Origin of the sequence: Enterobacter sp. SM3, from assembly GCF_009811935.2 — a bacterium.
Classification (GTDB): Bacteria; Pseudomonadota; Gammaproteobacteria; order Enterobacterales; family Enterobacteriaceae; genus Enterobacter; species Enterobacter asburiae_D.
In genome coordinates this window covers 1,612,237-1,669,907 of record NZ_CP099971.1, presented here as the reverse complement: position 1 = coordinate 1,669,907, position 57,671 = coordinate 1,612,237, and the positions used below count along the sequence as shown (strand labels likewise).

Here is a 57,671-nt window from a genome sequence, read left to right as displayed (position 1 = left end):
TTCCGGCAATGATGTCTTTATCCAGCGCCATGTTCAGCGCCTTGCGCACGCGCGCGTCGTTGAACGGCGGACGGGTGGTATTGAATTCGTAGTAATAGGTCGCAAGCTGAGGTGAAACGTCCAGCTGGCTGCCCAGGGTTTTCTTGAGCTGGGCAAACTGGTTAATCGGAACCGTGTACACGATATCAATTTCGCCCGCTTTATAGCGGTTCACATCCGAGGCCTCAGACGTGATGGGGAGGTAGGTGACCTTGTTAATCACGGTGTGCGCGTTATCCCAGTAGCGCGGGTTGCGCTCCGCCACGATGCGTTCGTTGACCACCCACTGCGACAGCTTGTACGCCCCGCTGCTGACGAAATGCTCCGGCTTGGTCCACTTATCGCCGAAACGCCCAATCAGCACTTTATCCACCGGCACCAGCGACGGGTGCGCCAGCATCGCGAGGAAGGCCGCGTTTGGCTGCGTGAGCGTCACTTCCAGTGTGGTGTCGTTAATCGCTTTTACGCCCAGCGTGTCGGGCGCTTTTTTCCCCTGGGCGATATCGGCCGCGTTGGCGATATGCATGTTGCCCGGATAGCTCGCATAAGGCGAAGCCGTTTTCGGATCGATCAGGCGCTGCCAGCTCCAGACCACATCCTCTGCGGTAATCGCCGTGCCGTCGCTCCAGGTGATGCCCGGACGCAAATGGAACGTCCAGACGGTGTTGTCCTTATTCTCCCATTTTTCCGCGAGTCGGGGTTGGACTTCTCCTGCTGGAGAAACGCTGACCAGCCCTTCGAATAAATCACTGATAATATTGAATTCGACATCGCTTTCGACTTTATGCGGGTCGAGCGAAGCCGGTTCACTGCCATTATTCCTGACCAGTTCCTGTTTATCGGCCAGCGCGGTTCCTGCCGGCACGTTAGCCGCCCAGGCTGCCGTGCTGGTGCACAGGATCCCGGCGGTTAACAAAGAGAGCGTAAAGTTCGTGCGTGTTTGTGGTTTCATTTCCTTCGCCTTATTGTCTGTTTTATGACGATCCGGAAATAACTCTTAGCGTTCGAATGGTAATAACGCAATATTTTTCAGTAACCTATAAGAGCTTGATCTGGTAAATTGTCGCAAACCGCTGTTCATTCTGGTGAAAGGGTCTTCTGCAGAAGAAATAACCACCCCCAGCGCTAACGTGCTGAGTAAAGATGGGTAAAACCACTTTGAGACTGGCGTGCCGTTTCCTATTCTTTCCGCTAATTACATCTGTCATAAGAGAGTGACTCATGGATCGTATAATTACTTCTTCACGCGACCGCACATCGCTACTCAGTACCCACAAGGTGCTGCGCAATACCTATTTCATGCTCAGCCTGACGCTGGCATTCTCAGCGATCACCGCCACCGCCAGCACCGTGCTGATGCTGCCGTCTCCGGGGCTGATCCTGACGCTGGTGGGTATGTATGGTCTGATGTTCCTGACCTACAAAACCGCTGACAAACCGGTCGGTATTCTTTCTGCTTTTGCCTTCACCGGCTTCCTGGGCTATATCCTGGGGCCGATGCTGAACGCGTATCTGTCTGCCGGTATGGGCGATCTTATCGGCATGGCGCTGGGCGGTACCGCGCTGGTGTTCTTCTGCTGCTCGGCCTACGTGCTGACCACCCGTAAGGACATGTCCTTCCTCGGCGGTATGCTGATGGCGGGTGTTGTGGTGGTGCTGGTGGGTATGGTGGCAAACATCTTCCTGCAGCTGCCTGCCCTGCATCTGGCGATTAGCGCCGTGTTTATTCTGATTTCTTCAGGCGCGATCCTGTTTGAAACCAGCAATATCATTCGCGGCGGTGAGACGAACTATATTCGCGCCACCGTGAGCCTGTACGTGTCGCTGTACAACATCTTCGTCAGCCTGTTGAGCATCCTGGGCTTCGCCAGCCGCGATTAAGCCGACCTGCTGAAACAATAAGGAGAATGCCGGTGGCATTCTCCTTTTTTTATGCCCTACTCACCCCGGCAAATATAGGTCGGGTATCGCCGGTCCTGAATCAGCCAAACGGAAGGCGCGAGCTCAGAGATCGTCAGGTAGTAGCGTGCAGTCGGATACGCGAAGCTACCCCACTGTTCATCCGGCGTATTGTCATTGTGCCGCCGCCAGGTTTTGGTGTAGCTCAACACAATAACCTTATCATCGTCCCGCTGCTCCCAGGTAAAGTCCACATCTCGGTCAACGATCAAATTTTGCCCGCCGGCCCTTGCCGCGCCCTTATAGGTGGTGAACCCGGTACCGTCCCGGTGAAAATAGAACTGGGCCACAGCATTGACCTTCACTTCACTGGCTTTTCCCTCATTGCGCGTAAAGTTAAATTCCGTACCGCAGGCCAGCGCATCCTTTTTACCCGCAAAGCCGGAATAGTAAAACAGCGCCAGGGCACCGCCAGCCAGCGCACCGCCCAGCCCAAAAAGGAGTTTTATTTTCATTGTTGTGCCCCGCCTTTATAACGTATGGTTTTACACAGGCTGGATTGACTGGCCGGGCAGGCGCCAATGAACACCTCATCTGCAGCGGAAAGAGAAAAACGGGCGCTGAAATAATAAATGTCGTACTCCTCACGTTCGCACGCCACGTTACTGGCCTCCAGACGCTCCGCTAATTTCGATAACACCAGCGGTCTTCCGTGATCGTTAATAATCCAGATGCTGCAACGCGCGATTTTTTCCTTAACCGGCTTGAGTTTCGCCGGAACGAAAATCCACTGCTGTCGGCTAAAATAGAGGGCAGCCCCCAGCGCAGCGACAATCAATACGGCCACAATCGCCCATATTTTCCGAGGCGCGCGTTGAGGCTTTACCTCTTGCGTTGCGGACGAGGGCTGCAGATCGGCGGATGGAATATTCTCTCCGGGCTGAAAAATCACATCGGCCTCAAAACGAAACCCGTAACGGGGCACGGTCACGATAAATTCGTGCCCCTCGCCCAGAGACTGGAAGCTTTTACGTAATTCGCTCACCGCTTTATTGAGATTATTTCCCGATGGCGTAAAGCCAAATTCCTCCCACACGCGAGCGATCAATTCTTCCCGACTCAGGTCGCGTCCTTTGTGTTTAATAAATTCCTGTAAAAGCCGTACGGCGGGTGCCGAAAGGGTTAATACAGATTCTGGTTGTCCAACAAGACTTATTGCATGTGCTTCAGGATCGAATAACAACGAATTATTGCATATAAAAAACATCTTTTATTCTCGGCTGTTACCGCATGTTTTTTTATCCCTGGTACATCGACATGAAAACCGCCTCCTGACCTGCTTGTTTTTTCATCAGAAGGAATTTTCTTTCCATCCCTGGTAGCGGTATTTTCGCTTAACTATACAACCTTAAAGCCAGAAAATCAGGATAAAAAACTGTATTTAATGAGTTAATTAATACAAATTTTCACAAACCGCTGTTCTGGTTAAAGTTTCCCTGCCCTGAAGCAATACGTAAGCAGACGGTGTACTGGTGTTAACGCGCCGCCGATGAACTCAGAGCAGGCAGACTGAATGTGAAACAGAAAAAAAGAGTGAACGTGAAAACAGCCTTTTATGTCGCCGCGCTGTCATTGCCATTTTTCTCAGAAATGACAATGGCCAATATGAGCGTGTACCCCATGGAACTTAACGTGGATAAGTCCGGTACAGCGCAAATTAAGGTGGCGTCGAAAACGGATGATATTCAGTTCATTCGGGTGAGGCAAAAGAAAATTCTTAATCCCGGCACTGCCCAGGAAAAAGAGGTTGATGTGGCCTCGTGGAAAGAAGGCGGCGTTGTTGTCACGCCCGAAAAATTTGCTCTTGCGGCAGGCGCAATGCGCGTGGTTCGCCTGGTATCGCTTACGCCACCGGAAAAAGAGACTACCTGGCGCGTCTATTTTGAAGGGGTAAAACAACCTGACAGCATTATTCCCGGCAAGGCAGAAAGCCCGGCTGCGACGGCGACATTGGGCGTCAACGTAATCTGGGGCGCCCTGATCCACCTCGCGCCGGAAAAAAGTGTGGTTTCACTCTCGATAGACCCTCGCAGGGGGACGTTAAAAAACAACGGTACGCTGCGCGTACCGCTGAGAGAGCTCGGTATTTGTGACGCTGATTCGTCGTGTAAATGGATTAAAGAAGACGCGACGATTTATCCGGACACCGAACGGACATTAAAAACGCTCACAAAGACACAAGGCCAGAAATATAAATTCCGCTACTTCAACTGGGTGAATAAAACCGCTGAAGAAGCTGATTTACCCGTCGTGCAATAACACGACGTTACCGTAAAGACCCCAAAGGGTTTGTTTAAAGAGCCAGGGTGCTCATTTGTAAATATGGAGATATCAATGCGTAAGTACTTTAAACCTCTGATGATTGTTGCCGCGATGACCACGTCCGTTAGCGCGCTGGCAATTCAAAAAGATATTACCGTCAACGCCAGCGTTGATTCACAGCTGGATATGACCCAGGCCGATAACACGCCGTTGCCAGCAAGCATCGATATGCAGTACCTGCCTGGCCGTGGCCTGGAAAGCTACCGCCTGAATACCAAGGTATGGTCTAACTCCGCCACCAGCAACGTGAAGGTCCGTCTGGTGAGCGCCGCGAAGCTGGCAAATGCTGACGGTGCGGAGACCATCCCAATGACGGTGATGCTGGGCGATAAAACCCTCTCCACCGCCGATGTTGAATATACCGGTACCGAACTGTTCCCGGGGAGCATCGAAAACGGTTCAGCGGTTCTGCCACTGACCATTTCTCAGACCACCAAAGGCATTCTGAAAACCGGTCAGTACAGCGGCGTTGTCAGCCTGATGCTGACGCAGGCGACTACCACGGAAGGCGGTGCGTAACACCACAGCACCTAAGGAATAACGTCAGAGGGTGCCCACCCTCTGACGTCAGGATGATGTCGAGGCTCGTTCATGGCGTTTCACAGAAATACTCTCCTCTTTGTTGCTTTGTTACCCGCATCCATCCAACTCGCCTGCGCCGGGATGGCCGTCCCGGCGGGTTTTGAAGATCTGGCGAAAACGCAGCGTCTGTGGACGGAGGTGAACCTCTACGGAGAATCACTTGGTCTTTTTGAAACGGATATCACGCTTGAAACGGTCAGTTTCGTCGCACCTGAAACCGTGGTTGCGGCCATCAAACGACGGTTCAATGACGCCCCTGCACTCGTTGCCACCGTGTCTGCCGCGCTGGCCGTTCCGCTTGCCCGTAACGGCAACCTGGCCTGCAGCAGCAACGGCTCCGCAGCCGGCTGCGATTACATTGATACCGACCGCGCGGCCATTATCTATGACGAGAATAACGCCCGCATTAGCCTGTTTTTGGACAAGAAATATCTGCCTAAAGCCACCGCGGAAAATCAGTGGTATCAGCCCACGCAGGACACTGAAAATGCGCTGATCCATCAGCAGAACATTAATTTTGTTGCCGACAGGGATTATCAGTCGGCTACCGTACAGGGCAACGGCGCGCTGGCGCTCGCGCAGGACGGCTATGTTAATCTCGACTGGACCTGGCTGGGACAGCGTTCACGGCGTCAGCAGCAGGAGATAACCGTCAACAACGCCTGGTTCCGCCAGGATATCTTGCGTCAGTACTATGTCCAGCTAGGCGAGATGGATACCCGCGATCTGTTCAGTAATGCCGGCGGAAATATCAACCTCAGTCAGCTGCCGCTGGGCAAAATTCGTGGTCTGCGCACGGGTTCAACAAGAGCGTGGAAGAATCCGTTTCAGCAGTCGAAGGGAACCCCTGTCACCGTGCTGCTTTCCCATGACGCGCGTATCGACGCCCGCCGTGGCAATCAGCTGCTGGCGAGCTTTTATCTGAATGCCGGTGCACAAACCCTGGACACGCGATCGTTCCCGGACGGGAGCTACACCGTGACGCTCTCCATCTATGAAAATAACCGGCTGACGCGCACCGAGCAGGTGCCGTTTACCCGAACCGGCATAACGCCATTCGACCGCGTCGAGTGGTTCCTGCAGGCGGGTGAAACCGATAATAGCGATCAAAACGAAGAACGTAGCGCGGTTGCGCAGGCGGGCGTACGCCTGCCCGTCACCCCGACGCTGGCGCTGACCAGCGGTGCAACGATAAAGAAAAACCAGCGTTTCCTGGAAAATGCGATCGACTGGAGCCGGGGCTTCAACGCGGGCCCGATCGACGGCGTGCTGAGTACCCGGTTTAGCTACCTTTACGGCAGCGAAGGTCAACGCGGCAATATTCAGCAAATCAGCTACAACGACGGCTTTTCACTGAGCCTCTATCGTAACGCGCTATCAGCGGAAAACTGCAATACCCGAAGCGCGGGGTTTGACGCCGTGAACGGCTGCTATCGCACCCTCTCGGTGATGTTATCCGTCCCTGTCGGCACATGGTATGCGAGCCTGGGGTATTCGGATAACCGCAATGAAGGACGGTACGTTTCACGCCGTGAGCTCCCGGACAGCGACGATCGCCACGATGCGGGTTTGCCGTGGGAATCGGTCTATATGACCCGCTCGCGCACGCGGGCCTGGCAGGGAGGCCTGAGCAATACCTTTAGCACCCGAGGCCTGAACATTAACAGCAGCATTAACCTGTTCATGCGTAACGATGACTCCCGCGAAGGCAGGGACAAAGGCGGCTACCTGAGCGTGAGCCTGTCCATGGCGCATAACCGTCAGGGGGATGCGTCGAGCTATACCTCTCTGGGCGCAACATGGCAGCACCAGCAGCGTGAAAAAAATCAGCTGAGCTACAACGTGGCGCATAACTGGTACGCCGATGCACGCGGCGAAAATGAGTACGGTCTGAGCGCGTCGGGCATTAACAGCGATTCGCTCAATACTTCAGCCTATACGCGCCAGGGCGGACGATATGGCAACGGCAGCCTGACCGTCAGCGACGCCTGGGATCGTCAGGATCGTCGCCATACGCTAAGCAGCAGCGGCAACTACAGCTCGACTCTTGCGCTGTCGCGCTCTGGCCTGTGGCTGGGCCGCTGGAGCGACGGACGTCCTGCTTCCGCCGTCGCGGTTAACGTTGCCACCCCGGAAGAGACTCTGGGTCCGAGCGTCGCCGTGTCGCTGGATAACGGCGGTAGTGCAGACATTCCGGGCAATAGCCGCGCCCTCTTCGCCGTGCCGGGCTATCAGCAGTCAACGTTGACGATTAACGAATCGCTGGACGTCTCGCGAGGAGCCAGCAGTGAGATTACGCAAGGTTCAGGCAGCAGAACGCTGTTTATGGTGCCGGGCAAACTGCTGCGTCGGGATGTGCAAACCACCGCAAGCTACACCTGGCTCGGCCAGTTAACCGACGAGCGTCATTCCCCGTTTATCGGCGGCGTGCCGCTGAACGTGAACGGCTGGAGCGATCTTGGCAACGGCGGGTTTAGCGCCCAAAGCGACGCCCTGCTGCATAACCTCTACCTGGTACGCCAGCAGCAGTTTTATCAGTGCGCGCTGCGCGTGAAGAGTATGCGCGACGTGGTGCGCTACGTCGGTTCCATTCCTTGCCGGGAGTTAACCTTCTCCGCCCTGCCGGATGCCGTCCAGCAGCAGGCACAGCTGATGCTCGCCGGACGAACGACCCCAGTCAGCCCGACCGCCATGAACGCCGACAACCTCACTAATGGGAAATGATGTGATTAAGTGCCTCTTTATTTTACTGTTTTTAAGCCTGTGGACAGGCCAGACTCTGGCGGGCGCCCCTGCGGGACGCAACACCAGCGTTGGGATCAGCTTCGATCGCACGGCACCGCCCGCGCGTTTCGATATCTGGCTTCATGAATCGGGCGGCTATGACGCCGCCGACCCGCAAAAGTGGGGGCGCAATACCCTGACCTGTCAGTCCCGGACTGATTCCACGTACGGGGCCTGCATGAACTCTCCGGTCTGGTTCTCAGCTAACCCGGCCGCGCCCTATGCCATCAATGTACGTTTCACGCATGCCCTTACCAGCAAGACGGTGGATATCAAGGTGTATGGCGATCACTATATGTTTATCAACAATAAAGTGTTCACCTTTGCCAGCTTTGTCACGGGTGGAACGGGCGATCTTAGCGCCTGGAACAGAGAGCCCTACTTCGATTTCTATATTGTGAAAAGCGAACTGGATAAGCTCGCCCTGCCGGGGATCTGGACCGCCACGCTGAAGCAGAACCTGCGTCAATGGGGGAGCGCCGACTGCGGTGGGAACTTCAATGACGTAAACGTCGGATGCCCTGGCTATCTCACCATCGCCACCTGGCAGGCAAATATTCGCATTGAAGTGGTCGATCCGGGTAATCAGCAGATCTATCTGCCGGCCTTTCCGCACTCAACGCCCATCGTTAACCTCAACCTGACCAACTTTCCGGGACGGCCCGGGGGCAGCGAGATTCAGGGGGAAAACTCGCTGGATATGTGCCTTTACGACGGCAAAAACAGTACCAGCACCCGCGCCTATCTTCGCTTTGAGGATGACGGACTCCCCTCAGTTGATCGTGCCGAAGGCGCGTTTTCTATCAGGCGACGTGGCGGTAGCCAGACCGATGCGCGGGATCGTCTCGATTATCGGGTCTCCGTCACCAACCCAATCACAGGCGCAACCGAAGCCGTCGCGAACGGTAAAACCCTGGTCTGGCAAGGCACGAACGATCCGCAGTATCTGCGTCAGGTCGTGCTGCCCGGCGGACGCGAGAGCGTACTGTGCATCCCTGCCCCTATAATCCTGAAAACTCCTGCGTTTGCCGCCAGCAGCAAAAACGCGGGCGACTATACCGGCACGCTGCGCGTTATCTATACGCCCAGCACGTTATAACGAGGTCACCGTGAGTTACGCCATTCTCGACAACAATCGATTTTACGCCGAAGGGTTGCGCTATGCGCTGCTGCGTCGGGGCGTCCAGCCAGAGGTCATCAGCGATACAGTAAAATGGCAGCCAACCCTGCTTACCCGCCGCGTGGTTGTCGTACGCTGTCGTTTTTCCGTGGCGGGTACGCATCAGGCGCTGATTAACATTTTACTCAGACTGGAAGCCGCCCGGTGGCAAGGCAGCCTTTATCTGGTCTGCAATGAAAAAGGGTGGGCGCTGGCGACGCATTTACGCAAGCGTTTCAGTACTTTAACCCTTTATATCATCGACGACAGGATCGCCGTTGCCGATGCGGCGTATCTGCTGGCCAAAGAGCCCCGCCGCGTTCGAAGCCTGGACTGCTGTCTTACCGGCCTTGAATTCAACGTGCTCGATCTGATGCTTACGGGGTTGCCGGTACGCCACATTGCCATCGTGACGCGTATGTCTGAGAAGCAGGTTTCAACCCATAAATGCAACGCGCTAAAGAAGCTCAACGCCAACAATCTGCTGCAGCTGCTCCTGTAGGTCACGGCTTATCCTGCGGCCGCTTTTTTGCTACACTGTCGCCGATTTTTTCACATACGACAGAAGATTATGTTCATTTTTGCAGGCCAGGAAATTGAGACCGATAGCGAAGGCTATCTGAAAGATACAACGCTCTGGAGCGAACCGCTGGCGGAGAAAATTGCGGAAAACGAAGGGATTACCCTCTCTCCCGAACACTGGGAAGTGGTGCGTTTTGTGCGCGAGTTCTATCTTGAATTCAACACCTCTCCGGCGATCCGCATGCTGGTCAAGGCGATGGCCAATAAGTTCGGCGAAGAGAAAGGCAACAGCCGCTATCTGTACCGTCTGTTCCCGAAAGGCCCGGCAAAACAAGCCACCAAAATTGCTGGCCTGCCTAAGCCGGTGAAGTGTATTTAATACCGAATCCCGAAGTTTACGTATTCGCGCCCGGGTTGATGCGGTTCCGTTAACACCTTATCAACCCGGGCGCTGCGCGGCCCACCCGCTTTCAGCCACGCCACCAGCTTGTCGACCTGCTCCGCTTCGCCGCAGGCGACCACCTCAACGCTGCCGTCGTCCATATTTCGCGCGTATCCCGTTAGCCCAAGCTCAACCGCTTCGCGCTGGGTGCTGTAGCGGAACCCGACGCCCTGAACAACGCCGTGAACCCAGGCAATGGTGCAGACTTTTGACATTTTTCTTCTCCTTAACGTAGCGTTTTCGGCAAACAGCCATAGTGCTGCCGGAAACGGGCGGTGAAACGAGAGCTGGAAAGATACCCACATTGTAATGCGATTTCGCCAATTGGTAATCGGGTTGACTGGAGCTGTGACAAAGCAACGGCCATCCTCACCTCCTCCACGATCTGGCGAAAACTCTGTGACTCGTCACGTAAGCGTCTTCGCAGCGTCGGCACGCTTAAGGCCAGACGGCTGGCGACGTCCTGCGCGGTCCAGGCTCTGGCGGGCGACAGCATAATGAACTGCCGCACCTGCTCGGTCAGGTTACTGTTTCGCTCAATAAGCAGCGGACCTGCCACGCCATCATGCAGCAAGGCCAGCAAAAGACCGAAAGCCTGATGCTTTTGTAGCGCCTCCGGTAAATCCTGACGCACGGCGTGCAGCAGGTTGTCCCACATAAACGCCAGCCCCTCGCTCAGCGGGGCGCAGAGCGAATGCAGCGTCGTGCGAGGCCAGGATTTCAGGTAATGCGCTTTAAACTCGGCGACGATCTCCGGAGACAACATCAGCAAATCCGAGTGAAACAGCCCGTTTACAGGCTGATTGATAATCTCCATCGCCGTATTGGCAGGGATAATGATGAGCTCATCCCGTGTCGCCTCCAGGCGGTTATCATCCTGAACAATCACCTTACTGCCGTGGGTGATATGACAAATAGCCGGAAAAAAGAGTTTAACCTGGTGCAGGCGATGCATTTTGCTGGCAGTCACTTCACCCGCTGTAAGATGTTTATGTCGAAAATGGAACTCCTGCACCCTGTCATCCTTATCTGCTGTAGGTTGCCGTTAACTGAGCCTTTGCCAGAGCGTGACTATTCAGCATAAAACCGACCAGCGCGCCGCTGGCATTGTTGTCGAGGGGCAGTTTATCCACGTCCAGGGCCCAGACGGTAATCTGATAGCGGTGGGGCTTGTCCCCGGCGGGTGGACATGCGCCGCTAAATCCAGAATAGCCGAAATCATTACGCCCCTGCACAACCCCCGCGGGTAATTTTTCGCCGTTCGGGTTACCGGCATCGGCGGGCAGGGTCAGTGTAGTCGCCGGAATATTGGCTACGGTCCAGTGCCACCAGCCGCTGCCGGTGGGGGCATCCGGGTCATATACCGTAACGGCAAAACTTTTTGTACCGGCGGGCGGATTTTTCCATGCCAGCTGGGGAGAGATATTCCCACCGTGGCAGCCAAATCCCTCAAATATCTGCTGTTGCGCTAACCGGCGTTCGCCGGAAATATCCTGGCTGGTGATGCCGAAAGGCGTTGCCGCTAAAACCTGAAAACTCATCGCCGCCAGAGCGGCTATTGCGATTACACTGCGCTTTTTCATGGGTGCTCCCTCTGCTGTACCGGAAGCCCCACTGTAAAGCCTGCTGCAATGTCGTAATGTGCCTAAGCGATTTGATTTTGTGCCGAAACGCTCAACGGCATCCGCAGATGATTGCGACTTGCTGAATGTGCTACTCTACGCGCCATTTCCTGAAATCGACAGAACAGCAAATTATGAGTGTACGTTTAGTGTTAGCCAAAGGGCGCGAGAAATCATTACTGCGCCGTCATCCCTGGGTCTTTTCCGGCGCGGTTGCCCGTATGGAAGGCAAAGCCAGCCTCGGTGAAACCATTGATATCGTTGACCATCAGGGGAAATGGTTAGCGCGAGGCGCCTACTCGCCAGCGTCCCAGATCCGGGCTCGCGTCTGGACGTTTGATAAAGATGAAACCATCGACATCGACTTCTTCGTCCGCCGCCTGCAGCAGGCGCAGCAGTGGCGCGACTGGCTGGCAAAACGCGACGGGCTGGACAGCTACCGTCTGATTGCCGGTGAGTCCGACGGCCTGCCGGGCGTGACCATCGATCGCTTCGGTAACTTCCTGGTGCTGCAGCTCCTGAGCGCCGGAGCGGAATACCAGCGCGCCGCGCTGATTAGCGCGCTGCAAACGCTGTTCCCGCAGTGCGCCATCTATGACCGCAGCGACGTTGCTGTGCGCAAAAAAGAAGGTATGGAGCTGACTCAGGGGCCCGTAACGGGCGAACTGCCACCTGCCCTGCTGCCGATTGAAGAGCACGGCATGAAGCTGCTGGTGGATATTCAGGGCGGGCACAAAACCGGTTACTACCTCGACCAGCGCGACAGCCGTCTGGCTACGCGTCAGTACGTTGCCGACAAACGCGTGCTGAACTGCTTCTCCTATACCGGCGGTTTTGCCGTTTCGGCGCTGATGGGCGGCTGTGCCCAGGTGGTGAGCGTGGACACCTCGCAGGAAGCGCTGGACGTGGCAAAACAGAACGTCGAGCTCAACAAGCTGGACTTGAGCAAAGCGGAGTTTGTACGCGATGACGTCTTCAAGCTGCTGCGTAAGTATCGCGACCAGGGCGAGAAGTTCGACGTCATCGTGATGGATCCACCAAAGTTTGTGGAAAACAAAAGCCAGCTGATGGGCGCTTGCCGCGGGTATAAAGATATCAACATGCTGGCTATCCAGCTGCTGAACCCGGGCGGGGTTCTGCTCACCTTCTCCTGCTCCGGCCTGATGACCACAGATTTATTTCAGAAAATCATCGCCGATGCCGCAATAGATGCTGGCCGTGATGTACAATTTATAGAGCAGTTCCGTCAGGCAGCCGATCACCCCGTGATTGCTACCTACCCGGAAGGACTGTATCTGAAAGGGTTTGCCTGTCGCGTCATGTAACTTGAAAAGAGAAATATTGCCCGCACATAACGTGTAAGTAGTGTTTCCCGGGAGGTGACTATGATTGCCAGCAAATTCGGTATCGGCCAGCAGGTCCGCCACACTTTGCTAGGGTATTTGGGTGTGGTCGTGGATATCGACCCGGAGTATTCCCTTGATGAACCGTCAGCAGACGAGCTGGCGGTGAACGCAGAGCTTCGCGCCGCGCCCTGGTACCATGTGGTGATGGAAGGTGACGATGGACAGCCCGTCCACACCTATCTTGCCGAAGCGCAGCTGAGTAGCGAGCTGCAGGAAGAGCATCCGGAGCAACCCACAATGGATGAGCTTGCTCAGACTATCCGCAAACAGTTACAGGCTCCGCGCCTGCGGAACTAAGCGTGTAAAAAAAGCCCGATGAACGGGCTTTTTTTTATTACTTCGCCAGCCCCAGACGGGGGATGTCAATCGCCGGACAGCGGTCCATGACGACCTTCAACCCCGCGTCCCGCGCCAGCACGGCGGCCTGCTCGTTAATCACGCCCAGCTGCATCCACAGCGTTTTCGCGCCGACGGCGATAGCGTCCTGCGCCACTTCCCACGCCGCCTCGGAATTACGGAAGACATCGACCATATCAATTTTTTCCGGCACGTCAGCGAGCGTGGCGTAACCCTGCTGACCCAGCAATGTTTTCCCCGCCACTTTTGGCGACACCGGGATGACGTGATAACCCTGATCGAGAAGGTATTTCATCACCCGATAGCTTGGACGATCGGGTTTATCGCTCGCGCCCACCAGCGCAATGGTACGCGTGGATGTCAGAATCTCGGCAATATCGTTCTCTTTCATGGTTTTTCTCCTGGCTTTTTTAAAAGTGTACGCCAAACCGCACATCTCAACCATCCATCCCATACAGATGCATGAGGGCAAAACGGCGAAATATGTCTATATGTTAGTAAACGTGATTCTCGAAAAATCCAGATACATTAATACGGCGACAGGATTTCTGACGGGAGCCTTCTATGAAAACCGGTATTGCCACTGCTCTGATTGCGTTAGTGATGCCGGTTTGCGTTTTTGCTACCACGCTCCGGCTTTCTACCGACATTGACCTTCTGGTCCTGGACGGGAAAAAGGTCTCCAGTTCGTTACTGCGGGGTGCAGACAGCATCGAGTTAGATAACGGACCGCATCAGCTGGTCTTCCGGGTAGAAAAATCGATCGGTCTGGCTAATCACGAGCAAAGAATGTATATCTCCCCGCCGCTGATCGTCAGCTTTAATACCCGGCAAATCAGTCAGGTGAACATCACCCTCCCTCGCCTTGAAACGGAGAAGGAATCCGCGGCCTTCGACGCGTCACCCCGCATTGAACTGCTGGACGGGGATGCGATGCCGATTCCGGTGAAGCTGGATATTCTGGCGCTGACGGCCTCACCGAAAGGTCCGGATTACGAGGCCGCGACCCAGACCTATAACAAAGCGGGTAAACGCGCCTCGCTTCCGCAGTTTGCCACCATGATGGCGGACGACAGTACGCTGCTATCCGGCGTCTCGGAACTGGACGTTATTCCTCCCCAGTCCCAGACCCTGACGGAACAGCGCCTTAAATTCTGGTTCCAGCAGGCCGATCCCGACACGCGGGCCCGGTTTTTACAGTGGGCAAAACAACAACCTTCATCATAAGCCACATTTTTTACGCCTTTCTCTTGCAGCGTCAGACGGTTCCCGTCATCGTGTAGTCAGTTAACCTGATGGATATGATTATGGAACTGACAACACGCACGCTGCCTGAACGCAAACACATTGCTCTGGTGGCGCACGATCACTGTAAACAAATGCTGCTTAACTGGGTTCGCCGCCATCAGTCTTCGCTGGAGAAGCACGCCCTGTCGGCGACCGGCACAACCGGTAACCTGATCCAGCGCGAAACGGGTCTGCAGGTGAATGCCATGCTGAGCGGCCCGATGGGCGGCGATCAGCAGGTCGGCGCGCAGATTTCCGAAGGGAAAATTGATGTCCTGATTTTCTTCTGGGATCCGCTGAACGCGGTTCCGCACGATCCGGATGTTAAAGCGCTGCTGCGCCTGGCGACGGTATGGAATATTCCGGTGGCGACGAACCTCTCCACGGCGGATTTCATCATCGAATCACCGCAGTTTAACTCGCCGGTTGATATCCTTATTCCGGACTATCAGCGTTATCTTTCCGACAGACTGAAGTAGCTTTTCTGCCGGGTGGCGGCTACGCCTTGCCCGGCCTACGAAATCTTGCCTGACATCGTTATGGTTTACGCGCCACCGGCACATCAATACTCTTCAGGATATCGACAAACACGGATGGCTCCTCTTTATTGAACAACAGCCACACGCGATGCCGAGCGCGGGTGATGGCCACATACAGCAAACGCCGCTCTTCGGCATCCGGGAAGTCTTCCGGCACCGGCAGTAAGGCCTCTTCCATTACCGACTCGCGGGCCGGGGCCGGGAAACCGTCGCTACCCTCTTTCAGCCCCACCACAATCACATAATCGGCCTGCTGCCCTTTGCTGGCATGAATGGTCATAAATTCAAGCTGCAGTTTCGGCCAGCGGGTGGCGGCTTTTTCCAGCGCCGCGGGTTTAAGGTGATGGTAGCGCGCCAGCACCAGAATACGTTCATCGGGCTTTGCATAGCCGCTGAGCTTGTCCAGCAGCGGTTCCAGCTGGTCATCCGCCAGCAGGGTGACCGCTTTTTTATCTCCTGGGCGCAGGCTGTTGAGTGGCTTTGCCAGCTGATGCGGGTTCTGCTGGATAAAGCGGTTGGCGATCTCACCAATGCGTGAATTGAAGCGGTAGGTGGTGTCCAGATCGCTGCGGTCTCCTTCGCCAAAATAGTGGTGGAACGCGGTCGTCAGGGAGAGTTGCGCCCCGCTGAAGCGATAGATGGCCTGCCAGTCATCCCCCACCGCAAACAGCGACGTATGTTTATTTTGCTCCCGTAGCGCCGAGAGCAGGGCAGCACGCTGCGGCGAGATGTCCTGGAACTCATCCACCAGAATATGTTTCCACGGGCTGACAAAACGTCCCTTCTCAAGAATGATGATGGCCTGATGGATCAAACCGGAGAAATCAACGGCGTTTTCCTCTTTCAGCGCGGTTTTCCAGGCTTTCAGCATTGGAGCCATCAGCTTGACCCGCTTCGAAAACAGATCGCGGATCGCCTCCGGCGCGCTTTCAATCATCTCTGCCTGCGATCCACCGTGCATTCGCATCAGGCTGACCCAGCGGTCAAGTCGCGAACCCAGCCGACGCGCCAGCTTATCGTCCTGCCAGAAGCTGCCCTCTGGCACCTCCCAGTTGAGCTCCTCCTCCAGCCACTGACGCCATCCTTTCGCCTGCGCTTTTTTCTCACTGCACTGCTGGCGCCACGTTTTGATGAACAGCGCCTGACGCGCCTGCGCGTCGTTTTCCAGCTTACTGATAGCAGGCACTTTTTTACTGCCCTGCTGAATAATATGCAGCGCAAGGGCATGGAAGGTTCTGGCCGTGATGTCCCGGGTGTGCAGACGCTCCTGGATACGTTCGTCCATCTCCTGGGCAGCCTTGCGGCCAAAGGCCAGAAGCAGAATTTGATCGGCGACCGCTTCCCCGGTCGTCAGCAGCCAGCCGGCACGCGCCACCAGCACCGACGTTTTACCGCTACCGGCCCCCGCCAGCACCAGCAGCGACTGCTCGCCGTTAACTACCGCGCGCGCCTGGGCCGGGTTGAGCGGTGAAGATTCTACCGTACTGAAAAAGTCGGCGTATTGGGTGAGCATGGCGTCCGTCCACGCCTGGTTATGGGCAAGACGGCTTTTATCCTTATCATTCAGCCAGGCCTGACACTGGCGCCAGGCGTCCCGACAGTTGTCAAACTCGTCGAGACGCGTCACGGAGAGCGGCAGCGCCGAGAGTGCCTGTCGGATCTTTTCCTGCAGCCCGGCGGTCTGCTGACGGGTCAGCCACGCGTGTTGCGCGTTGCTTTGCGCGATATCGTCCAGCACCTGCTGGAGCACCTGGGCGGCAATCACGCTCATATCCTGGCTCCACTGCTGCCAGAGCGCGTTCAGGTGATGATGGAAACGCTGGGTTTCCGCCCACTCGGTGCCGTGAAGACGCACGACTTTATCGTCAGGCAGAACGAACTCCAGCTCGCCCCACACCAGCCCGCGTTTGCAGTGGATAGCCAGAAGCTGGTTAAACGGAATAAGGTATTCGTGGCGTTCCCCGGAGACTTTCACCCCGGCATTAAGGAGAACAACCCTGTCGTAAGGGTGTTGCGCCAGGCGTTTGCCTAACGACGTTGCTTTCAGTTCCATGTTCCGCCAAATCCACGAAGAGATAATTTACCTGACAGTTTAACTGCCAGTTTTAAGGTGCTCCAGCCTAAAAAAACGTTACAATCATTGGGCGTTAATTTTATCGAAAGGAAGTGAGGGTTTATGCGTACCGTTCTGAATGTGTTGAATTTTGTGCTGGGCGGTTTTGCCACCACCCTTTCCTGGCTTTTTGCCACGCTGGTGAGCATCGTCCTGATTTTCACGCTTCCCCTGACCCGTTCCTGCTGGGAAATCACAAAACTCTCCTTAATCCCCTACGGGAATGAAGCCATCCACGTTGACGAGCTGAATCCGGAGAGCAAAAACGCCCTGATGAATACGGGCGGAACCCTGCTGAACATTCTGTGGCTGATTTTCTTCGGCTGGTGGCTGTGCATCATGCATATTTTTGCCGGTATTGCACAGTGCATCACGATTATTGGCATTCCGGTGGGGATCGCGAACTTTAAGATCGCCGCCATCGCCCTTTGGCCCGTCGGCCGCAGGGTTGTTCCGGTAGAAGTGGCCCAGGCGGCGCGTGAAGCAAACGCTCGTCGTCGTTTTCAGTAAATAAGGACCGGCCGCGTTTATGCTAAGCCCACTGCTTCGCCGTTATACCTGGAACAGCACCTGGCTATACAACGTCAGGATATTTATCGCGCTTTGCGGCACGGTTGCCCTGCCCTGGTGGCTGAATGATGTCAAGCTCACCATTCCACTCACGCTGGGGGTGGTGGCCGGGGCGCTGGCGGACCTGGACGATCGGCTGGCCGGGCGTTTACGTAACCTGGTCATTACGCTTGTCTGCTTTTTCATTGCGTCAGCGTCCGTTGAGCTGCTTTTCCCGTGGCCCTGGCTGTTTGCCCTGGGCCTTACGCTCTCAACCAGCGGGTTTATTTTGCTGGGCGGCCTCGGACAGCGCTATGCCACCATCGCTTTTGGTGCATTGCTGATCGCCATCTACACCATGCTGGGCGTTTCCCTGTACGACCAGTGGTACCAGCAGCCGGTTCTGCTGTTGCTGGGCGCCATCTGGTATAACCTGCTGACGCTAACCGGTCATCTGATCTTCCCGGTTCGCCCTCTGCAGGATAACCTTGCCCGCAGCTTTGAGCAGCTAGCCCACTATCTGGAACTGAAATCCCGGCTGTTCGACCCGGATATCGAGGAAGAAAGCCAGGCTCCGCTCTACGATCTGGCGCTGGCAAACGGCCAGCTGGTCGCCACCCTTAACCAGACAAAAGCCTCTCTGCTTACCCGTCTGCGCGGCGATCGCGGCCAGCGCGGAACCCGAAGGACCTTACACTACTATTTTGCCGCCCAGGATATTCATGAACGCGCCAGCTCTTCACACGTTCAGTATGCTGCCCTGCGCGAGAAGTTCCGCTACAGCGACGTCATGTTCCGCTTCCAGCGCCTGCTGTCCATGCAGTCCCAGGCGTGCCAGCAGCTCTCACGCTCCATTCTGCTGCGCACGCCCTATCAGCATGATCCCCGCTTTGAACGCGTATTCAGCCACCTTGATGCGGCGCTCGACCGCGTTCAGGCCAGCGGAACGTCACCGGAGCACATCAAAGCGCTGGGCTTTCTGCTGAACAACCTGCGGGCGATTGATGCTCAACTGGCGACAATTGAGTCCGAACAGGCGATGGCGCTGCCGGGCAGTGAGGTGGAAAACCAGCTTGCTGATGACAGCGTGCACAGCGTTAGCGATATGTGGCTACGGCTGAGCCGCAACTTTACGCCGGAGTCAGCTCTCTTTCGCCACGCGGTGAGAATGTCGCTGGTGCTGTGCGTGGGTTATGCCTTTATTCAGATAACCGGGCTGCACCACGGCTACTGGATCCTGCTGACCAGCCTGTTCGTCTGCCAGCCGAACTATAACGCCACCCGACACCGCCTTGCGCTGCGTATTATCGGCACGCTGGTTGGCGTCGCGATCGGCCTTCCGGTGCTCTATTTTGTGCCCTCCATTGAAGGTCAACTGATTCTGATCGTGATCACCGGCGTGCTGTTCTTTGCGTTTCGCAACGTGCAGTATGCTCACGCCACCATGTTCATCACGCTGCTGGTGCTGCTCTGCTTTAACCTGCTGGGTGAAGGGTTTGAAGTCGCCCTGCCCCGCGTGATCGATACCCTGATTGGCTGCGCGATTGCCTGGGCCGCGGTCAGCTTTATCTGGCCGGACTGGCGTTTCCGCAATTTGCCGCGCGTGGTAGACAGGGCGATGAACGCCAACTGTCGATACCTTGACGCTATCCTGGAGCAGTACCACCAGGGGCGCGATAACCGCCTGGCTTACCGGATAGCACGTCGCGACGCGCACAACAGTGATGCAGAACTGGCCTCCGTTGTCTCTAACATGTCTACGGAGCCTCGCGCCACGGCGGAGATCCGTGAGACCGCGTTCCGCCTGCTCTGCCTGAACCATACGTTCACCAGCTATATTTCGACGCTGGGTGCCCACCGTGAGAAACTCACCAACCCGGGTATTCTCAACCTGCTCGATGACGCCGTCTGCTATGTTGATGATGCGCTTCATCACCGTCCAGCCGATGAGCCCCGCGTTCAACAGGCACTGGATGAACTGGCTCAACGCATTGCGCATCTTGACCCAGGAAACGACAGCAAAGCGCCGCTGGTTCTTCAGCAGATAGGCCTGCTTATCGCTCTGCTGCCTGAAATTTGCCGGCTGCAACAGCAAATCGCTACCTGGAGGAGTGATTCTCCTGTGGCTCAGGCAGCGCATTAAACCACTCCGTCAGCTCCCGGCGAATGCCAGCCGGGAGTGCCGCCTCATGCAGCCCTTCGATTGCCCCTTCCAGCGCAAAGAGAACTTTAATACTGAGCGCTTTGTTTTTTGCCCGCATCTTTAGCCAGCTCGCTCTGGCACCCAGCTCCCGCAGCGTTTCCTCGTTGGTAATGCCTGCTTCAAAGAGCAAGACTTCAAGCTGAAAGGTCAGGTTTGGCAGATCCTTGAGTCGGTTTCGCTGATGGCGTTGATAGCGTTCTTTTCTTGCCGCACTGAGCGCAAACGAGGAGAGCTGAAGCAACCGCTCCCTGTCCTGCCATAATCCGTCATCCACACGATAATAGTTGAGCAGCACCGGGCGGCCTCGCTTCATCAACGTCAAAAATGAAGAGGCATTCTTTACACAGTATTTCGCACTCTCCTCACAGGCGCGAAGATAAAGCTCGCCATCGGACACCATGGCAAAAACCGCATCATCCACCGCCAGGGTGTAGCCTCCAAACAGCGCGCGATGATGTATCTCGCCCAACGGGGAGAGGTATTCCTGGGATTTATAAATCCGTTCATAAGATATCTTTTTCATGATATTTCCCTTAAAAATCATAACGTAACAACGAAATTTCTTACTAGCGGATCCGTTAGCAGGAAAATAGGCAACTTATCGCCGTTGAGCAAGATGATTTTACGAGGGGCATCAAGATTGAATGAATTTTGCGAGTCGCTTTCCGAAAATGAGGTTGATCTTTATGCATTCAGGGGTTACTGTATATCCATACAGTAACTACAGGGCTGGAATGAATATGCACACTTCAGGCTATGCAAATCGCTCAACTTCTCTCTCTTCTACCGCAGGCAATGTCGCGCAGAATTCCGTCGAGCGTGTTTCCACGGGGCTTATCAGTGAAGTGGTTTATCGTGAAGACCAGCCCCTGTTGACGCAACTTCTGCTGTTGCCATTATTGCAACAGCTTGGTCAGCAATCACGCTGGCAGCTTTGGCTCACCCCTCAGCAAAAACTGAGCCGTGAGTGGGTTCAGTCCGCAGGCCTTCCGCTCACCAAGGTCATGCAAATTAATCAGCTCTCGCCGTGCGATACCGTGGAGTCGATGATCCGCGCGTTACGCACCGGAAATTACAGCGTGGTGATTGGATGGTTACCGGAAGAATTGACGGAAGAGGAACATTTCCGTCTGACAGAAGCAGCTGAAGAAGGGAATGCGATCGGGTTCATTATGCGTCCGGTTCGATCGGATTCTTACCGCAGAGGACAACTTTCTGGGCTAAAAATTCACTCGAATTTGTATCATTGAGTGAAATTAAGATTTTTCCTGGAATTTTTTTTGACTACAAGATGGCATTAAAGTTCCCTGACTGAAAATTGCGGCAAGGCTTGTCTGGTGCGGTTCTCCTTAATTTTATTGCACAAAATTCGTTCGAAAAATGTTAAATAATCGGTATACGGAACTTTTTTTTTCATATGCCTGACGGACTTCACACTTGTAAGTTTTCAGCTACGTTGTAGACTTTACATCGCCAGGGGTGCTCGGCCTAAGCCGAAGATATCGGTAGATTTATATTTGACCACGCCCCCCGGTGAAGGATTTAACCGTGATTCTCTCCTGAGACTTTCATGGCGAATTTTGGATGATAACGAGGCGCAAAAAATGAAAAAGACAGCTATCGCGATTGCAGTGGCACTGGCTGGCTTCGCTACCGTAGCGCAGGCCGCTCCGAAAGATAATACCTGGTATGCAGGTGGTAAACTGGGCTGGTCTCAGTTCCACGACACCGGCTGGTACAACAGCAGCCTGAACAATGATGGCCCAACTCACGAGAGCCAGCTTGGTGCAGGTGCGTTCGGTGGCTATCAGGTTAACCCGTATGTTGGTTTTGAAATGGGTTACGACTGGTTAGGTCGTATGCCATACAAAGGCGACACCATCAACGGCGCTTTCAAAGCACAGGGCGTTCAGCTGACCGCTAAACTGGGCTACCCAATCACTGACGATCTGGACGTGTACACCCGTCTGGGCGGCATGGTATGGCGCGCAGACTCCAGCAACAACATCTCTGGTGACAACCATGACACCGGTGTTTCCCCAGTATTCGCTGGTGGCGTTGAGTGGGCTATGACCCGTGACATCGCTACCCGTCTGGAATACCAGTGGGTTAACAACATCGGCGACGGCAACACCGTTGGTGTTCGTCCAGACAACGGCATGCTGAGCGTAGGTGTTTCCTACCGTTTCGGCCAGCAGGAAGAAGCAGCACCAGTTGTTGCTCCAGCGCCAGCTCCAGCTCCAGAAGTACAGACCAAGCACTTCACTCTGAAGTCTGACGTTCTGTTCAACTTCAACAAAGCGACTCTGAAACCAGAAGGCCAGCAGGCACTGGATCAGCTGTACACCCAGCTGAGCAACCTGGATCCTAAAGACGGTTCTGTAGTGGTTCTGGGCTTCACCGACCGTATCGGTTCTGACGCTTACAACCAGAAACTGTCTGAGAAACGTGCTCAGTCTGTTGTTGATTACCTGATCTCTAAAGGTATCCCAGCTAACAAGATCTCCCCACGTGGTATGGGCGAATCTAACCCAGTTACTGGCAACACCTGTGACAACGTGAAAGCTCGCGCTGCACTGATCGACTGCCTGGCTCCAGATCGTCGCGTAGAGATCGAAGTTAAAGGCATCAAAGACGTTGTAACTCAGCCAGCGGCATAAGTTATCGTCTTATAAAAAAACCCCGCCATGCGGGGTTTTTTATTGTCTGCAGAAAAGAAAAATCTACTTTTTACCCAACAGAGCCTGAAGGTCGTTCTTCAGCGTCGACATCTGATTGGCGTACTTCTCTTTATGTTCGGCATCCTCAATCAGCTGCACGATGGTTTCCGAAAGCGTTTTGCCCCGTCGTTGTGCCAGCCCGGCCAGGCGTTGCCAGACAACGAACTCCAGGTCGATTGATTTTTTGCGAGTGTGTTGATGCTCAGCATTAAAGTGCCGTTTGCGTCGCGCGCGGATAGTTTGCTTCATCCGGTTTAACAACGCGGGATTGATGTGTTTCTCAATCCAGCTGTTAACCTGTACCGGTTCATTTTCGAGGGTCAGCAAAATATCCACGGCTTCTTGCGCAGCGCTGGCTTCGATGTAGCAGGTGATCAGCTCCCCTTCACGGTGCTTTTTGACCAGGTACTTCCATTTCCAGCCGCTTTCGAGATTTTCCAGTTGTTGATATTTCATTGCGATCTCAGTGTTACCACGTAACTCTGTTCAGAATATCAGTTTTTTAGCAATCTGCTGAAAAGAAATCATATCCTGTGAGTGAATGCAGCCAATCGCCCTGTCGAAATACCCAATCCTGCTTGGGTACAGCCCCCCGCTTACGGTATACTCCACGCTTTTACATCTGACTAAAAAACATCAACTTTGACCATTACGAAACTTGCATGGCGTGACCTTGTTCCGGATACCGAAAGTTACCAGGAACTGTTTGCACAGCCCGAACTCGCAAAAGAACACGAATTCATCCTTAGCGATACGCAGCCTCGTTTGCATTATGCGCTGGAGCAGGTGTTAAGCCCATGGGCAACAGCGCCCTTCATGCTGCTCAAGGCCCCGGAAGAAGCGGAGTACCTGACGCTGCTCGGAGATGCCGTACGTCAGCTGAAGCCGGAAGCGAACGCAGTTTTTGGTGGCCAGTATCGTATTGCGGGACATGATGTCACTTTCGAACTGGCGACGCAGGCCGATGGTCGTTTTGCCGCTAAGGGTGAAGTGATTACCGCGAACTGGGCCGAGGCGGAACAGCTCTTTGGTTGTCTGCGCCAGTTTAACGGTGAACTTTCGCTGCAGCCGGGGCTGGTACATCGCGCAAATGGCGGTGTTCTCATCATCTCACTGCGTACCCTTCTCTCGCAGCCGCTGCTGTGGATGCGTCTGAAAACCATCGTGCACCAGCAGCGTTTCGACTGGGTGGGCTACGATGAGTCTCGTCCTCTGCCTGTCTCCGTTCCGTCTATGCCGCTGTCGCTAACCGTCGTGCTGACGGGCGACCGTGAATCGCTGGCGGACTTCCAGGAAATGGAGCCGGAACTCGCTGAGCAGGCGGTGTATAGCGAATACGAAGACAACATCCAGATTGCTGATGCCGACGATATGGCACAGTGGTGCCAGTGGGTGATGGCCGTTGCTGAACGTTTTGCGCTACCAACCCCTGCGGCTGACGCGTGGCCGGGCTTAATCCGCGAAGCGGTGCGCTACACCGGTGATCAGGAAACGCTGCCGCTTTGCCCGCTCTGGATCGGTAAACAGCTGCGTGAAGTGGGTGCTATCAGCGGTGACGGAGCGTTCACCGGTGAACAGCTCACTCAGATGCTGGCTCAGCGTGAGTGGCGAGAAGGCTACCTTGCCGACCGTATGCAGGATGAAATTCTGCTGGAACAAATTCTGGTGGAGACCGAAGGCGAACGCATCGGGCAGATCAACGCCCTGTCGGTGATTGAATTTCCCGGCCATCCGCGCGCATTTGGGGAACCGTCCCGTATCAGCTGCGTTGTCCACATTGGCGATGGCGAGTTCACCGATATCGAACGGAAAGCCGAGCTGGGCGGCAACATTCACGCGAAAGGCATGATGATCATGCAGGCGTTTTTGATGTCAGAGCTGCAGCTTGAGCAACAGATCCCCTTCTCCGCCTCGCTGACGTTTGAGCAGTCCTACAGCGAAGTGGATGGCGACAGCGCCTCTATGGCCGAGCTGTGTGCCCTAATCAGCGCCCTGGCGGAAGTGCCCATCAATCAGAACATCGCGATCACCGGTTCGGTGGACCAGTTTGGTCGTGCCCAGCCAGTGGGAGGCCTCAACGAAAAGATTGAAGGCTTCTTCTCTATCTGTCAGCAGCGCGGTTTAAACGGCAAACAGGGTGTGATTATTCCTGCTCCCAACGCACGCCATTTGAGCCTCAGTCAGGACATTCTGGATGCGGTTGAGCAAGAGCAGTTCACCATCTGGGCCATCGAAGGGATTGAGGATGCGCTAACCTTACTGACAAATCTGGTTTGGGATGGCGAAGGGCAAACCACCCTGATGCAGACCATCCAGGAGCGCATTGCTCAGGCGACGCAGCAGGATGCTCGTCATCGTTATCCATGGCCGTTACGCTGGCTGGGCTGGTTTAGTTCGAACTGATCGGACTTGTTCAGCGTACACGTGTTAGCTATCCTGCGTCCTTCACTAAAATAAGGCTTACTGAGAACATGGTAGATAAACGCGAATCCTATACAAAAGAAGATCTTCTTGCCTCTGGTCGCGGCGAACTGTTTGGCGCAAAAGGCCCACAGTTACCGGCCCCTAACATGCTGATGATGGACCGTGTCGTGAAAATGACCGAAACCGGCGGCAACTTCGATAAGGGTTACGTAGAAGCAGAACTCGATATCAACCCGGACCTGTGGTTCTTCGGTTGCCACTTTATTGGCGATCCGGTAATGCCTGGCTGTCTGGGCCTGGATGCCATGTGGCAGCTGGTTGGTTTCTATCTGGGCTGGCTGGGCGGCGAAGGTAAAGGCCGCGCGCTGGGCGTGGGCGAAGTCAAATTCACTGGCCAGGTTCTGCCTACAGCGAAGAAAGTGACCTATCGTATTCACTTCAAGCGCATCGTTAACCGCCGCCTGATTATGGGCCTGGCAGATGGCGAAGTGCTGGTAGACGGCCGTCTGATCTATAGCGCAAGCGACCTGAAAGTTGGCCTGTTCCAGGACACTTCCGCGTTCTGATTGTGCTTTTCGCACCTCCAGAAAGGCGAAACCTCCGCATTGCGGAGGTTTCTTTTTTGAAAGAGACGTTATCAGGCTATGAGTGCCCTGTCGCCGATGGCTTCTCGCCAGCCTCCAAGCCATTGTGACCTTTGATTTATCGTCTGATAAGGACACATTTCTTTAGAACGTCCAGCGATGCCAGCCTGATAACCACGTTGATGAGCCCGTTCCAGGCGATCTCGTTTCTGTCTCTTCATGCCTCGTTTCCCTCATTCTTTTGTCTGGTGGAAAGAAAACAGTGTCTGCACTAAATGCACAGGCACAGATAACGAATACCCCGAATTAGTCGCAGCGTCAATGTTCAAAATTCATACGGGTGTCATATTTGTGAGCTACCTGGAAGTTCATTTGTACAAAAATTGTGACGTGGCACAAGTAACAAACTGAAGAGAAAACGAAAAAAAACCGCAATCAGCAACGGGCCAACTGCGGTTTTTGATGATGAATTTTACTTATGGCAGCCGGGAAATTTCTCTCGCGATGCTGGCCGACTCCTGTGCCCAACCCTGAGCCAGGACTTTCACCATTTCGTCATAGCCATCTTTCTGCTGCTTCAGTTCCAGATGGAAAGGACGCTTAATCAGTTGCCCCTGATGGTTCAGCAACCACTCCCCGCTGATCACCACCGCACCGTCGTAACGGCCGTGGAAGCCCGTTACCGTGACGTTCAGCGTATCCTGGTCGTTACCCAGCGGCTGCGACGCGACAACCCAACCGGGAAGCTGGCTGCCGAGATTGGCCACCAGCGTGTTGCGCAGCTGCTGATCGAGCGGGCTGGCCCACAGGTTGTTCGTCGCAATCACGTATTTAACGTCGCTGGTCTGATAGACCACCCCGTTTCCTGCCAGATAATCCGGCACCGCAACCTGCTCAACCCACAGCTGACGGTTTCCCTGGCTGGCTGTGCTTTGCCCACCGCTGTGGGTAGCCACAGGCAGCTGATAGTAGCTTTTATTATCTACCCCTGAACTGCACGCCGTTAACAGCAGAGCGCCAACCATCAATAGCCACTTTTTCATTCTTTTGCCCTCTTCGGCTCAGGATCCTTTTTATCTTTCGCTTCGAACACCAGCGCATTGCTCTTCTCGTTGAGCGTTTTCAGCACCGGCTGCAGTTCACGTAAGACCTGATCAAGACGCTGCATATCTGCCACCATCTTATTGTAGGCCGCAGAGCCCGGCTGGAAGCCCTGCATACTGCGGTTCAGCTCACGCAGCGTTTTCTGCATGTCCTGCGGCAGCTGCTGCATACTCTGGCTGGCAGTGATCTTATTGATATTATCCAGCGTGGTCTGCAGGCGTTGCATTGTCGCCTGGCTTTGATGCAATGAACCTGTCGCCGCTTCAATCATCGGATTCAGCGGCAGATTGTTGATCTTATCCAGCGTCTCCATCAGGCGCTGCTGGATCTGAGCCAGACCGCTGCTCACCGTTGGGATGATCTTATAGCCACCAAATTCACGAATACCGGTAATCGGCGGTGCTTTCGGGTAGAAGTCCATATCCACATACAGCGCACCGGTCACCAGGTTACCCGTCTTCAGCGACCCGCGCAGACCGCGTTCCATCAGTTGACTGATATGGGTGGCAATATCCTGATTCTCGCCAATCTGGTTGATCAGGCGTTCGGGTTCAATACGAATCAGCACCGGTATACGGTAATCATCATCCAGCACCTGCTGCAGGCCAGGCACAAAGAACGGCACTTGTCCAACCGTACCGAGGCGAATGCCGCGGAACTCAACAGGCGCCCCCGGCTGCAGACCGCGGACGGAATCTTTGAAGAACATCAGGAAGTCAACGTGATCGGTGTAGAGCGCATCCTGAATGCTTTTTTGATCGTCGAACAGGCGGAAAGCGGTGTTCTCCGCCACCGGCTGCCCGAGGTCAAGCCCTTCCGGCACGTCAAAACTCACGCCGCCGCCAAAGAGGGTTGTCAGCGAGCCCATTTCAACGCGCATGCCTGCCGAGGTCAGATCCACCGCGATGCCACTGTCCTTCCAGAAGCGAACGTTACTGGTGACCAGACGATCGTTAGGCGCATTGATGAACAGCTGATAGCTGATGGCTCTTTTCTGAGGATCGAACGTACTTTTCTCCACCGACCCCACGCGGTAGCCGCGGAACAGTACCGGGTCACCCGCCGTAAGCTGGCCCGCTTTTTTGCTGTCGAGGATCACGCGTATACCCTTGGCATCAGGCGGCGCAAGTGGCGGTGAATCCAGAAGCTGGTATTGCGCCGGCTGGTTGCCTTTTGCGCCCGGCTGCAGTTCGATGTAAGCCCCTGAGAGCAGCGTCCCTAAGCCGCTGATCCCTTCGCGCCCCACCTGCGGTTTAACCACCCAGAAAACGGAATCGCCATGCAGCAGTTTTTCCATGCCGGCATTAAGGCGCGCCTTAATCTCCACATGGGTTAAATCGTCGGTCAGGGTTGCGCTTTCGACCACGCCCACGTCCACGCTACGGCTTTTGATGGTCGTTTTACCGCCCTCAATCCCCTCGGCATTGGTGGTTATCAGCGTGACTTCCGGTCCCTGATGGCTGTAATGATAAAACAGGATCCATGCACCGATCAGCGCGGTCACGATGGGGAAAATCCACACCGGAGACCAGTTTTTGACCTTCTGCACTTTCGCCTCTCCACTCTTATTTTCCATGCTCTTACTCTTCCTCATGGCTTGATTCAGGCTCACGATCCCACGATAAACGAGGGTCGAAGGTCATGGCCGCAAACATGGTCATAATCACAACCAGTGCAAACATTAAAGCCCCCATCGCGGGATAAATACTCATCAAACCGCCCATCCGCACCAGCGCAGAGAGAACGGCGATGACAAACACGTCAATCATTGACCAGCGTCCGACAAACTCGACCACTTCATAAATCAGGTGCATGCGCTCGCTGTCGCGTTTCCCATGACCTTTCGCATCCCAGCAAAGCCAGGCGATAGCGATCATTTTTAAGGTTGGCACCATAATACTGGCGATAAAGATGACGCCAGCAACCGGATAAGAACCTTCACCCCAGAGCAATATCACCCCGGCCAGGATCGTGGAGGGCATTTTGTCGCCGAGCAAATCGGTGATCATGATCGGCAGAATATTGGCGGGCAGATACAGCATGATGGACGTGACCAGCAGCGCCATCGTCCACTGCAGGCTATTTTTACGGCGTACGTGACCTTTCGTTTCGCAGCGTGGACAAACGTCGAGATCGGCGGGCAGCACGGCGGTGCAGCATGGGCAAGAACGCAGCCCCTGACGAATACCGGGCACGCCGACCTTCACCGTCTGCGCAAGCGTCGGTGCCGGGGCGATATCATCCCACGCCCAGCGTCTGTCCACGCATTGAAATGCCCGCAGCTGCAGGACACAGTAAAGGCACCACGGAATAAAGCTGCTGCCGATCCCCACATCGCCGTACGCCATCAGCTTCACGAAGCTGACCAGAATGCCCGCCAGAAAGATTTCGGCCATGCCCCAGCTTTTAAGCTGAAAAAGGATACGCGCAAGCCGGATTTTCAGGGATATCGGCATCCTGACGCGGTTCACCAGCAAAAGGATGACGACCAGGCACAACGCCGGGACTATCTGGACAAACAGGAGAAAAAAGGTGCCGAGGCTGGCGTAATCTTCCGAGAACATCACGCCCGGGATTTCAAGCAAATCCACCTGGCTGGTTATCCCCCCCACCTTCATATAGATGAAGGGGAAGAGATTGGAGAGCAGCAGCATGAACAGTGCTGCCAGAGCGTAAGCAGTGGGACGCTGCCGCGGCGCGTCCCACTCGGTTGTCAACGTCGCACCGCAACGTGGACACAGGGCTTTATCTCCGTGACCAAGCTCTGGCAACGCCACGAGCATATCGCATTGCGAGCATAAAATATGCCTGTCGGCATGGTGCTGGTCACACATATGTTATCCCTGTTTATGCGCCGTTCTTCAGAGACTCAAGGTACTCCCAGCGCTCAAATGCTTCTTCCAGGGCTTTTTCAGCCGCGGACAGTTCGGACAGTACTTTCTGAGTATAGTCATGCGATTGGCTAAAGAATGACGCATCAGCAACCTGTTTTTGCAGATCCTCAAGCGCGGCCTCCAGTTCTTCCAGACGCTGAGGTAGCCCCTCCAGTTCGCGCTGCAGGTTATAACTCAGTTTAGCCGAGGTTTTCTTGACAGTTTCTGCTTTTGTTACAGCAGGTTCAGAACTTGTTTTGGACTTTGACTGTTTCTGCGCCAGAGACTGCGATTGCTGCCCTTTTGCGTCGTGATAACCGCCTACGTATTGTCCAATTCGCCCTTCACCTTCGAAGATCCAGCATTCGGTCACGGTGTTATCAACGAACTGACGATCGTGGCTGACCAGCATCACGGTGCCCTGATAACCGTCGATCAGCTCTTCGAGCAGTTCCAGCGTTTCGACATCCAGGTCGTTCGTTGGTTCATCGAGAATCAACAGGTTACTTGGTTTCAGGAACAAACGCGCCAGCAGAAGACGATTACGCTCTCCGCCAGATAGCGCACGCACCGGGGTCATTGCACGTTTCGGATGGAACAGGAAGTCCTGCAGATAGCCCAGCACGTGGCGCGGTTTACCGTTAACCATCACCTCTTGCTTACCTTCAGCAAGGTTATCCATTACCGTTCTGTCTGGATCCAGCTCTGCACGGTGCTGGTCAAAATAGGCGACTTCCAGCTTAGTCCCGCAGTGAACACGGCCGCTGTCAGCCTGCAGCTGACCGAGCATCAGCTTGAGCAGCGTGGTTTTACCACAGCCGTTCGGGCCAATGAGGGCAATTTTATCGCCACGCTGCACCTGAGCGGAGAAGTCTTTCACCAGAACTTTTCCATCAACCTGGTAATCGACATTTTCCATTTCAAAGACAATCTTACCGGAGCGGGATGCCTCTTCGACCTGCATCTTCGCACTTCCCATCACTTCACGGCGAGCGCTACGCTCGTTACGCATCGCCTTCAGGGCACGCACGCGGCCTTCGTTACGGGTACGGCGGGCTTTGATACCCTGACGGATCCAGACCTCTTCCTGTGCCAGCTTGCGGTCAAACTCCGCATTTTGCAGCTCTTCCACGCGCAGGTTTTCTTCTTTTTCCAGCAGATAGGTATCGTAGTCGCCAGGATAGGTGACCAGCTTGCCGCGATCGAGATCGACAATACGCGTCGCCATGTTGCGGATAAACGAACGGTCGTGTGAGATGAAAATAATGGTGCCGTTAAAGGTCTTCAGGAACCCTTCCAGCCAGTCAATCGCTTCGATATCCAGGTGGTTGGTCGGTTCATCCAGCAACAGCACCTTCGGGCCGCTGACCAGCGCGCGGCCGAGCGCCGCTTTACGCAGCCAGCCGCCGGAGAGCGCCGACAGCTCCATATCCGCATCCAGACCTAACTGATCCAGCACTTCGGTGATACGGCTTTCAAGCTGCCACAGACCGTGATGATCCAGAAGCTCCTGCAGGCGTGCCATCTCATTGAGATTTTTTTCACTTGGGTCGGTCATCACCAGATGTGAAATTTCGTGATAGCCCTTCAGGTATTCAGCCTGCTCAGAAATCCCTTCTGCAACGAAATCATAAACGGTACCCGCCACGTTACGAGGAGGGTCCTGCTGCAGACGGGAAACAATCAGATCCTGTTCGTAAACAATGCGCCCGTCATCCAGGCCCTGTTCACGGTTGAGGATTTTCATCAGCGTGGATTTACCCGCGCCGTTACGGCCTACAAGACAGACGCGTTCGTTGTCTTCAATATGCAGTTCAGTATCATCGAGAAGTGGCGCATCGCTAAAAGAGAGCCACGCGCCGTGCATGCTAATTAATGACATTTATTTTTCCTTTCAGACCGCGGTAATCAACCAGCAGTTATGAATTTGACGGTTGCGGGCAAAGTCCTGAGACAGCGTTTTTTGGCTGATTTCTTGTGCTTTCAGTCCCAGGGCTGCTAAACCGTCATGATCCATACGGAAGCCGCGTTTGTTGTTCGAGAACATAATGGTACCGCCCTTGCGCAGCAGGCGCTTCAGGTCGGTCATCAGGCGCAGGTGATCGCGCTGTACGTCAAAGCTGTCTTCCATACGCTTGGAGTTGGAGAAGGTCGGCGGATCGATAAAGATCAGATCGAACTGCTCGTCGGTATCACGCAGCCAGCCCAGCACGTCGGCCTGCATCAGGCGATGCTGACGTCCGGTTAAACCGTTAAGTCGCAGGTTGCGCTCCGCCCATTCCAGATAGGTGCGGGACATATCCACCGTGGTGGTGCTCCGCGCGCCGCCCAGACCCGCATGCACGCTCGCGCTGCCGGTATAGGAGAACAGGTTGAGGAAATCTTTGCCCTTGCTCATCTGGCCCAGCATGCGACGGGCGATACGGTGGTCAAGGAACAGACCGGTATCCAGATAGTCGGTCAGGTTTACCCACAGGCGGGCGTTGTACTCGCCCACTTCGATAAAATCGCCCTTCTCATTCATCTTCTGGTACTGGTTTTTCCCTTTCTGGCGCTCACGGGTTTTCAGCACCAGCTTGTTCGGCGTGATGCCGAGCACGGCGATGGTCGCCGCAATGACGTCCAGCATGCGCTGACGCGCTTTTTGCGCATCGACGGTTTTCGGTGGCGCATATTCCTGAATCACCACCCAGTCCGCGTAGCGGTCAACCGCCACGTTGTACTCCGGCAGGTCGGCGTCGTACAGGCGGTAGCATTCAATCCCTTCCTGCTTCGCCCACTTCTCATATTTCTTCAGGTTTTTGCGCAGGCGGTTGGCGTAATCTTCCGCCACGGCGGATGGCTTGCTGTCCGCCGCTTTCTCCGCCAGATGGTAGTTTTTCTGCACGCAGTCCAGCGGGCCATTTTTCGCCTTAAACTGGCGATCGGCACGCAGCTGGAGACAGCTCAGCAGCTCCGGCGAGGCGCTAAACAGAGACAGGTTCCAGCCGCCGAAGTAGTCCTTCATATTGCGGCCCAGCAGGCTGTGCAGGGCAATCAGCGCCGGCTCGCTGTCCAGACGCTCGCCGTATGGCGGGTTGCTGATCACGGTACCGTACGGGCCTTTTGGCAGTGGGTTAGTCAGGTTCGCCACATCTTTCACCTCGAAGGTGACCAGCTCGCCGATACCGCCGCGACGGGCGTTGCTGCGTGCGCGTTCAATGACGCGCGGGTCGCTGTCCGAGCCGTAGAAGTGGGAGGTGTACTCTGCCAGACCTTTGCGCGCGCGGGTCTGCGCGTCGTCTTTAACCTCTTTCCAGATCGCTTCGTCGTGCTGCGCCCAGCCTTTAAAGCCCCAGTGGCCGCGATGCAGGCCCGGCGCGCGGTCGGTTGCCAGCATAGCCGCTTCAATCAGCAGCGTACCGGAACCACACATCGGATCGAGCAGCGGCGTGCCCGGCTGCCAGCCGGAGCGCATGACGATGGCGGCAGCCAGCGTTTCTTTAATTGGCGCCATACCGGTACGATCGCGGTAGCCGCGCAGGTGCAGGCCCGCGCCGCTCAGATCGAGAGAAATACTCGCCGTGTCGCCGTTCAGCCAGACGTTAATACGCAGATCCGGATTTTCGCGATCGACGTTCGGGCGTTCCTTATTTTTACGCGTGAAGCAGTCCACAATGGCGTCTTTTACGCGCAGGGCACCGTACTGGCTGTTGCGGATCTCGTCGTTCACGCCGTTGAAATGCACCGCAAAGGTGGCATTTGGCGTGAAGATCTCTGTCCAGTCGATCATCTGTACGCCGGTATAGAGGTCCAGGTCGCTATAGACCTTGCACTCCTTCATCGGCAGCATGATGCGCGACGCCAGACGGCTCCACATCAGGCTCTGGTAAATAAGCCGCGTGTCGCCCTCAAAATGGACACCACCCTGAACCACCTGGCACTCTTGTGCGCCCAGGCTTTCCAGTTCAGTTTTTAACAGCTCTTCCAGCCCACGGGCCGTACTGGCAAACAGAGAATTCATATCGTCACTTTTACTCTTAGAAAATTGTCGCGCATTATAGCTAATATGGCGTGTATGTCATAAAGTTGAAGGCTTATTTTCATTTGTGGGAGTGTGCAGTGGCGACGTTATCCAGGCTTTTTATCCATCCGGTGAAATCCATGCGCGGCATCGGCGTCTCTCACGCGCTGGCCGACATGAGCGGATTCGCCTTCGATCGTATTTTTATGGTCACCGAGCCTGACGGCACGTTCATTACCGCACGCCAGTTCCCGCAGATGGTTCGCTTTACCCCTTCCCCGCTTCATGACGGTTTGCACCTGACCGCGCCGGACGGCTCCAGCGCGGTCATTCGCTTTGCTGATTTTGCGCCTGTCGATGCGCCAACGGAAGTGTGGGGCAATCATTTTACCGCGCGCATCGCCCCGGATGAAATTAACCGCTGGCTGAGCGCTTTCTTCTCCCGCGACGTACAGTTGCGCTGGGTTGGGCCTGAACCGACGCGTCGCGTGAAGCGCCATGACGCCGTTCCCCTCTCCTTCGCCGATGGCTTCCCGTTCCTGCTGACCAACGAAGCTTCGCTGCGCGATTTACAAAACCGCTGCAAAGCGAGCGTTCAGATGGAACAGTTCCGTCCGAACCTGGTGGTGACGGGGGTCGACGCCTGGGACGAAGATACCTGGAAGGTGATCCGCATCGGCAACGTCATCTTTGATGTCGTTAAACCCTGCAGCCGCTGCATTTTCACCACGGTGAGTCCAGAGAAAGGCCAGAAGCACCCTTCCGGTGAACCGCTGAAGACGCTGCAGTCGTTCCGCACCGCGCAGGACAGCGGCGATGTGGATTTCGGCCAGAACCTGATCCCGCGCTCCAGCGGCGCAATCCGCGTCGGTGATGAGGTAGAGATCCTTGCCCGCGGGCCTGCAAGAGTGTACGGCTCAGGTCAGGAAGAAGAAATGGTCGACGTTGTGACGAATGTTGCCTCGGCGGTAGATATTCACTGGCAGGGCAACGTCATCCGTGGCAACAACCAGCAGGTATTACTGGAGCAACTGGAGCAGGCAGGTATTCGCGTACCCTATTCCTGTCGCGCAGGCATTTGCGGATGCTGCCGCATCAAGCTGGTGGATGGAGAGGTCAGTGCGCTGAAAAAATCGGCAATTGGAAATGACGGCACAATTCTGTGCTGTAGCTGCATACCGAAAACGTCCGTACAGCTGGAAGCTTAAACCGCCTGTTCGAGGCTGAAGGAATCGACGCGCAGCTGCGGCTTCAGCCTGTCGTTCATCACTTTAATGGCATCGCCAAGCTGCATCGTCCGCCCGGCAATGGTTACGCCGGGCTGTGCCAGCAGGCAGAGCGCAGCATTTTCGCCAGGCTCAACCACCAGCAGGCTCACCTCTTCTGCGGTATCGCTCAGATTGACGCTGGCCGCATCACCCGTTGCCGGGGTCCAGCTCATACCGTGCGCAAGAAAATGCCAGCTTTTTGGCATTTGCGGTTTCAGGAAGCGGATAGCCACCAGCGCATTTAATACCAGCTCGGCGCGCTGCTCTTTCGAGAGCACCAGATCGCGGCATTTTTCTTCAAAAGAGAAATAAAGCGCCGCATCGTCAACGCAAAAGCCCGACGGGGAAAACGCGTCCGGGGTTAACATTCGGCGGGCAAAACGAGAACGAAACAACATGCCATTGGCTAAGTCGAGCATCATTCGGTCATGCTCGTCGCAAAAATACCAGCGCCAGTTATCGTCAGGTTTAATTCGCATGTGTCTCTCCCGTCCCCAAACGTCCTGTACTAAAATTGTCCTGATCGCCGCTTCGTTTATAACACCATTAATAAAAGACTATAATGTCTAAATAAGCAACAGTGACGGAATATAAAACAACCAGGGCTGGAAATAAAGCCCTGGTTGTCTGATTAAGAGAAAAGATTAGATATGAGTAACGATTTCTTTAATCAGCGGTGGTCCTTTAAAAATAAAGCCGGAATAGATTTGCACCAGTGACGCACCCGCCGCCATCTTCTCGCGTGCAGCTATCACTGAGTCAATGCCGCCGACGCCAATAATCGGCAGACGCCCTTTTAATTCCGCAGACAGGGCGCGAATAATTTCGGTGCTTTTTAATTGTACCGGACGTCCACTTAACCCACCCGCTTCGTCACAGTTTTTCATTCCCTGCACGAGGGAGCGATCGAGGGTGGTATTGGTTGCAATCACACCATCAATATTATGGCGAACTAAACTGTCGGCAACCTGGATCAATTCTTCGGCAGAAAGATCCGGGGCGATCTTAACCGCGACCGGAACATATTTATGGTGGATCGTCTGGAGTTCATTTTGCTTATTTTTAATGGCACTCAGAAGATCGTCAAGCGCTTCGCCATATTGTAAGGAACGCAGCCCCGGGGTATTGGGTGAAGAAATATTCACCGCAATATAACCGGCATAGGCGTAGACTTTTTCCATACAAATCAGATAGTCATCTTTACCCTGCTCTACCGGCGTGTCTTTATTTTTGCCGATATTAATGCCTAATATCCCGTCAAAATGGGCTTTTTTTACGTTCTCCACCAGGTGATCAACACCGAGGTTATTAAAGCCCATGCGGTTGATCAGCCCTTCGGCTTCAACCAGGCGGAACAAGCGCGGCTTGTCATTTCCCGGCTGCGGGCGCGGTGTGACGGTACCGATTTCAATGGAGCCAAAGCCCATCGCGCCCAGGGCATCAATGCACTCGCCATTTTTGTCCAGACCCGCCGCCAGACCCAGCGGATTTTTAAAGGTCAGACCCATGCACTGCACAGGTTTTTCCGGCACATTCTGACGCACCAGAGCGGCCAGAGGCGTTCCGGTAATACGACGTAATTGCTGGAATGTAAATTCATGAGCGCGCTCAGGGTCGAGCTGGAAAAGGGCTTTACGAACGAAGGGGTAGTACATGAACTCTCCTGGATTCCCGGTGTGCAAACCGGGAGGGGATTATGGGCGATCCGCGCGCGAAAGGGAATTGACCTGCGGCAAAAAACCAGCGTAAAACGCAATCGTTTACCTTCCCGTCTATTTCTTATGCACTTTTTCGCATTTTAATTGCAGATAAATCATTTAGTGGAATAACCGCGCGGTGTCACACTCCTGAAAATTGTTATGAATTTTAGATAAAAGCAAACAATTGGTTATAAGGAGGAAGTATGCGCGTCATTACCCTGGCCGGAAGTCCACGATTCCCTTCGCGCTCCAGCGCCCTGCTGGAATATGCCCGCGAAAAACTCAATGCCCTGGATGTGGAAGTGTGCCACTGGAACCTGCATAACTTCGAACCTGAAGATCTGCTCTATGCCCGTTTCGACAGCCCTGCGCTTAAAACGCTCATCGAGCAGCTTAACGGCGCTGACGGCTTAATTGTGGCTACGCCCATTTATAAAGCCTCTTTTTCCGGGGCGCTGAAAACTCTGCTCGATCTGCTTCCGGAACGCGCGCTGGACGGCAAAGTCGTGCTGCCGCTGGCAACGGGCGGTACGGTTGCCCATTTACTGGCCGTGGATTATGCCCTGAAGCCGGTGCTGAACGCGCTGAAAGCGCAGGAGATCCTCCACGGCGTTTTCGCAGATGACTCCCAGGTTATCGATTATCAACATAAACCCCATTTTACGCCGAACCTGCAAACCCGCCTCGATACTGCCCTGGAAACCTTCTGGCATGCTCTGCACCGCCGGGATATCCAGGCGCCGGCGTTTGGTCAGCCTCAAGGAGTCGCACATGTTTAAAACGTTAACCCGCATCGGCCTGGCAGGTCTGATGGCGCTTTCCTCGCTGGCCCATGCCGCAGAAACGGCTCCGGAAAGTTTACGCATTGGCTACCAGAAAGGCAGCGTCAGCATGGTGCTGGCGAAAAGCCACCAGCTTCTGGAAAAACGCTTCCCGGACACCAAATTCTCCTGGGTGGAGTTCCCGGCTGGCCCGCAGATGCTGGAGGCCCTGAACGTGGGCAGTATCGATCTCGGCAGCACGGGTGATATTCCGCCGATATTCGCCCAGGCGGCGGGAGCGGACCTCGTCTATGTTGGCGTTGAGCCGCCCAAACCGAAGGCCGAAGTGATTCTGGTGCCTGAAAACAGCGACGTTAAAAGCGTCGCCGATCTTAAAGGGCATAAAGTTGCTTTCCAGAAAGGTTCCAGCTCACACAACCTGCTGCTGCGTGCCCTGCAAGAAGCCGGGCTCAAGTTCACTGACATTCAGCCTGTTTACCTGACGCCTGCCGACGCCCGCGCCGCGTTCCAGCAGAAGAACGTTGATGCCTGGGCCATCTGGGATCCGTACTACTCCGCCGCATTACTGCAGGGCGGCGTTCGCGTGCTGAAAGACGGCACCACGCTGAAGCAGACCGGCTCGTTCTACCTGGCCGCGCGTCCTTATGCGGAAAAGAACGGCGCATTTATTCAGGGCGTACTGGATACCTTTACCCAGGCCGATGCGCTGACCCAGACCCAGCGTCAGGAGAGCATTGCCCTGCTGGCGAAAACCATGGGCTTACCTGAGCCGGTGATCGCGAGCTATCTCAACCACCGTCCGCCGACCACCATTACGCCCGTAGACGCGCACGTCGCCGCGCTTCAGCAACAAACGGCTGACCTTTTCTATCAAAACCACCTGGTACCAAAACAGGTCACTATTCGCGAACGCATCTGGCAGCCCGCTGGCAAAGAAGGAGCTAAATCATGAGTCTGAATCTTTTCTGGTTTTTACCCACCCACGGTGATGGACACTATCTTGGTACAGAAGAGGGCTCGCGCCCGGTTGACCATGGCTATCTGCAGCAGATTGCGCAGGCGGCGGACCGAATCGGTTTCACCGGGGTGCTGATCCCGACCGGACGTTCATGTGAAGATGCCTGGCTGGTGGCCGCGTCGATGATCCCGGTCACCCAGCGTTTGAAATTCCTGGTTGCGTTACGCCCGAGCGTGGTCTCCCCCACCGTGGCGGCGCGTCAGGCGGCAACGCTGGACAGACTGTCCAACGGTCGCGCCCTGTTTAACCTGGTGACGGGCAGCGATCCGCAGGAGCTGGCGGGCGATGGGGTATTCCTCGACCATACCGAGCGCTATGAAGCCTCCGCCGAGTTCACCCGCGTCTGGCGACGTCTGCTGGAAGGTGAAACCGTTACCTTTGAAGGCAAGCATATTCACGTTCGCGACGCGAAACTCTACTTCCCGCCGGTGCAGCAGCCGCGCCCGCCGCTCTATTTTGGCGGATCGTCGGATGTGGCCCAGGATCTGGCGGCAGAGCAGGTCGATCTCTACCTGACCTGGGGCGAACCGCCTGAGCTGGTGAAAGAAAAAATTGCCCAGGTCCGCGCTAAGGCGGCCGCCCACGGCCGCAAGGTGCGCTTCGGCATTCGCCTGCACGTTATCGTGCGCGAAACCAATGAAGAAGCGTGGCAGGCCGCCGACCGCCTGATTTCTCATCTGGACGATGAGACCATCGCGAAGGCGCAGGCCGCGTTTGCCAAAACCGACTCCGTCGGACAGCACCGAATGGCGTCCCTGCACAACGGCAAGCGCGAGAACCTGGAGATCAGCCCGAACCTGTGGGCGGGCGTCGGCCTGGTGCGCGGCGGTGCGGGCACGGCGCTGGTCGGCGACGGTCCGACCGTAGCCGCCCGGATTAATGAATACGCCGAGCTGGGTATCGACAGCTTTATTCTCTCCGGTTATCCGCATCTGGAAGAGGCGTACAAGGTGGGCGAGCTGTTATTCCCGCATCTGGATGTTGCCATTCCGGAAATTCCGCAGCCGCAGCGGCTTCAGCTTCAGGGCGAAGCCGTGGCGAACGAGTTTATTCCACGCAAAGCCGCACAGAGCTAAGGAGTGACCATGTCTGCCACCTCACAAAAATGGCTGCTGCGCGCCGCGCCGTGGTTTTTACCCGTCGGCATTGTGGCTCTCTGGCAGCTCGCGTCGTCCACCGGCTGGCTATCGAGCCGCATTCTGCCCTCTCCGGAGGGCGTCGTAGAAGCGTTCTGGTCGCTGAGCGTGAGCGGTGAGCTGTGGCAGCATCTGGCGATCAGCTCCTGGCGCGCCGTGATTGGGTTTTCCATCGGCGGCAGCATCGGTCTGGTTCTGGGCTTGATTAGCGGCCTTTCCCGCTGGGGCGAGCGGCTGCTGGATACCTCCATTCAGATGCTGCGCAACGTGCCGCATCTGGCGCTGATCCCGCTGGTTATCCTGTGGTTTGGTATTGATGAGAGCGCCAAGATTTTCCTCGTGGCGCTGGGCACATTGTTCCCGATCTACATCAACACCTGGCACGGCATCCGCAACATCGATCGCGGTCTGGTGGAGATGGCGCGCAGCTACGGCCTATCGGGTTTTTCTCTCTTTATACATGTGATCCTGCCGGGCGCCCTGCCCTCCATTATGGTCGGGGTGCGTTTTGCGCTCGGCCTGATGTGGCTGACGCTGATTGTGGCGGAGACCATCTCGGCCAACTCAGGCATTGGCTACCTGGCGATGAACGCCCGTGAATTCCTGCAAACGGACGTGGTGGTGGTTGCCATCATTCTGTATGCCCTGCTCGGCAAACTCGCCGACGTTAGCGCCCAGTGGCTGGAGCGCAGCTGGCTGCGCTGGAACCCGGCCTACACCCTTCAGGAGGCGAAAGCATGAATACAGCACGACTGAACCAGGGAACGCCGTTACTGCTGAACGGCGTGACCAAACGCTACGGCGAAAACACCATTCTTAACGGGCTGGATCTGCATATTCCCGCCGGACAATTTGTGGCCGTTGTCGGGCGTAGCGGCGGCGGCAAGAGTACCCTGCTACGCCTTCTGGCCGGACTGGAAGCCCCTAACGGCGGTGATATTCTGGCAGGAACGACGCCGCTTTCGAATATTCAGGACGATACCCGCATGATGTTTCAGGACGCGCGCCTGCTGCCGTGGAAAACGGTTATCGACAACGTCGGTCTCGGTCTTAAGGGCAACTGGCGGGATGAAGCCCGCCAGGCGCTGGCCGCCGTTGGGCTGGAAAATCGTGCGGGTGAATGGCCGTCAGCCCTCTCGGGTGGGCAAAAGCAGCGCGTGGCGCTGGCGCGGGCGCTGATTCACCGACCGGGCCTGCTGTTGCTTGATGAACCGCTCGGCGCGCTCGATGCCCTGACGCGGATCGAAATGCAGGATTTGATTGGTTCCCTGTGGCAGGCGCACGGCTTTACGGTACTGCTGGTGACGCATGACGTGAGCGAAGCTGTGGCGATGGCTGACCGGGTGCTGTTAATAGAGGACGGGAAAATAGGTCTGGATCTGACGGCGGATCTTCCGCGGCCTCGTCGCGTGGGTTCGGCAAGGCTGGCGGAGCTGGAAGCTGAGGTTTTGGATCGGGTGATGAAGCGTGGGGGTACGGAGTTAGAACGAGCTAAGGCTAATGCCTGATGCCCTCACCCCGGCCCTCTCCCACAGGGAGAGGGAGGGTTAAGCTTTCTATCAGGCCAGTGCCTTAGCAATCTTCTCGTACAGATCGCCAGACAGGTTCTCCAGCCCTTTCAGCTGCTCAAGCGCGGCACGCATCTTCGCCTGACGCTTCGCATCATAACGCTTCAGACGGATCAGCGGCTCAATCAGGCGCGACGCCACCTGCGGGTTACGGCTATTCAGCTCGGTCAGCATTTCCACCATGAACTGATAACCGCTGCCGTCTTCAGCGTGGAACGCCGCCGGGTTGCTGCTGGCAAACGCGCCAATCAGAGAACGCACGCGGTTTGGGTTGCTCAGGGTAAAGGAGCGATGCTTCAGCAGGCTGCGCACTTTGCTGAGCGCATCGGCTGCCGGGCTGGTCGCCTGCAGGATGAACCACTTGTCCATCACCAGGCCATCCTGATGCCACTTGTCGTCGTACTCCTGCATCAGCGCATCGCGGCACGGCAGTTCGGCGGCAACGCTTGCACCCAGCGCGGCCAGCGCGTCGGTCATGTTATCCGCTTCGTGATACTGCTTGCTCACCAGGGTGTTCGCCAGCCCGGTTTCACCAAACGCGAGATAGCGCAGGCAGGTATTGCGCAGAGAACGTTTACCAATGTCCGCATGCTCAACGCGATAAGCGTCAAGCTTGTTGGCGTTATAAATGGCCAGGAACTCATCGGCCAGTTCTGCAGCCAGCGTACGGGTCAGCGCTTCACGCACCGCCACGATGGCAATCGGATCGATAATATCAAACAACTCGGCGATTTCAGTCGCTGACGGCAGGGTCAGAATTTCAGCGGCCAGCGCCGGGTCAATCTTCTCATCCAGCAGGATCGCGCGGAACGCGTCAGCCACGTGGACAGGCAGCGACAGCGGCTGGCCCTGCTGATGACGGTTTACGTTGAGCTTAATGTAGGTCGCCAGCAGGCTTTGCGCCGCATCCCAGCGGGAGAAGTCGTTACGCGCGTGACGCATCAGGAACGTCAGCTGCTGATCGCTCCACTTGTACTCCAGCTTCACCGGCGCGGAAAATTCGCACAGCAGCGCAGGCACCGGCTGGAAGTAAACGTTATCGAAGATAAAGGTCTGCTCGGCCTGGGTCACGTTCAGCACGTGGTGTACCGGGTGGCCGCCCTTCTGAAGTGGGATAACTTTGCCTTCGTTATCGTACAGCTCAATGCTGAACGGAATATGCAGCGGATATTTCTCTTCCTGCTCCGCCGTCGGCGGCGTGCGCTGGCTGATGGTCAGGGTGTACTGCTCGGTTTCCGGATTGTAGTCGTCTTTGACGGTAACAATCGGCGTACCGGCCTGGCTGTACCAGCGGCGGAAGTGGGAAAGATCGACATTAGAGGCATCTTCCATTGCCTGCACAAAATCGTCGCAGGTAGCCGCGCTGCCGTCATGACGCTCGAAGTAAAGCTGCATCCCTTTCTGGAAGTTCTCCTCACCCAGCAGGGTGTGGATCATGCGGATAATTTCAGCGCCCTTCTCGTACACCGTCAGGGTATAGAAGTTGTTCATCTCGATGACTTTATCCGGGCGGATCGGGTGCGCCATTGGGCTGGCATCTTCCGCAAACTGCAGACCACGCATGGTGCGCACGTTGTTGATGCGGTTCACCGCGCGTGAACCCAGGTCGGAGCTGAACTCCTGATCGCGGAAGACGGTCAGGCCCTCTTTCAGGCTCAGCTGGAACCAGTCGCGGCAGGTAACGCGGTTACCGGTCCAGTTGTGGAAATATTCGTGGCCGATGACGCGTTCGATATCGAGGTAGTCTTTGTCCGTTGCGGTATCGGTACGCGCCAGCACGTATTTGGAGTTAAAGACGTTAAGGCCTTTGTTCTCCATTGCGCCCATGTTGAAGAAATCAACGGCGACGATCATATAGATGTCGAGGTCATATTCGAGGCCAAAGCGCTCCTCGTCCCACTTCATGGAGTTGATGAGGGAGGTCATTGCCCACGGCGCACGGTCAAGGTTGCCGCGGTCAACAAACAGCTCCAGCGCCACTTCGCGGCCTGAACGCGTTTTGAAGGTGTCGCGCAGCACGTCGAAATCCCCCGCCACCAGCGCAAACAGGTAGCACGGTTTCGGGAAGGGATCCTGCCACTGCACCCAGTGACGGCCATTCTCCAGCTCGCCTTCGCCTACGCGGTTACCGTTGGAGAGCAGGAAGGGATACAGAGTTTTATCGGCGATGATTTTGGTGGTGAAGCGCGCCAGGACGTCCGGACGGTCGAGATACCACGTAATGTGGCGGAACCCTTCCGCTTCACACTGGGTACACAGCGCCACGCCTGACTGGTAAAGCCCTTCCAGCGCGGTGTTGGCGGCAGGGCTAATTTCATTCACGATGCGCAGCGTAAACTGTTCCGGCAGGTTGTCGACGACCAGCTGGTTGTTTTCTTCTTTATAGTCTGACCAGGCTTCATCATTAATATGCAGGGAGACCAGCGTCAGGTCTTCACCATCCAGACGCAGCGGCACCGCAGTTGCGCTGTGGCGCGTCACCTGGCTCACCGCCGTGACAACGGTTTTAGTGGCATCCAGGTCAAAAGTCAGATCGATTTCGCTAATCAGGTAATCCGGCGCACGGTAGTCGTGGCGGTATTTGGCTTGTGGCTGTTGTGTCATAGAAAACCTTATGCATCGTTTGTCGAGTAACGTTTCAATATATTCCTGTTGCGCAAAACGCGCTATGCAGAATGTTCATCTTTTCAGGGGCAAAACCGTTTTTTGCTACATTTGTATAACACGGGGCACAAAATGCCCTCGACCATAAAACGCGCTTATGTTGTGATCGGGGTTCAATAAATCACTAAACAAGGTATACTCCGGAGTTGTTTATTGTACTAAACGCTCCTGTGAGAGGATGCTACTGCGCACCTATGACTCAATTCGCTTCTCCAGTTCTGCATACGTTGCTGGATACCGACGCGTATAAACTGCATATGCAGCAAGCCGTTTTCCACCATTACTATGACGTTCATGTCGCGGCGGAATTCCGCTGTCGTGGCGACGACTTGCTTGGTATCTACGCAGACGCCATTCGTGAACAGGTCAATGCTATGCAGCATCTGACGCTGCAGAACGAGGAATATCAGTGGCTTTCTGGCCTGCCTTTCTTCAAAGCCGACTACCTGAGCTGGCTGCGCGATTTCCGCTATAAGCCGGAGCAGGTCACCGTGCTTAACGATAACGGCAAGCTGGATATTCGCCTTGAAGGGCCGTGGCGGGAAGTGATCATGTGGGAAGTACCGCTTCTGGCGGTGATCAGTGAACTGGCTCACCGCTACCGTTCGCCGGAAACGGGCGTCGAGCAGGCGGTCGCCGCGCTGGAAAATAAACTCGCTGCCTTCTCTACGCTGACCGAAGGGCTGGACATGTCCCGCTTCCGCCTGATGGACTTTGGCACCCGCCGCCGTTTCTCGCGTGACGTCCAGGAGGCCATCGTTAAACGTCTGCAGCAGGAGCCGTGGTTCGTTGGCACCAGTAACTACGATCTGGCACGTCGCCTCAGCCTGACGCCGATGGGCACCCAGGCGCACGAGTGGTTCCAGGCGCATCAGCAGATCAGCCCCGATCTGGCTAACAGCCAGCGCGCGGCACTGGCCGCATGGCTTGAGGAGTACCCGAATCAGCTCGGGATCGCCCTCACCGACTGTATTACGATGGATGCCTTCCTGCGCGACTTTGGTCCCGAGTTCGCTGAACGTTACCAGGGGTTACGCCACGACTCCGGGGATCCGGTTGAATGGGGCGAGAAGGCCATTGCCCATTACGAGAAGCTCGGCATCGATCCGATGAGCAAGGTGCTGGTCTTCTCGGATAATCTCGACCTGGCGAAAGCGGTCGATCTCTATCGCCATTTCAGCACCCGGGTGAACCTGAGCTTCGGAATTGGTACCCGTCTGACCTGTGATATTCCTCAGGTAAAACCTCTGAATATCGTCATCAAACTGGTGGAATGTAACGGCAAGCCGGTGGCAAAACTCTCCGACAGCCCGGGTAAAACCATCTGCCATGACAAAGCGTTTGTCCGCGCATTGCGCAAAGCGTTCGATCTTCCCCAGATCAAAAAAGCCAGTTAAGCGCTTACGGGAGCCTTCAAGGCTCCCTACTCCTTATTTATTTCTCAATTCTTCTCTTTTGACTGCGAAATTTACTTGTCTGATAGCGGATGGCAGGTAACATAGATATCCCCCCATAAGGGTGGACAAGTGTCTATTTTTTCCGACTATTAACAGAGAGAATATTATGAGCGTTGTGCCTGTAGCCGACGTACTCCAGGGCCGTGTCGCCGTTGACCAGGAAGTCACCGTGCGCGGATGGGTGCGTACCCGCCGAGATTCTAAAGCTGGCATCTCCTTCCTTGCCGTCTATGACGGTTCCTGCTTTGATCCTGTACAGGCCGTCATTAATAATTCTCTGCCCAATTACAATGATGACGTTCTGCGCCTGACAACGGGTTGTTCGGTCATTGTGACTGGCGTTGTGGTGGCATCACCGGGCCAGGGCCAGAGCTTCGAAATTCAGGCCTCTGCGATTGAAGTCACCGGCTGGGTTGAAGATCCGGATACCTATCCGATGGCGGCAAAACGTCACAGCATCGAATATCTGCGTGAAGTCGCCCACCTGCGTCCGCGTACCAACCTGATTGGTGCGGTGGCGCGCGTGCGTCATACGCTGGCGCAGGCGCTGCATCGTTTCTTCGATGAGCAGGGCTACTTCTGGGTGTCTACCCCGCTGATCACCGCCTCCGATACGGAAGGTGCGGGTGAGATGTTCCGCGTCTCGACGCTGGACATGGAAAACCTGCCGCGCACGCCTGAAGGTAAAGTGGACTATGACAAAGACTTCTTTGGTAAAGAAGCTTTCCTGACGGTATCCGGTCAGCTCAACGGCGAAACGTACGCCTGTGCGCTGTCTAAGATCTACACCTTTGGCCCGACCTTCCGTGCCGAAAACTCCAACACCAGCCGTCACCTGGCGGAATTCTGGATGCTGGAGCCTGAAGTGGCCTTCGCCGACCTGGACGATGTTGCGGGTCTGGCGGAAGCGATGCTGAAGTATGTGTTCAAAGCGGTGCTGGAAGAGCGTCCTGACGACATGAAATTCTTCGCAGAACGCGTAGACAGCGATGCTGTGGCGCGTCTGGAGCGTTTCGTGTCCGCCGACTTTGCGCAGGTGGACTATACCGACGCGGTGGCGATCCTCGAGAAATGCGGTGAGACGTTCGAGAACCCGGTTTACTGGGGCGTTGACCTGGCGTCTGAGCACGAACGCTATCTGGCCGAGAAGCATTTCAAAGCGCCGGTTGTGGTTAAAAACTACCCGAAAGACATTAAGGCCTTCTATATGCGCCTTAACGAAGACGGTAAAACCGTGGCAGCGATGGACGTCCTGGCGCCGGGCATTGGTGAAATCATCGGTGGCTCTCAGCGTGAAGAGCGTCTTGACGTGCTGGACGCGCGTATGGAAGAGATGGGGCTCAACCCGGCTGACTACAGCTGGTACCGCGATCTGCGTCGTTACGGTACCGTACCGCACGCTGGTTTTGGTCTGGGCTTCGAGCGTCTGATTGCCTACGTTACCGGTGTTCAGAACGTACGTGACGTGATTCCTTTCCCACGTACTCCACGTAACGCCAGCTTCTAATCGATAAAAGACTAAAATGGCCAGCATCTGCTGGCCATTATTTTATTCTGCATTGTCAGTTTTCGTCAGCGCAAAGTCAGCGTCTTTAAACCTTCACCCCGTCACAACCACTACCTGTTACGTTTTGTTTCCGCGAAATATCCAGCCACAAAAAATAAACCCCATTCTTATTGCGATTATTACTTCCTCAAGCGATAGCACAAATTTCAACCACTTTTACAGCCATCCAGAAGTCTTTTTGGGGTCATAAGAAAAACAGGGTCGTTTAACGTCTGTTTATACGAATCACCTTTATCTCAATTAATCATAAGCAATTCATATATATAGGATAGGTTTTGCCGTTTAATTCGCCAGGCGGGTCTGAAGTTTGAGGTGGTTCACAAAGTTCCCAAAAATACATATTTAGTTACACATAATTGCTTTTAGTTACTTAATCTTGAGAATTGTAGCACTTTCAGGCTAGCGAAACGCTTCGCCGAATGGAAAGATGCCTGTCAGATACATAAAGACACCAAACTCTCATCAATAGTTCCGGAAATATTTATTGACAGAATTTATTGACGGCAGTGGCGAGTGTCATAAAAAAACCAATGAGGGTAATAAATAATGATGAAGCGCAATATTCTGGCAGTGGTAATCCCTGCCCTGCTGGTAGCCGGTGCAGCTAACGCTGCAGAAATCTATAACAAGAACGGCAACAAACTGGACTTCTACGGTAAAGTTGTGGGTGAACACGGCTTCACCACTTCTGGCGAACATAAAAACGCTGACTCCTCTTACGGCCAGATCGGCTTTAAAGGCGAAACTCAGATCAATGATCAACTGATCGGTTACGGTCAGTGGGAATACCGTGCGAAAGCTGGTGCAGCCGAAGGCGACCAGACTAACGTAACTCGTCTGGCATTCGCGGGTATCAAAGTTTCTGAAGCAGGTTCTCTGGACTACGGTCGTAACTACGGTATCGTTTACGACGTAGAATCCTACACGGATATGGCTCCGTCCTTCTCTGGCGAAACCTGGGGTGGCGGCTATGTTGATAACTACATGACCAGCCGTTCTACTGGCCTGCTGACCTACCGTAACAACAACTTCTTCGGTCTGGTTGATGGTCTGAACTTTGGCGTTCAGTACCAGGGTAAAAACGAACGTAGCGATCTGCGTAAAGCGAACGGTGACGGCGTTGGTCTGTCCCTGGGCTACGAGTTCGGCGAAGGGTTCGGTCTGATCGGTGCATACAGCACTGCAAACCGTACTCTGGATCAGAAAGCAGATGGTAAAGGCGATAAAGCTGAGTCCTGGGCAGTTGGCGCGAAATATGACGCGAACAATATCTACCTGGCGACCGTTTACGCTGAAACCCGCAACATGAGCATCCTGGGCGATAGCACAGAGACTGTGTACGACGTTGCTAACAAGACCCAGAACTTCGAAGTTATCGCACAGTACCAGTTCGACTTCGGTCTGCGTCCTTCCGTTTCTTACGTTCAGTCCAAAGGTAAAGACCTGAACGGCATCGGCGACCGTGACCTGGCGAAATACATCACCACTGGTGCGACTTACTACTTCAACAAGAACTTCAACGTGTACGGTGACTACCGCTTCAACCTGCTGGACGACAAAGATGCGTCCACCAGCTGGGTTGGCTCTGACAACCAGGCTACCGTTGGCGTAACCTACCAGTTCTAATCAGTACACCACTTTGTTATATGCTTAATGAACAGGGCTTCGGCCCTGTTTTTTTATGCGTGACAGAAAATAATGGCGACTTTTGAAAAGCCGCACGCTTTTCGTCGCAAACGGTTGGCATTTTGTAAATCTACCGTTAACCTGATAGCGGATTTCACTTCTGTAATCACAATGGAACTTCGTCATGTTTGAGAACATTACCGCCGCTCCTGCCGACCCTATTCTGGGCCTGGCCGATCTGTTTCGTGCCGACGACCGCCCTGGCAAAATCAACCTGGGTATTGGTGTATATAAAGATGAAACCGGCAAAACTCCGGTACTGACCAGCGTTAAGAAAGCTGAGCAGTATCTGCTGGAAAACGAAACCACCAAAAACTACCTCGGTATTGATGGTATCCCTGAATTTGGTCGCTGCACTCAGGAACTGCTGTTCGGTAAAGGCAGCGAAATTGTGAGCAGCAAACGCGCTCGCACAGCACAAACCCCTGGCGGTACCGGCGCGCTGCGCGTTGCGGCGGATTTCCTGGCGAAAAACACCTCTGTTAAGCGCGTGTGGGTGAGCAACCCAAGCTGGCCGAACCACAAGAGCGTGTTTAACTCTGCGGGTCTGGAAGTGCGTGAATACGCCTACTACGACGCGGCAAACCACTCTCTCGACTTCGACGGCCTGCTGGCGAGCCTGAGCGAAGCGCAGGCAGGTGACGTGGTGCTGTTCCACGGCTGCTGCCACAACCCAACCGGTATCGATCCGACGCTTGAGCAGTGGGAACACCTGGCGAAGCTGTCCGTAGAAAAAGGCTGGCTGCCGCTGTTTGACTTTGCCTACCAGGGCTTCGCCCGTGGTCTGGAAGAAGATGCCGAAGGTCTGCGTGCGTTCGCAGCCGTGCATCAGGAGCTGATTGTCGCAAGCTCTTATTCCAAGAACTTCGGTCTGTACAATGAGCGTGTGGGTGCCTGTACGCTGGTTGCTGCTAACGAAGAGACCGTCGATCGTGCGTTCAGCCAGATGAAATCGGTTATCCGCGCGAACTACTCTAACCCACCGGCACACGGTGCGTCTGTTGTTGCCACCATCCTGAGCAACGATGCGCTGCGCGCTATCTGGGAACAAGAGCTGAACGATATGCGCCAGCGCATTCAGCGTATGCGCCTGCTGTTTGTGAACACCCTGGCTGAGAAAGGCGCGGACCGCGACTTCAGCTTTATCATCAAACAGAACGGCATGTTCTCGTTCAGCGGCCTGACCAAAGAGCAGGTTCTGCGTCTGCGTGAAGAGTTTGGCGTGTACGCCGTAGCGTCTGGACGCGTGAACGTTGCAGGCATGACGCCTGACAACATGGCGCCACTGTGCGAAGCGATTGTCGCCGTACTGTAATTTGCGCCCATAAAAAAAGCCTGCGCTATGCAGGCTTTTTTTTATTCTGGTTACCAGACAGGCATTTCATCCTGAAGGAACGGGTTATGGAGCCGTTCATAGCCCAGCGTCGACATCGGACCGTGTCCAGGAATAAACGTAACGTCATCGCCCAGCGGCAATAACTTTTGTTTAATCGACTGAATCAGCTGCCCGTGGTCGCCGCGCGGAAAATCGCTGCGTCCTACGCCACCTTTGAAGATCACATCGCCGGAAATCAGCAGACGGGACTGGTCATCAAAGAAGACGATATGGCCTGGCGTATGCCCAGGACAATGCAACACCTGTAAAGTCACATTCCCTACGTTAACGCGCTCTCCCTCGTTTAGCCAGCGATCGGGCGTCAGGGGCTGACACTCATCAAGACCAAACATGCGGCTTTGGGCGGGTAACCCCTGCAGCCAGAACTCATCTTCTTTTTCCGGGCCGATCACCGGCACACCGTAGTGTTCAGCCAGTTCAGCCGCAGCACCTACATGGTCAAGATGACCATGAGTGAGCAAAATCTGCATCAGCGTGACGCCGCTTGCTGCGACTTCCTGCTTGATTTTCTCAGCGTCACCGCCGGGATCGACAAGCGCGGCCAGTTTAGTCTGTTCGCACCAGATCAATGAACAATTCTGGGAGAACGCGGTAACCGGAATAATACGATAGTTCATACTGCTCCTGTGTTTCGTTATTACCAGTGCCGAACCGGACCGGTATCAATATGCACAAAGTTGCTGCTGGGGTAATATCCTACACCACCTGCGCGCATAGATAACGCGGCTTTGCGAATATTGGCTAACGAAACGCCTTCAATATGGAAATCCATTGCCTGTCCCTTCGTGTGATAGCTTTTTTTCGCTACCCCGCGGCTGTGGGCGCGCAGTTCATTATTGGTATCAATCGAGCGATAGCCAGAGATGAGCTGCACCGGCTTGCTGGTGCCCAGCAGGCCCTGAAGGCGGAAAATCTGATCAAACAGTCCTGGATCGATGGCTTTTATTTTATTCGCGCGGAAATCACGGAAAAAATGGTTAAGTCTTGCTAATTCATCCTGAATATAGCCTCTGCCATCAAAAAACTCCGCTTTTAGCGACTCACCGGTATGAAGATTGTTGAGCGTTAAAACTCGCGGACGAGGTGTCGAGAGGGTGGCAAATGCTGGCGTCGGCAGGATGGCCGCTGCGCCAAGCGCAACGCCACCTAACGCCAGCAGTTTGCGGCGATTAGCGTCAAATTTGTCCATGATAATCAGGTCTACAGGTAAAAGAAATCGTAATATGCTTAGCGCACGAAGGGCACCATAACTGGCAAAACCAGGTACGTCAAGGCGCCCAACCCCAGTGAATATGCGGCTTGCAGCGATATAGCCCCCTATTCACCATAACTTACGACAATCATTTTTCCCGAACTGCTTCATTTACCTGATTAATTGTTCCGCTTTTGGCAAAATTTGTGCGCCGGATCGCGCGGTGAGATCATAATTGTAAATATCTGTACGATACTGAGTACGCCCGTCTTCACCCACAAACGCCGTCAGATAGTAAAGATTGACCGGAATATTGTGGCGAATATTAACGTAACGCGTATCCCCCTGTTTCAGGGCATCCGAGATGCGCGTATCGTTCCAGCCCGCATCCTGCAGCAGCATATTGGCCAGCTCCGAGGCTTTGTTCACGCGCACGCAGCCAGAACTCAGCGCGCGAGTATCTTTCTGGAACAGGTTGTGGTTCGGCGTATCGTGCAGGTAGATAGCTTCTGAACTCGGCATATTGAATTTGTAGCGCCCTAAAGAGTTGTGCGCCCCGGGAGCCTGCTGGAAACGGAACGGCAGATTCGACGCGGTGATTGTCGACCAGTCGACCATATAAGGATCGATAGCCTCTTTACTGTTCCATCCACGCATCACCGTATAGCCATGACGCTCCAGATAACCCGGATCGTTCCAGACCTTCGGCAAAATATCTTTTCGCGCCAGAGTCGGCGGCACGTTCCACGGCGGGTTAACCACCACGTTATTTAGCGCGCTGCTCATCATCGGTGTTTTACGATCCGGACGCCCGACAATCACGCGCGACGCCAGTTTTTCGCTACCATCCTGATAATAGACCAGGGAATACGCCGGGATGTTAACCATAATTCCGGTAGAGAGCGTTCCCGGCAGCAAGCGCAAACGCTGGATATTGAGCGCCAGCACCCCTGCCCGCTGCGCAGACGATACGTTCAGCCAGTCGCGCGTCGTCTGGCCAATGACGCCATCGGCCCCTAGCCCCTGAGCGGCCTGGAATTGCTTAACGGCCGCCACCAGCTCGCGATCGTAAGCCGCAGGTTTGTTGCTCAGGACAACGGCTTTCTTCTCTTTCACGGGCGCTGACGGGCTGACGGCGACGCTTTGTGGATCATCACCCGGAAGAGCAATCTTTGGCCCGCCGTCAAGAAGACCAGAACGCATCAGGATCTCGCGCAGGGCGGGAACATCGCTGCTCCACTGCCCCGGACGCAGCGTCGCGGTACCGCGCATTTGCGGCCATGGACGCGTGTCCCCCACCAGCGCGAGGAGCGACTGGTGCAGAGTGGCATATTGTGGGTGCGCCGGTGCGAGGCTGGCGATAAAGCACGGCAGTTCGCCGTTATCCAGCGCTAGCTGCCATTGGTTAATTACCGACAGCGCCGGCGTCGCCAGCTTGTACGGCTTATCGCTGTAGAGCCAACGGTTGCCGTTGACCGGAATACCCGCCACGAACTGCAGGTAGCCCATCATGGCATCGGAAAGTACCACGTCCCGCGCCTGCCCGGTGACGGCAGGATCGGTTAACAGCTCAACCCACTTTGTAAACTGCGGCTGAAACCCTGCAATCGCGACCTCCGCCAGTTGCTGCTGGAAGGCGCGCACCGCATCGCGGTTTTCCCACATCGGTTTCATATCGCGGGCAGCATAGAGGAGCGTGAGCTGATTGATATAGACAGGCGTGTAGCCTGACGGCAGCTCCGACTGCAGCTGCTGACTGAGTGATTCGGCATCGATGCCTTCCGGCAGCGGTTTAATACCGGCCATGATGGCCGTTGCCGGAGACTGGTCCAGCGGCTGGGACAACGACGTTGGCTGCGCGCCTGTCGTTGCCGAGCTGTCAGTCGGCACAATTTCAGGCTCGTCGGCCTGGGCGGTTAACAGCGGAGCAAACATCACTGCCAGGCATAAACTCAGCGCAGACAGCTGACGACCACATTCTTTCTTAAGCAACATCCCTTGCCCCCTGTTTTCACGACATGCCCATCACGTTGGGGCTTTCTTTCATTATAGGTAGACGGCTAAGCTGTTGCCTTACCTTATGTAAAGAAGTTTAAAGATAACGCAGCCCTAAGCACAAGTTAAGTTTAAAAAAAAAGCGGCGCCAGTGCGCCGCTTCGGGTCAGAAGACGCGTTAGGAAGCGTCCGCCGTGGTTTCCGGCAATGACTCCGGCGGCTGCGGCGCAAAGCCACGCAGCCCCACAACGTGAACGTGTTCGCTGTTCTGGAACACTTTACGCACCAGTTTGTAGGTAGTGCCCTTCTCGGGGCTGATGTTCTCAGGTGCCGCGATAATGAGCTGCATATCGAGACGTTCGCAAAGCTCGAACAGCGTAGCAATTGAGCGGGCATCAAGACGCGCCGCCTCATCGAGGAACAGCAGTCGGCATGGCGAGATGTCTTTGCCGCGCAGGCGGCGCGCTTCATCTTCCCAGCTCTGTACGACCATCACCAGAATTGACATCCCGGTACCGATCGCTTCACCGGTAGAGAGCGCCCCGGATTCCGCACGCAGCCAGCCGTCTGAGCCACGGTTTACCTCAACTTCCATTTCCAGGTAGTTGCGGTAGTCCAGCAGCTCTTCACCGATGGTTTGCGGCGTACGTTGCCCCATATCAATCTGCGGGTTCAGGCGCTGATACAGCTTCGCCAGCGCTTCGGAGAAGGTCAGACGGTTGCTGTTGAACAGATCCTGATGCTGCTCGTGCTGCTCAGACAGCACTTCCAGCAGCGTCGCGTGGGCTTCACGCACGTTGACGTTGAGGCGCACGCTGTTCACCTGGCCAAACGACACGCTCTGCAGACCCTGGTTCAGCTGGCGGATACGGTTCTGCTCGCGCTGAATGGTTTTGCGAATGATGTTCGCCACGCTGCGGGAGCTGATCGCCAGCTTCTGCTCGCGGGAGGTCAGCTCCTCCGTCAGGCGCCCCAGCTCGATTTCCATCTGTTCGATGGCTTCAACCGGATCGTCAGTACGGATGATGTCCTGACGAATACGCTCGCGCAGGTGCTGGTAAACCGCCACGAAGAACTGGATTTTACGTTCCGGACGTTTTGGATCTTCCGACATACGCAGCACGTCGCGCAGGTGTTCGTTATCCGCCACCGCCAGACGCAGCGCACCCAACGCCTTATCCGACATGGAACGCAGCTCATCGGCAGAGAGGTACGCCAGCTCGCGACGGTGCAGACGACGCTCAACGTTATTGTCTTTCACCATGCGCATCACCGCGCACCAGCCTGCTTTGGCGGTCACGACCTGCTCGCGCATCTCAAAGTAGTCGCGCTCCAGCTTGCGCAGGCGACGGGTCAGGTTATCCATTTCCGCTTCGCAGAAGGTCAGCGCTTTTTCCAGCTGATTACGACGCGCGCGGTTATTGCTGAGCTGAGAATGCAGCTCGTCACGACGAATACGCGCGCGCTCTTCTGCCCCGCTGTCGGCACGCACGCCGATGTCCTGAAGCTCTTTCTGCAGATCGTTTAACAGCTCTTTCTTGGTGTCGAAGGAGCTTTTCAGCGAGGCCAGCACCTGGTTGTACTGGTTCAGTTGAGCGGAGTGGCTGCGCATTGCTTCGCGGGCGCGAGTACGTTCCGCTTCCGCCTGCTCAAGGCGCTGACGCAGTTTTTCGTTCAGGTCGCTGTTACCACTCAGCATTTCAGCCGAATCGGAGTAGCCGAAGTGCGCACGACGCTGCACCACTTCCGTCAGGGCAAACGCCTGCTGACGCGCTTCGCGCTGCACCTGCTGCGACCAGGCATAATCTTCTTTTAACTGCTCGAACTGTTCCGGATCGCTCTGCAGGACAGACACGACGGGCTCCAGCTTCGCCAGCTGATTGCCGTGCTGCTGCACGAAACGCGCGGCTTCCTGCGCTTCATCCAGACGCTCCTGGATCTCATCCACACGGTCAGCCAGTGTGTCATCCGCCAGCAGATTCAGGCGCGGCAGAATGCGGTTGAGGGCAGCGACGCCCTCTTTCGCCTGTTCAAACTGAACGCGGCTCTGCTGGTTATCACTTTCATGGCTGGCAATCGCACGTTCCAGCTCGCCACGGCGGGTATTGAGTTTGCGGATTTCGGCTTCCGGATCCGCGTCAAACGCTACGGCGAGATGGCTGCCGATAAAGCGGCTGAACGACTGATGCAGACGCTGGGTTTTCTGCACGTCAAACGACAGGGTCGCAAAACGTTCGGACAGCGTCTCACGCTCGGCGTGCAGGCTCTCGATGCGGCTTTCGCGCGCGGCGCGGCCAAACAGCGGCAGCTCAGGGAAGCGGGAATAACGCCACTGACGGTCGGCGATTTTCACCACGACAGCTTTTTCCAGCTCGTCGACGCTGAATACGCTGTCATCGAACGACTGCGGATCCCCTTCGATCAGGTAAAGATCTTCCGGACAATCTTCCAGGCCGGCAAGCTGCTCAGAAATCAGGGACAGATCCGGGACCACGATCGCGTTGCGGGATGGACCGTACAGCGCGGAGAAGTACGGGGCATCGTCAAGGCCAACGTCGTCATAAATCTCGGACAGCAGCACGCCGCCAAAACGCTCAGCTAGCGCATTCAGGCGCGGATCTTCTGAACCGCCCGGCTGGCTTAAGCGCTCAATTTCTTCATCGACGTCGCGCTTGCGGGCGCCCACTTCGTCACGCTCAACAATGGCTTCGCGCTCGCGCTCCAGCAGCTGCTGCAGGTATTCGGTCACTTCCTGGCTGGATTCGAACTGCTCGCCGCACTGCTCGCTGAGCTGATTCAGGCTGCTTTGCGCAGCCAGCCAGACTGGCGCACGCTGCAGGAGCGCCTTCGAACGGGACTGTATCTGCTCCAGCTCCTGACGCAGCGTCATACGCTGTTCGCTGGCGTTTGATACGGTATCGGACAGGGCCGCAATACGCGCTTCCAGCTCCTGATGCAGGGCCTCAAGCTCGTCGAAATCGTAATTTTTTCCCTGACGCTTGCAGAATTCCGCCAGCAGACGCTCGGCTTCCTGCTGCTCGCGCAGGCGCTGCTCCAGCTCGTTCAGGCGCATACGCAGCGGCTGAACCTGCTCGGCCAGATGGCGCTGGTTCACACCGTCGCGCAGCAGTTCACGGGCAACGTCCCAGGCTTCGTTACGCGCCAGCGGGCCGTTAATTGCGACCACCAGCTGATAAGCCTGCTCAAACTGGCTGTGCGCCGTTTGCGCGACGCTCATTTTCTGTTCGAGGGAGAGCAGTTTTTCGGTGGCTTCCTGCTCTTTGGCCTGGAAGGTATCCAGCCACTCGTCGGCGCTGTCCGGCGTCAGGTCAGGCAGATGGCACAACTCTTTCGCACGCTGTAATGCCTGCAATGCCTGGGTGTACTGAATCGCTCGCGTCTGCTGCACGTCAAGTGCCTGCTGGTAATCGGCAAGCTGGCTTTTCAGCTCATCCACTTCCAGCTCGGCCGCTTCGGCACGGGCTTCGTTCTCTTCCTGCATGTCGGCGGCTTCGGCCACCACTTCATTCTGCTCTTCGAGACGAATCTGCAGCTCATCGAGATCCGCTTCATAGCGCTCGATTTTTTCCTGCTGACGCAGCGCGGTCTGCACCAGGTTCAGGTGATCGCTGGCGGCCTGGTAATCGGCTTCCAGGTCGCCTTCAGCACCGTTGTGCTCGCCCAGCTCGCGCGCCATTTCAACGTGCTTGTACTGCTCGGCCACCAGCTGTTTACGGGAGGTAAACAGCTCGCGGCGGTATTCTAATGCCTGATCGAGATGCACCCGGCGCTCGTTGGCGTGGCGCATGTAGTCCGCCGCCACGTAGTTGGTGGCTTCGCTGATCAGGTGTTTAAACAGGTCGCGGTCAGACTGGGTAACGCGAATCGCTTCCAGCGTCATGCGGTTTTCACGCAGCGCCGCTTCCATATCCTGGAAGGCCTTACGCACGCCGCTGTTTTCCGGCAGCAGGTAATCGCGCAGGGAGCGGGTAATCGCGCTGGAGATACCGCCGTACAGAGACGCTTCGATCAGACGGTAATATTTGCTACGGTCTGACGCCGTGCGCAGACGACGCGCCACCACGCCCAGATCGAACATCAGCGAGTGGTAGTCGGTAATGGAGTTGAACTGCTTGAACTGCACGCCTTCGATGGCTTCGAGCTTGTCCTTCAGCTCCTGCAGCGTCAGCACGCGCGCCTGACGTTCGTTCAGGGTTTCCGTCAGCAGCGACGTCGGCTGCACGGACGTTGGCAGACCCTGGATCGCAAACGGTTTGATATCCACTTTGCGGTCGCGACCGGCAACCTGCTGCAGGCGCACGCCCACCACCACGCGCTGATGACGGGAGTTAATGACGTCCAGAACCGAATAACAGACGCCGGCCTTCAGCTTACCGTGCAGACCTTTATCGCGGGAGCCGCTTGTTGCCCCCGCTTCGGTGGTGTTACGGAAATGGAGCAGCGTCAGATCGGGGATCAGCGCCGTAACAAAGGCCGCCATGGTGGTGGATTTACCCGCACCGTTACCGCCGGAGAGCGTCGTGACCAGCTCATCCAGATCGAACGTTCGGGCAAAGAAGCCGTTCCAGTTAATCAGCGTCAGTGAGCGAAATTTACCGCGTTCAATCATTACTCTTCCTCCCCGCTAT

The 57,671-nt window shown here is 55.5% G+C and carries 51 protein-coding genes (2 of these 51 only partly in view); 27 read left to right on the top strand and 24 right to left on the bottom strand.

What is annotated here, in order from left to right:
- Positions 1-991, bottom strand: the 5' portion of a protein-coding gene (locus GVO84_RS07705) for an ABC transporter substrate-binding protein (RefSeq protein WP_159513795.1). 638 nt of this gene lie to the left of the window's left edge; the window shows 991 of its 1,629 coding nt (coding positions 1-991); the start codon lies at positions 989-991; its stop codon lies beyond the left edge, outside the window.
- Between the two features lie 269 nt (positions 992-1,260).
- Between GVO84_RS07705 and yccA the strand changes: the two genes are divergently transcribed.
- Positions 1,261-1,920: an FtsH protease modulator YccA gene (yccA, locus tag GVO84_RS07700; protein ID WP_023335168.1), complete on the top strand. Its 660-nt coding sequence runs from the start codon at positions 1,261-1,263 to the stop codon at positions 1,918-1,920.
- A 56-nt stretch (positions 1,921-1,976) separates the two neighbouring features.
- On the opposite strand, the gene GVO84_RS07695 is transcribed toward yccA, so the two are convergent.
- Both GVO84_RS07695 and GVO84_RS07690 read right to left on the bottom strand, forming a co-directional pair.
- Positions 1,977-2,453, bottom strand: coding sequence for a hypothetical protein (locus GVO84_RS07695; protein WP_063439610.1), 477 nt, complete (start codon positions 2,451-2,453; stop codon positions 1,977-1,979).
- Positions 2,450-3,205 (bottom strand): winged helix-turn-helix domain-containing protein, encoded by a 756-nt coding sequence (locus GVO84_RS07690; RefSeq protein WP_121425772.1) that lies wholly within the window; start codon positions 3,203-3,205, stop codon positions 2,450-2,452. The genes GVO84_RS07695 and GVO84_RS07690 overlap by 4 nt, the downstream gene beginning before the upstream one ends.
- A gap of 308 nt (positions 3,206-3,513) precedes the next feature.
- Between GVO84_RS07690 and GVO84_RS07685 the strand changes: the two genes are divergently transcribed.
- The 6 genes from GVO84_RS07685 (at position 3,514) to tusE (ending at position 9,746) form a co-directional block, all read left to right on the top strand.
- Complete coding sequence (locus tag GVO84_RS07685) at positions 3,514-4,257, top strand: fimbrial protein (protein WP_183078937.1); 744 nt, start codon at positions 3,514-3,516, stop codon at positions 4,255-4,257.
- A 75-nt stretch (positions 4,258-4,332) separates the two neighbouring features.
- Positions 4,333-4,839 carry a CS1 type fimbrial major subunit gene (locus tag GVO84_RS07680; protein WP_047648150.1) on the top strand — a complete coding sequence of 169 codons (507 nt, stop codon included), beginning with the start codon at positions 4,333-4,335 and terminating at the stop codon, positions 4,837-4,839.
- Positions 4,840-4,911: 72 nt separating this feature from the next.
- Positions 4,912-7,626, top strand: coding sequence for a TcfC E-set like domain-containing protein (locus GVO84_RS07675; RefSeq protein WP_159513794.1), 2,715 nt, complete (start codon positions 4,912-4,914; stop codon positions 7,624-7,626).
- Position 7,627: 1 nt separating this feature from the next.
- Positions 7,628-8,785, top strand: coding sequence for a CfaE/CblD family pilus tip adhesin (locus tag GVO84_RS07670; RefSeq protein WP_159513793.1), 1,158 nt, complete (start codon positions 7,628-7,630; stop codon positions 8,783-8,785).
- Between the two features lie 10 nt (positions 8,786-8,795).
- Positions 8,796-9,347, top strand: coding sequence for a LuxR C-terminal-related transcriptional regulator (locus tag GVO84_RS07665; RefSeq protein ID WP_064672238.1), 552 nt, complete (start codon positions 8,796-8,798; stop codon positions 9,345-9,347).
- Between the two features lie 69 nt (positions 9,348-9,416).
- Positions 9,417-9,746: a sulfurtransferase TusE gene (gene tusE / locus GVO84_RS07660; RefSeq protein WP_008499913.1), complete on the top strand. Its 330-nt coding sequence runs from the start codon at positions 9,417-9,419 to the stop codon at positions 9,744-9,746.
- On the opposite strand, the gene yccX is transcribed toward tusE, so the two are convergent.
- Genes yccX through GVO84_RS07645 form a run of 3 tightly spaced genes read right to left on the bottom strand, consistent with a single transcriptional unit; the run spans position 9,743 to position 11,392 of the window.
- Positions 9,743-10,024, bottom strand: a complete 282-nt coding sequence (gene yccX / locus GVO84_RS07655) for an acylphosphatase (protein WP_029739909.1) — start codon at positions 10,022-10,024, stop codon at positions 9,743-9,745. The two genes, tusE and yccX, sit on opposite strands and share 4 nt — an antisense overlap.
- An 11-nt stretch (positions 10,025-10,035) precedes the next feature.
- Positions 10,036-10,824 carry an AraC family transcriptional regulator gene (locus GVO84_RS07650; protein ID WP_121425767.1) on the bottom strand — a complete coding sequence of 263 codons (789 nt, stop codon included), beginning with the start codon at positions 10,822-10,824 and terminating at the stop codon, positions 10,036-10,038.
- A 10-nt stretch (positions 10,825-10,834) separates the two neighbouring features.
- Positions 10,835-11,392 carry a kinase inhibitor gene (locus GVO84_RS07645; protein ID WP_159513792.1) on the bottom strand — a complete coding sequence of 186 codons (558 nt, stop codon included), beginning with the start codon at positions 11,390-11,392 and terminating at the stop codon, positions 10,835-10,837.
- A 173-nt stretch (positions 11,393-11,565) separates the two neighbouring features.
- On the opposite strand from GVO84_RS07645, the gene rlmI reads away from it, so the two are divergent.
- Together rlmI and hspQ are read left to right on the top strand one after the other, a co-directional pair.
- Positions 11,566-12,756, top strand: coding sequence for a 23S rRNA (cytosine(1962)-C(5))-methyltransferase RlmI (gene rlmI / locus GVO84_RS07640; protein ID WP_061715623.1), 1,191 nt, complete (start codon positions 11,566-11,568; stop codon positions 12,754-12,756).
- Between the two features lie 60 nt (positions 12,757-12,816).
- The gene (gene hspQ, locus GVO84_RS07635) at positions 12,817-13,134 is read left to right on the top strand and encodes a heat shock protein HspQ (RefSeq protein ID WP_008499919.1); all 318 of its coding nucleotides are present in this window, start codon (positions 12,817-12,819) and stop codon (positions 13,132-13,134) included.
- 37 nt (positions 13,135-13,171) lie between these two features.
- Here hspQ and GVO84_RS07630 read toward each other — a convergent pair whose 3' ends face one another.
- Entirely contained in the window at positions 13,172-13,585 is a 414-nt protein-coding gene (locus GVO84_RS07630; RefSeq protein ID WP_028012609.1) for a CoA-binding protein, read from the bottom strand.
- 173 nt (positions 13,586-13,758) lie between these two features.
- Between GVO84_RS07630 and csgI the strand changes: the two genes are divergently transcribed.
- Together csgI and mgsA are read left to right on the top strand one after the other, a co-directional pair.
- Positions 13,759-14,421 (top strand): curli synthesis inhibitor, encoded by a 663-nt coding sequence (csgI, locus tag GVO84_RS07625; RefSeq protein WP_121425765.1) that lies wholly within the window; start codon positions 13,759-13,761, stop codon positions 14,419-14,421.
- Between the two features lie 80 nt (positions 14,422-14,501).
- The gene (gene mgsA, locus GVO84_RS07620) at positions 14,502-14,960 is read left to right on the top strand and encodes a methylglyoxal synthase (RefSeq protein WP_023311034.1); all 459 of its coding nucleotides are present in this window, start codon (positions 14,502-14,504) and stop codon (positions 14,958-14,960) included.
- Positions 14,961-15,018: 58 nt separating this feature from the next.
- On the opposite strand, the gene helD is transcribed toward mgsA, so the two are convergent.
- Positions 15,019-17,073, bottom strand: a complete 2,055-nt coding sequence (gene helD / locus GVO84_RS07615) for a DNA helicase IV (RefSeq protein WP_159513791.1) — start codon at positions 17,071-17,073, stop codon at positions 15,019-15,021.
- A 123-nt stretch (positions 17,074-17,196) separates the two neighbouring features.
- Here helD and GVO84_RS07610 point away from each other — a divergent pair, with 123 nt between their 5' ends.
- A complete protein-coding gene (locus GVO84_RS07610) occupies positions 17,197-17,643 on the top strand; it encodes a YccF domain-containing protein (protein ID WP_023311032.1) in 447 nt (148 codons plus the stop codon).
- A 19-nt stretch (positions 17,644-17,662) separates the two neighbouring features.
- On the top strand, positions 17,663-19,825 hold the full coding sequence (gene yccS, locus GVO84_RS07605; protein WP_159513790.1) for a YccS family putative transporter: 2,163 nt from the start codon (positions 17,663-17,665) through the stop codon (positions 19,823-19,825).
- Here yccS and GVO84_RS07600 read toward each other — a convergent pair.
- The gene (locus GVO84_RS07600) at positions 19,782-20,408 is read right to left on the bottom strand and encodes a TfoX/Sxy family DNA transformation protein (RefSeq protein ID WP_121425763.1); all 627 of its coding nucleotides are present in this window, start codon (positions 20,406-20,408) and stop codon (positions 19,782-19,784) included. The two genes, yccS and GVO84_RS07600, sit on opposite strands and share 44 nt — an antisense overlap.
- Before the next feature lie 217 nt (positions 20,409-20,625).
- On the opposite strand from GVO84_RS07600, the gene sulA reads away from it, so the two are divergent.
- Positions 20,626-21,135, top strand: coding sequence for an SOS-induced cell division inhibitor SulA (sulA, locus tag GVO84_RS07595; protein ID WP_121425762.1), 510 nt, complete (start codon positions 20,626-20,628; stop codon positions 21,133-21,135).
- A 354-nt stretch (positions 21,136-21,489) separates the two neighbouring features.
- Complete coding sequence (gene ompA / locus GVO84_RS07590) at positions 21,490-22,545, top strand: porin OmpA (protein ID WP_023311028.1); 1,056 nt, start codon at positions 21,490-21,492, stop codon at positions 22,543-22,545.
- 63 nt (positions 22,546-22,608) lie between these two features.
- On the opposite strand, the gene matP is transcribed toward ompA, so the two are convergent.
- Positions 22,609-23,061, bottom strand: a complete 453-nt coding sequence (matP, locus tag GVO84_RS07585) for a macrodomain Ter protein MatP (RefSeq protein ID WP_063143983.1) — start codon at positions 23,059-23,061, stop codon at positions 22,609-22,611.
- Positions 23,062-23,247: 186 nt separating this feature from the next.
- Between matP and GVO84_RS07580 the strand changes: the two genes are divergently transcribed.
- Positions 23,248-25,008, top strand: coding sequence for an AAA family ATPase (locus GVO84_RS07580; RefSeq protein ID WP_159513789.1), 1,761 nt, complete (start codon positions 23,248-23,250; stop codon positions 25,006-25,008).
- 68 nt (positions 25,009-25,076) lie between these two features.
- Positions 25,077-25,595, top strand: a complete 519-nt coding sequence (gene fabA / locus GVO84_RS07575) for a 3-hydroxyacyl-[acyl-carrier-protein] dehydratase FabA (protein WP_008499931.1) — start codon at positions 25,077-25,079, stop codon at positions 25,593-25,595.
- A 71-nt stretch (positions 25,596-25,666) separates the two neighbouring features.
- On the opposite strand, the gene rmf is transcribed toward fabA, so the two are convergent.
- The 6 genes from rmf to rlmKL all read right to left on the bottom strand — a co-directional run bounded on the left by rmf (position 25,667) and on the right by rlmKL (position 33,593).
- Positions 25,667-25,834 (bottom strand): ribosome modulation factor, encoded by a 168-nt coding sequence (rmf, locus tag GVO84_RS07570; protein ID WP_013097261.1) that lies wholly within the window; start codon positions 25,832-25,834, stop codon positions 25,667-25,669.
- Between the two features lie 255 nt (positions 25,835-26,089).
- Positions 26,090-26,656 (bottom strand): membrane integrity-associated transporter subunit PqiC, encoded by a 567-nt coding sequence (gene pqiC, locus GVO84_RS07565; RefSeq protein ID WP_024907767.1) that lies wholly within the window; start codon positions 26,654-26,656, stop codon positions 26,090-26,092.
- Positions 26,653-28,293, bottom strand: a complete 1,641-nt coding sequence (gene pqiB, locus GVO84_RS07560; RefSeq protein ID WP_121425760.1) for an intermembrane transport protein PqiB — start codon at positions 28,291-28,293, stop codon at positions 26,653-26,655. Before pqiB ends, pqiC begins: the two co-directional genes overlap by 4 nt.
- A 4-nt stretch (positions 28,294-28,297) precedes the next feature.
- Positions 28,298-29,551 (bottom strand): membrane integrity-associated transporter subunit PqiA, encoded by a 1,254-nt coding sequence (gene pqiA / locus GVO84_RS07555; protein ID WP_121425759.1) that lies wholly within the window; start codon positions 29,549-29,551, stop codon positions 28,298-28,300.
- Between the two features lie 13 nt (positions 29,552-29,564).
- Entirely contained in the window at positions 29,565-31,472 is a 1,908-nt protein-coding gene (locus tag GVO84_RS07550; RefSeq protein ID WP_148242617.1) for an ABC transporter ATP-binding protein, read from the bottom strand.
- Positions 31,473-31,484: 12 nt separating this feature from the next.
- Complete coding sequence (gene rlmKL, locus GVO84_RS07545; RefSeq protein ID WP_159513788.1) at positions 31,485-33,593, bottom strand: bifunctional 23S rRNA (guanine(2069)-N(7))-methyltransferase RlmK/23S rRNA (guanine(2445)-N(2))-methyltransferase RlmL; 2,109 nt, start codon at positions 33,591-33,593, stop codon at positions 31,485-31,487.
- A gap of 98 nt (positions 33,594-33,691) precedes the next feature.
- On the opposite strand from rlmKL, the gene GVO84_RS07540 reads away from it, so the two are divergent.
- Positions 33,692-34,801 (top strand): YcbX family protein, encoded by a 1,110-nt coding sequence (locus GVO84_RS07540; RefSeq protein WP_159513787.1) that lies wholly within the window; start codon positions 33,692-33,694, stop codon positions 34,799-34,801.
- Here the strand turns inward: GVO84_RS07540 and zapC are convergent.
- Both zapC and pyrD read right to left on the bottom strand, forming a co-directional pair.
- Complete coding sequence (gene zapC / locus GVO84_RS07535) at positions 34,798-35,340, bottom strand: cell division protein ZapC (RefSeq protein WP_023311020.1); 543 nt, start codon at positions 35,338-35,340, stop codon at positions 34,798-34,800. The two genes, GVO84_RS07540 and zapC, sit on opposite strands and share 4 nt — an antisense overlap.
- A 165-nt stretch (positions 35,341-35,505) precedes the next feature.
- A complete protein-coding gene (pyrD, locus tag GVO84_RS07530; protein ID WP_032638810.1) occupies positions 35,506-36,516 on the bottom strand; it encodes a quinone-dependent dihydroorotate dehydrogenase in 1,011 nt (336 codons plus the stop codon).
- Positions 36,517-36,764: 248 nt separating this feature from the next.
- Between pyrD and ssuE the strand changes: the two genes are divergently transcribed.
- Genes ssuE through ssuB form a run of 5 tightly spaced genes read left to right on the top strand, consistent with a single transcriptional unit; the run spans position 36,765 to position 41,005 of the window.
- Positions 36,765-37,340 (top strand): NADPH-dependent FMN reductase, encoded by a 576-nt coding sequence (gene ssuE, locus GVO84_RS07525; RefSeq protein ID WP_023335146.1) that lies wholly within the window; start codon positions 36,765-36,767, stop codon positions 37,338-37,340.
- On the top strand, positions 37,333-38,295 hold the full coding sequence (locus GVO84_RS07520) for a sulfonate ABC transporter substrate-binding protein (RefSeq protein WP_159513786.1): 963 nt from the start codon (positions 37,333-37,335) through the stop codon (positions 38,293-38,295). Before ssuE ends, GVO84_RS07520 begins: the two co-directional genes overlap by 8 nt.
- Positions 38,292-39,437, top strand: coding sequence for an FMNH2-dependent alkanesulfonate monooxygenase (ssuD, locus tag GVO84_RS07515; RefSeq protein ID WP_032638814.1), 1,146 nt, complete (start codon positions 38,292-38,294; stop codon positions 39,435-39,437). The genes GVO84_RS07520 and ssuD overlap by 4 nt, the downstream gene beginning before the upstream one ends.
- 9 nt (positions 39,438-39,446) lie before the next feature.
- Positions 39,447-40,238 (top strand): aliphatic sulfonate ABC transporter permease SsuC, encoded by a 792-nt coding sequence (gene ssuC, locus GVO84_RS07510; protein ID WP_023311016.1) that lies wholly within the window; start codon positions 39,447-39,449, stop codon positions 40,236-40,238.
- Positions 40,235-41,005 carry an aliphatic sulfonates ABC transporter ATP-binding protein gene (ssuB, locus tag GVO84_RS07505; RefSeq protein ID WP_159513785.1) on the top strand — a complete coding sequence of 257 codons (771 nt, stop codon included), beginning with the start codon at positions 40,235-40,237 and terminating at the stop codon, positions 41,003-41,005. Before ssuC ends, ssuB begins: the two co-directional genes overlap by 4 nt.
- A 51-nt stretch (positions 41,006-41,056) precedes the next feature.
- Here ssuB and pepN read toward each other — a convergent pair whose 3' ends face one another.
- Positions 41,057-43,669 (bottom strand): aminopeptidase N, encoded by a 2,613-nt coding sequence (pepN, locus tag GVO84_RS07500; RefSeq protein ID WP_159513784.1) that lies wholly within the window; start codon positions 43,667-43,669, stop codon positions 41,057-41,059.
- 254 nt (positions 43,670-43,923) lie between these two features.
- Between pepN and pncB the strand changes: the two genes are divergently transcribed.
- The 4 genes from pncB (at position 43,924) to GVO84_RS07480 (ending at position 49,754) form a co-directional block, all read left to right on the top strand.
- Complete coding sequence (gene pncB, locus GVO84_RS07495) at positions 43,924-45,126, top strand: nicotinate phosphoribosyltransferase (RefSeq protein ID WP_159513783.1); 1,203 nt, start codon at positions 43,924-43,926, stop codon at positions 45,124-45,126.
- A gap of 166 nt (positions 45,127-45,292) precedes the next feature.
- Positions 45,293-46,693, top strand: a complete 1,401-nt coding sequence (gene asnS / locus GVO84_RS07490) for an asparagine--tRNA ligase (protein WP_029739509.1) — start codon at positions 45,293-45,295, stop codon at positions 46,691-46,693.
- A gap of 606 nt (positions 46,694-47,299) precedes the next feature.
- Positions 47,300-48,379 (top strand): porin, encoded by a 1,080-nt coding sequence (locus tag GVO84_RS07485; RefSeq protein ID WP_159513782.1) that lies wholly within the window; start codon positions 47,300-47,302, stop codon positions 48,377-48,379.
- Positions 48,380-48,563: 184 nt separating this feature from the next.
- Positions 48,564-49,754 carry an amino acid aminotransferase gene (locus GVO84_RS07480; protein ID WP_047648166.1) on the top strand — a complete coding sequence of 397 codons (1,191 nt, stop codon included), beginning with the start codon at positions 48,564-48,566 and terminating at the stop codon, positions 49,752-49,754.
- Positions 49,755-49,804: 50 nt separating this feature from the next.
- Here GVO84_RS07480 and GVO84_RS07475 read toward each other — a convergent pair whose 3' ends face one another.
- From GVO84_RS07475 to mukE, 5 genes are all read right to left on the bottom strand, one after another.
- A complete protein-coding gene (locus tag GVO84_RS07475) occupies positions 49,805-50,452 on the bottom strand; it encodes an MBL fold metallo-hydrolase (RefSeq protein WP_023311009.1) in 648 nt (215 codons plus the stop codon).
- Positions 50,453-50,472: 20 nt separating this feature from the next.
- Entirely contained in the window at positions 50,473-51,024 is a 552-nt protein-coding gene (locus GVO84_RS07470) for a YcbK family protein (RefSeq protein WP_023335137.1), read from the bottom strand.
- Between the two features lie 174 nt (positions 51,025-51,198).
- Positions 51,199-53,022, bottom strand: a complete 1,824-nt coding sequence (ldtD, locus tag GVO84_RS07465) for a L,D-transpeptidase (protein ID WP_159513781.1) — start codon at positions 53,020-53,022, stop codon at positions 51,199-51,201.
- A 178-nt stretch (positions 53,023-53,200) separates the two neighbouring features.
- Positions 53,201-57,652 (bottom strand): chromosome partition protein MukB, encoded by a 4,452-nt coding sequence (gene mukB, locus GVO84_RS07460; protein ID WP_159513780.1) that lies wholly within the window; start codon positions 57,650-57,652, stop codon positions 53,201-53,203.
- On the bottom strand, positions 57,652-57,671 hold the 3' end of the coding sequence (mukE, locus tag GVO84_RS07455) for a chromosome partition protein MukE (RefSeq protein WP_008499954.1). The gene runs 685 nt beyond the window's last position; 20 of the gene's 705 nt are visible here — the last part of the coding sequence; its start codon lies off the right edge, out of view; it ends in the stop codon at positions 57,652-57,654. The genes mukB and mukE overlap by 1 nt, the downstream gene beginning before the upstream one ends.

What these genes read in the sequence shown, in the direction of transcription:
- yccA (WP_023335168.1), top strand. Translation starts at nt 1,261, where the DNA reads ATGGATCGTATAATTACTTCTTCACGCGACCGCACATCGCTACTCAGT.
- GVO84_RS07695 (WP_063439610.1), bottom strand. Translation starts at nt 2,453, where the DNA reads ATGAAAATAAAACTCCTTTTTGGGCTGGGCGGTGCGCTGGCTGGCGGT.
- GVO84_RS07690 (WP_121425772.1), bottom strand. Translation starts at nt 3,205, where the DNA reads ATGTTTTTTATATGCAATAATTCGTTGTTATTCGATCCTGAAGCACAT.
- GVO84_RS07680 (WP_047648150.1), top strand. Translation starts at nt 4,333, where the DNA reads ATGCGTAAGTACTTTAAACCTCTGATGATTGTTGCCGCGATGACCACG.
- GVO84_RS07675 (WP_159513794.1), top strand. Translation starts at nt 4,912, where the DNA reads ATGGCGTTTCACAGAAATACTCTCCTCTTTGTTGCTTTGTTACCCGCA.
- tusE (WP_008499913.1), top strand. Translation starts at nt 9,417, where the DNA reads ATGTTCATTTTTGCAGGCCAGGAAATTGAGACCGATAGCGAAGGCTAT.
- yccX (WP_029739909.1), bottom strand. Translation starts at nt 10,024, where the DNA reads ATGTCAAAAGTCTGCACCATTGCCTGGGTTCACGGCGTTGTTCAGGGC.
- GVO84_RS07645 (WP_159513792.1), bottom strand. Translation starts at nt 11,392, where the DNA reads ATGAAAAAGCGCAGTGTAATCGCAATAGCCGCTCTGGCGGCGATGAGT.
- rlmI (WP_061715623.1), top strand. Translation starts at nt 11,566, where the DNA reads ATGAGTGTACGTTTAGTGTTAGCCAAAGGGCGCGAGAAATCATTACTG.
- hspQ (WP_008499919.1), top strand. Translation starts at nt 12,817, where the DNA reads ATGATTGCCAGCAAATTCGGTATCGGCCAGCAGGTCCGCCACACTTTG.
- GVO84_RS07630 (WP_028012609.1), bottom strand. Translation starts at nt 13,585, where the DNA reads ATGAAAGAGAACGATATTGCCGAGATTCTGACATCCACGCGTACCATT.
- csgI (WP_121425765.1), top strand. Translation starts at nt 13,759, where the DNA reads ATGAAAACCGGTATTGCCACTGCTCTGATTGCGTTAGTGATGCCGGTT.
- mgsA (WP_023311034.1), top strand. Translation starts at nt 14,502, where the DNA reads ATGGAACTGACAACACGCACGCTGCCTGAACGCAAACACATTGCTCTG.
- helD (WP_159513791.1), bottom strand. Translation starts at nt 17,073, where the DNA reads ATGGAACTGAAAGCAACGTCGTTAGGCAAACGCCTGGCGCAACACCCT.
- GVO84_RS07610 (WP_023311032.1), top strand. Translation starts at nt 17,197, where the DNA reads ATGCGTACCGTTCTGAATGTGTTGAATTTTGTGCTGGGCGGTTTTGCC.
- yccS (WP_159513790.1), top strand. Translation starts at nt 17,663, where the DNA reads ATGCTAAGCCCACTGCTTCGCCGTTATACCTGGAACAGCACCTGGCTA.
- GVO84_RS07600 (WP_121425763.1), bottom strand. Translation starts at nt 20,408, where the DNA reads ATGAAAAAGATATCTTATGAACGGATTTATAAATCCCAGGAATACCTC.
- sulA (WP_121425762.1), top strand. Translation starts at nt 20,626, where the DNA reads ATGCACACTTCAGGCTATGCAAATCGCTCAACTTCTCTCTCTTCTACC.
- ompA (WP_023311028.1), top strand. Translation starts at nt 21,490, where the DNA reads ATGAAAAAGACAGCTATCGCGATTGCAGTGGCACTGGCTGGCTTCGCT.
- matP (WP_063143983.1), bottom strand. Translation starts at nt 23,061, where the DNA reads ATGAAATATCAACAACTGGAAAATCTCGAAAGCGGCTGGAAATGGAAG.
- fabA (WP_008499931.1), top strand. Translation starts at nt 25,077, where the DNA reads ATGGTAGATAAACGCGAATCCTATACAAAAGAAGATCTTCTTGCCTCT.
- rmf (WP_013097261.1), bottom strand. Translation starts at nt 25,834, where the DNA reads ATGAAGAGACAGAAACGAGATCGCCTGGAACGGGCTCATCAACGTGGT.
- pqiC (WP_024907767.1), bottom strand. Translation starts at nt 26,656, where the DNA reads ATGAAAAAGTGGCTATTGATGGTTGGCGCTCTGCTGTTAACGGCGTGC.
- pqiB (WP_121425760.1), bottom strand. Translation starts at nt 28,293, where the DNA reads ATGGAAAATAAGAGTGGAGAGGCGAAAGTGCAGAAGGTCAAAAACTGG.
- pqiA (WP_121425759.1), bottom strand. Translation starts at nt 29,551, where the DNA reads ATGTGTGACCAGCACCATGCCGACAGGCATATTTTATGCTCGCAATGC.
- GVO84_RS07550 (WP_148242617.1), bottom strand. Translation starts at nt 31,472, where the DNA reads ATGTCATTAATTAGCATGCACGGCGCGTGGCTCTCTTTTAGCGATGCG.
- rlmKL (WP_159513788.1), bottom strand. Translation starts at nt 33,593, where the DNA reads ATGAATTCTCTGTTTGCCAGTACGGCCCGTGGGCTGGAAGAGCTGTTA.
- zapC (WP_023311020.1), bottom strand. Translation starts at nt 35,340, where the DNA reads ATGCGAATTAAACCTGACGATAACTGGCGCTGGTATTTTTGCGACGAG.
- pyrD (WP_032638810.1), bottom strand. Translation starts at nt 36,516, where the DNA reads ATGTACTACCCCTTCGTTCGTAAAGCCCTTTTCCAGCTCGACCCTGAG.
- ssuE (WP_023335146.1), top strand. Translation starts at nt 36,765, where the DNA reads ATGCGCGTCATTACCCTGGCCGGAAGTCCACGATTCCCTTCGCGCTCC.
- GVO84_RS07520 (WP_159513786.1), top strand. Translation starts at nt 37,333, where the DNA reads ATGTTTAAAACGTTAACCCGCATCGGCCTGGCAGGTCTGATGGCGCTT.
- ssuD (WP_032638814.1), top strand. Translation starts at nt 38,292, where the DNA reads ATGAGTCTGAATCTTTTCTGGTTTTTACCCACCCACGGTGATGGACAC.
- ssuC (WP_023311016.1), top strand. Translation starts at nt 39,447, where the DNA reads ATGTCTGCCACCTCACAAAAATGGCTGCTGCGCGCCGCGCCGTGGTTT.
- ssuB (WP_159513785.1), top strand. Translation starts at nt 40,235, where the DNA reads ATGAATACAGCACGACTGAACCAGGGAACGCCGTTACTGCTGAACGGC.
- pepN (WP_159513784.1), bottom strand. Translation starts at nt 43,669, where the DNA reads ATGACACAACAGCCACAAGCCAAATACCGCCACGACTACCGTGCGCCG.
- pncB (WP_159513783.1), top strand. Translation starts at nt 43,924, where the DNA reads ATGACTCAATTCGCTTCTCCAGTTCTGCATACGTTGCTGGATACCGAC.
- asnS (WP_029739509.1), top strand. Translation starts at nt 45,293, where the DNA reads ATGAGCGTTGTGCCTGTAGCCGACGTACTCCAGGGCCGTGTCGCCGTT.
- GVO84_RS07485 (WP_159513782.1), top strand. Translation starts at nt 47,300, where the DNA reads ATGATGAAGCGCAATATTCTGGCAGTGGTAATCCCTGCCCTGCTGGTA.
- GVO84_RS07480 (WP_047648166.1), top strand. Translation starts at nt 48,564, where the DNA reads ATGTTTGAGAACATTACCGCCGCTCCTGCCGACCCTATTCTGGGCCTG.
- GVO84_RS07475 (WP_023311009.1), bottom strand. Translation starts at nt 50,452, where the DNA reads ATGAACTATCGTATTATTCCGGTTACCGCGTTCTCCCAGAATTGTTCA.
- GVO84_RS07470 (WP_023335137.1), bottom strand. Translation starts at nt 51,024, where the DNA reads ATGGACAAATTTGACGCTAATCGCCGCAAACTGCTGGCGTTAGGTGGC.
- ldtD (WP_159513781.1), bottom strand. Translation starts at nt 53,022, where the DNA reads ATGTTGCTTAAGAAAGAATGTGGTCGTCAGCTGTCTGCGCTGAGTTTA.
- mukB (WP_159513780.1), bottom strand. Translation starts at nt 57,652, where the DNA reads ATGATTGAACGCGGTAAATTTCGCTCACTGACGCTGATTAACTGGAAC.